We start from the raw sequence: 57,671 nt of genomic DNA on the forward strand, positions 1-57,671 counted from the left end.
AAGCAAAAACGTTTTTACTTTGGTTTAATTATTTATTTTTGTCCTATAATCTGTATCGGTTTTTTAGGACTAGTCAATTATTTCTTTCTGATTATAAAGAAGCAGAGTGTAATAATAAATCTGTTAACTTGTTAGAGTAACCAGTTTCGTTATCATACCAAGAAACTAATTTTACGAAGTTTGGTGATAACATGATACCAGCATCTTTGTCAAAGATAGAAGTTCTCTTATCTCCTACGAAATCTTGAGAAACTACTAAATCTTCAGTGTAACCTAAGATTCCTTTTAATTCGCCTTCAGAAGCAGCTTTCATAGCAGCGCAAATTTCTTCGTAAGAAGTTGCTTTTTCTAATCTTACCGTTAAATCTACTACAGAAACGTCAGCAGTTGGTACTCTGAAAGACATACCTGTTAATTTTCCGTTTAATGAAGGAATTACTTTACCTACCGCTTTAGCAGCACCAGTAGAAGAAGGGATAATGTTTAATAATGCACTTCTACCACCTCTCCAGTCTTTCATAGATGGACCATCTACAGTTCTTTGAGTAGCTGTAGTAGCGTGTACAGTTGTCATAAGACCTTCTACGATTCCGAAGTTTTCGTGAACTACTTTTGCTAAAGGAGCAAGACAGTTGGTAGTACAAGAAGCGTTAGAGAAAATTTGTAAATCAGCAGGTAATTCTTTGTGGTTTACTCCCATTACAAACATTGGAGTGTCATCTTTAGATGGAGCAGAAAGAACTACTTTTTTAGCACCTGCATTAATGTGAGCAGAAGCTGTACCTTTATCTAAGAAAAGTCCTGTAGATTCTACGATGTAATCTGCACCTACTTCGTTCCATTTTAAATTATTAGGGTCTCTTTCAGAAGTGATTCTGATTGTTTTTCCGTTTACTACTAAGTTATTTCCTTCTACTCTTACTTCTCCATTAAATTTGCCGTGAACAGAATCATACTTCATCATGTAAGCCATGTATTCTGCGTTGATAAGGTCATTAATCCCTACGATTTCAATGTTATCTCTTTCTAACATTGCATTGAAAACTAGACTTCCAATTCTACCGAATCCGTTGATTCCTACTTTAATTGTTGACATATTTTTTGTTTTTAGTTGTTTAAATTAATTTACATTGCCAAGATTTCTGCAATCTGGAGTAAATCTTGATTGATTTCATTATGCTTTTTAATCGCATCTTCTATTGGCGTAAAAACTAAATCGTTTGATCTAATTCCTGCCATTACATTCGTTAATCCTTTCATAAGGCCTACCACAGCTCCATATCCCATTCTACTTGCCAAAACTCTGTCTGCACAACTTGGTGCTCCACCTCTTTGGATGTGTCCTAGAATAGAAACTCTAATATCATAATCAGGGAATCTTTGTTTAGTTTGTTCGGCTAATTCATAAGTAGAAGCTAATCTCTCACCTTCAGCTACAATAACAATACTAGACGTTTTTCCTCTTTTTTGTGCTTTTTCGAAAGTTTCGAACAAATCTTCTAAACTGTCTTTTTTCTCAGGAATAAGAATGTCTAATGCTCCAGAAGCAATACCACTATTCAAAGCGATAAAACCAGCATCTCTTCCCATTACTTCGATGAAAAACACTCTATTATGAGAGGTAGCAGTATCTCTAATTTTGTCAATGGCTTCCATTGCAGTATTCAGTGCAGTATCATAACCGATGGTAAAGTCTGTACCGAAGATATCATTATCAATCGTTCCTGGAACACCAATTACTTTTACGCCAAATTCTTCTGCGAAAATTTTAGCTCCTGTAAATGTTCCGTCTCCACCAATACATACTAAAGCGTCAATACCATTTTTTTGGCATTGCTCGAAAGCTTTTTGTCTACCTTCCTCGGTTCTGAATTCTTTAGAACGAGCCGAACGAAGGATAGTTCCTCCTAAATTAATGATATTGCTTACAGAACGAGGTCCCATTTTGGTAAAATTACCTTCTATAAGACCACTATAGCCTCCTCTTACTCCTACACATTCTATTTTATGGTAGTTAGCAGTTCTTACCACTGCTCTAATTGCTGCATTCATTCCCGGTGCGTCTCCACCCGAAGTAAGCACCGCGATTTTTTTCAAACTTGCGTTACCCATAGTGTTTTAATTTGACATGCAAATTTACAAAATAATACAAAACGGGATACCATGTTTTTGGTCATATTTGATTTTTTGGCTATTAATAAAATATTGCTATTTTTGCAGGAATGAACAAAAAATTACATTCAAACAGAAGGTTTCTGGCATCACTTTTTGCAAGTGTATATCTGTTTGCTGTAGTGTTTTCGGGGTTTTTCCATACTCACACCAATAATTTCAAAGAAGATTTACTGTCTTTTAGCAAGATACCAGTTTCTGAAAAAATTGTAAATTTTGGTGGAGTAGATGATTGTTTCTCTTCACACTTTTTTAATGCTGGGGTAGGAATTTTAGATGCCGATGCAAATTTTCTGTTCATTATTTCTAAAAAATTTACGCTTAAAAATTTCCAATATCACTTTACTGTACCTACAGAAAAAGTAGTATTCTTCTCATTACGGGCGCCACCAGTTTTCATTTAGATTTTTTACGACTTGCGATGCTATTTTTAGAAGTTCGCAAATTTCTTTATTATTTCAATTTTAACAAAAATTAATCTAAATGTTAATCAAAAAAATATATTTTTTTGTTGCAATGTTTCTTGCAACACAGTTGGTAATGGCGCAATATAAATTAAGTGGAAAAATCACTGATTTTGATACTAAAGAGCCTGTAAAAAATGCTTCTGTTTATCTGGTAGACCTTAAAAAAAGTACCGTTTCAGACCAAAATGGTAATTACACTTTCCAAAACTTAAAATCTGGAAAATATTTCGTAGAAATTACAGGTGACAACTATACTTCGTTATTGGTTTCCATAGAAGTCAATCAAGATGCGGTTTCTGATTTTACTCTTCAAAAATCTGCAAAAGAAATAGATGAGGTGGTGGTAACTGCAGTTACCAGAGCTTCGGAACTGAAAAAGATTCCAGTAGTCATTAAATCTGTAGATAAAAATATCATCAACCAAAACGCTTCCACTAATTTAATTGATGGATTGAAAAATATTCCGGGAGTTAATCAAATTACTTCTGGGGCGGCGATTTCTAAACCTGTAATTAGAGGTTTAGGTTACAATAGAGTGATTACATTGGTAGATGGAATTAAGCAAGAAGGTCAACAATGGGGTGGAGAACACGGAATAGAAATCGATGAATTTTCGGTGGGGAAAGTAGAAATTGTAAAAGGGCCAGGAAGTTTAATGTACGGTTCAGACGGAATTGCGGGCGTACTGAATTTTATTTCTCCAAAAGTAGCTGCAAATGGTAAAATCGAAAATCAATTGATTACCAATTATCAAACGAATAACAACTTAATTGCGACTTCTTTTTCGAATAAAGGAAACAAAAACGGTTTCGTTTGGGAAGGTAGATTGACCAATAAATTGGCTGGAAATTATGAAAATAAATATGATGGAAAAGTCTTGAACTCTGGTTTTAAAGAATTTGATGGCAACTTAATGTTAGGAATCAATAAAAACTGGGGACATTCTTATTTCAACGTAAGTTCTTATAACACTACTTTGAATATTGTAGAAGGAGAAAGAGATGCTGATGGGAAATTCACGTTCATCAATGGCGATGGTGACGATGTTACCGCAACTGACGAAGATTACAAAGGCTATAAAGTAGGATTTCCGCATCAAGAAATCAATCACTTGAGATTAACTTCAAATAATTATTTCTTATTGAATAACGGAACCATCAATGCTGATTTTGCTTTTCAAAATAATAAAAGAAAAGAATTTGCAGACGCAACTAACCCTGATGAAAAAGAATTGTTCTTTGATTTGAATACTTTCAATTATAACGTAAGATATAACGTGAAAGAAACCAATAATTGGGAAACTTCTTTCGGAATTGGTGGGATGCAACAATCGAACACCAATAAAGGAGAAGAAGCGCTTATTCCTGATTATCAATTTTTCGATGCAGGAGCGTTTGTTTTCACACAAAAAACTTTTAACAAAAATCTGACTTTAGCGGGAGGATTGAGATTTGACAATAGAAATGTAGATGCTCAAGAAATGCTGGAAGATGCCGATGTGAAATTTGCTCAATTCAATAAAAATTACAGCGGAATTTCTGGAAGTTTAGGTTTGTCTTATCAATTAGACAAGCAATCTACCATTAAATTAAATCTTTCTAGAGGTTTCAGAGCGCCGAATATTGCAGAACTTTCTTCTAACGGAATTCACGAAGGAACTTTCAGATACGAAATTGGTGACATCAACCTGAAATCGGAAATCAGTCACCAAATTGATGCGGCATATTTCTTAAATTCAGACCACATTAGTTTTGAATTTACACCGTTTGTCAACTTCATTTCTAATTATATCTATACCGAAAAAATGCAAGATGCAAACGGAAATGATGTAATTATTGACCCAAATGATCCAGTTCCTGCATTTAGATTTACTCAAGGAAACGCTCAGCTTTTCGGTGGAGAGATTTTCTTAGATTTTCACCCGCATCCATTTGATTGGTTGCATGTAGAAAATTCATTTTCTTATGTAAGAGCTACGCAGAATAATCGTCCAGAAAATGAAAAATTCTTGCCATTTATTCCAGCGCCAAAATATCGTGGAGAAATTAAAACCAATTTCGAGAAGGTGAATAATACTTTTTCTGATTTTTATGCTAAATTTTCAGTAGACCATTATTTCAAACAAAATAATATTTACAGCGCTTTTGATACCGAGACAACTACTCCTGCTTACACACTTTTGAGTGTAGGAATTGGTGCAGACATTAAAGCATTTGGTAAAAAAGATTTTTTCAATGTTTTCATTAGTGGAGAAAACTTAACAGATGTAGCGTATCAGAACCATTTGAGCAGATTAAAATATGCTCCAGAAAACCCTGCAACAGGCAGAATAGGTGTTTACAATATGGGCAGAAATTTCAGTCTGAAATTGATGATGAATTTCTAAAAATCTAAGAAAATTACTTACTTGAGATGATAAAATTCTCGGTAAAGCGAATGGACTTTTTATAAGGAAAATTTACCTATAAAAAATGCTTTCTGTTTTCATAAAAAAACACTATTTTTGCAACTCAAAATTTTTAACAAGATGAATGTTACAAGAACCAATCATGACGAAGTAAGTGCTTTGCTTACAGTAACTTTAAATAAATCTGATTACAAAGATAAAGTTGAAAAACAACTGATCAATTATGCTAAAAATGCTACTGTTCCTGGTTTTAGAAAAGGAAAAGTTCCATTGAGCATGGTGAGAAAACAATTTGAAGCAGGTATTGCTTTTGAAGAAATTAACAAACAAATTTCTGAAGCGTTAAACAACTATGTAAACGAAAACAATTTAAGATTAGTTGGTCAGCCAGTTCCAGTTCCTATGAACGAACTAGATTACAATGCAGAAGAAGTTTCTGTAGGTTTCGAAGTTGGTTTTGAGCCAGATTTTACTATTGATTTATCTTCTTACGAAGCTCCTCACTACAAAGTAGAAGCTACTGATAAAGAAATCAACCAAAGCATCGAAAACATGCAAAAAAGATTTGCAGACAAAGATGCTCAAGATAAAGCGACTAAAGATTCTTATGTAGCACTTTCTATCGCACAAGTAGTAGAAGCTGATGCAGAAGGAGAGCACAATCATCCACCGAAAAATGTAGTTGTTTCTGCTGAGCAAAAAGAAGCTTTCGGTTTGGTAAAATCTCACAAAGTAGGTGATGTAGTGAAGTTAACTAAAACTCAGTTAACGGAAAACGAAACTTTGGCTAAAGATTTAAATTACAACGAGCATGAACTAGGTCACATTCATCACGAAGATTTAGAAGCTACTGTTACAGAAATCTATAAATTAAACTTAGCACCACTAGATCAAGAATTATTTGATAAAGTGTATGGTGAAGGAAACATTAATTCTGAAGAAGAATTAAAAGCAAGAGTAAAAACTGAATTAGACGAATATTTCCAACAAAATGCAGATATTCACTTTGTGAATAAAGTATTAGAAAACGTTTCTGAAAAAACTGAAGTTCAGCTACCAGAAGCATTCTTAGTGAAATGGTTACTATTCTCTAACCCAAACATCACTTCTGAAGAACAAGCTAAAGAAATTCTAGAAGCAGAAAAATCTATCATCAAAAATCAAATCATCGAAGGAAAATTATTCCAAGATTATGACGTAAAAGTAGATTATACAGATGTTTTAGCTCAAGCTGAAGTTTTAGTAAATAACCAATTAGCAATGTACGGAATCCACAATCTTCCACAAGAAGAAGTACAGAAATATGCGGTAGAAATGCTAAAACAAGAAGAGCAAGTAAGACAAATTTCTCAAGAAGTTGCTATGGGTAAACTAAAAGATGTAATCCTAGAAAAAGCAAGCAAAAAAGAAACTAAAATTACACACGAAGAATTTTTAGCAGAATTACAAAAATAATTTTCTAGAAATTTCTTAGAAATATAAATCCGTCTCGAATTTCGAGACGGATTTTTTATTTTATCATTTTATTTAGATGGAGTTTCTATAATGGTACTAGTTCTACGGGCTAATACATCTGAAAAATATTTCCTACTATTATTAATCACAGTTAATACTTCTTTATAAAAAGGGTCAGTTTTTACATTTGCTAATGCCACAATATAGTTTGCTAGAGTATTGTAATCAGCAGTCATTATTTTTCTTAGTGTTTTTACATCATAAGTTTCTTTTTGCGAAGTTTGATAAGAGCGATGCGCAAATAAATCATTAAAAGCGGTATTAGAAGTAGATAATTGTGTTATAAATTTACTAATTCCTAAAGCAGTGATATGAGCAGTATAGTCTGTAGATTGTAATTTAGTAACTAGAGTGTTTATTTTAATGGTTTCTTCTTCATACGCATTGTTTTCTACCCCTTTGTATTGGTCTAGAACTATTTTAATAGCAGTGTAAGCATTTTTCTCGGTTTCATTTTTTGCATTTCTATAAGGTTTTATGCTGTCTTTCAGGGCTTGTATGTCAGCATCTCTATTACGGTCTGCTTCAGCTATTTTTTTAGATTCTTCACTGGCACGTATTTGTTCTAATGCCTTATTATAAGTAGTGATTTTAGATTGTAGTGCATCAAACATTGTTTTGAAATCTGCATCAAAAGCGATGTCTAAACTGGTTTTATCAAAATCTTCATAAAGACGAATGATAAATTGCCCAAACTCTGCATGGTGCAATCCTTGAGTGTAAAGTGAGGTTAATTTTAGTTTTTCCATAATAATGGTTTTTAGATTTTAATATTTAAGATGGGTTATTTTTAATGGATTTTCGTTTTCCCAAGTTGGGATACTAAGATTCACTTTGGGTTTTACTCATCCCAATTTGGGACGGAGCAAAATAAAACAGATTGTAGAAATCCCAAATCAGGAAGTATGGTTATGATTTTGGTTGAAGATTTCCTAAGTTGGGAAGGTGTAAACCTCTTTTAGGCGGAGATTTTGTAAGGTGTTTTTCATAAAATGGTTTTAGTTTTATTTGTTTTTGTGTGTACGATAGCAGCGTATAGATGTTTATTGCCAATTAGTGTTCTATTTCTACAGCGTCTGTATTCTCAAAAAAATCATCAAGGTTTATGTCTATATTTTTACAGAATTTTAGAACCAATTTCATTTCTATTTTTTTGAGTCTCCCGTTTTCTATTTTAGAGAGTTTACTTTGGGAAATGTCTAAGAGATTGGCTAACTGCTCTTGCGATAGATTTTTTTCTTCTCTTAATTTTTTAATTTTGAATCCTATGTCTAAGTTTTCCACGGTATATATTAGTTTTGATGAAAACAAATTTAATAAATAGGGACTGAAAAATAGTATAATATACTTAGGAAAATACGATTATTCCAAATTAGAATAATTGGATATGATGAAAAATAAAAAATAAAACTGCATTATTTTTTTAGCATATTAAGGCGTAATTAATCATTAGGTGAATTGTTCATAAAAAATGGGGGGGGGGAGGTTGATAATTCATTAATCAAAAATGGATTGTATTATTTTTTATTTTATTCCAAAAGGAATAGGTGGTATAGATTTTTCTACACAAATTTGTCTCACGTTTTTGCAAAAACAAAAAGAAAATCAAAAAAATTATTAACTTTAAATTTCAAAAAAAATGAAAAAATTAGAAATTTCGCAAATGGAAAATTTGCAGGGAGAAGGAGAAGGTAAATCCTGGCTAGATGGTGCGCTTTGTGCAGGGGCTATATTTGCAGGAGCTGCTGCATTATATGGAACTGGTGGTTTAGGAGCAGCTATTACTTGTAATATATTAGCAGCTGGTTGCGGAGCATTAATGTAAGTTTAACAATTATCAATTTAAAAGTTATGAAAAAAATTAATTTTAATGAAATGAGTAAGGTGAATGGTGGTGCAAACATTGTTGCATGGATTGGTGGTGCTTGTACAGTAGTTGCGGCTAATGCTTATTGGTCTTGGGCAGCAGGGCCAGCAGTGTGGGTTGCTGATGGTTTTTGTCTTGGTGCGGCCGCTGGAGCTGGATTAAGCTCAATAGTTAATAACTGGTAAATCTATTTCAATTAGTAACTTGTTTTTGTGTGTATCATTGCTATTACAAAAACAAGTTTTCTTTTAATAAATATTAAATTATGTTAAAAAAAGTTCTAAAAAATATAGGATTAGTGTTTTTGGTTTCATATGTTTTTTGTTTTTTAATGGAATATCAACCAAAATATAATATATTTTTATTGGCCTTTAGTTTTGTTTTTATAATAACTTCTGAACTTATAGATTCTAATAAAAAAAATATTAATAATGAAATCTTGAGCGAAAATATAGGTAGTAAAGAAAAAGAAAATGAGAAGAAAAAGAAAATTAAGATACTTGTAGTTTCAGCTTTCTTTACTTTTATATTATCTTATTTGATATTTCATCATTACAATATTTTGAAATGAGAAATTTTCTAATATTTCTCTTGATTATCCTAATATATAGCTTACTTATTTTTTTAGATACCCATTTTATCCATACTGAAACTAAAATCTTTGATTTCCTAGCAAAAGACTACCCAAGTTCAGTAGTACAAAACTATATGGAGAGCCAGAAAAAATGGTGGTGGGTTTCTTATGCAGTAACGCCGGTGCTAATTGGCATAAAGGTGTTGCTGGTAGCGTTCTGTCTAAATTTTGTAAAGATTATTAGTGAGAAGCTAGAAAATGTAAAGTTTAGAGATATACTTACGGTAGTTTTAATTGCAGAGTTTGTATTTATTATAGCAGGGTTTTATAAGTTTTTTAATTTCTACCTTATAGATACAGATTACACCCTAGAGACCCTACAAACGTATTATCCACTTTCGCTTATTAACTATAAAGAAGCCATATCTACGGAAAAATGGTTGGCTTATCCATTGCAATTGGTAAATGTTTTTGAGCTGATGTATTGGGGTGTTTTAGCTTGGGGTATTTGGCAATTGGCAGATAACAAGATTTCTTATCTTAGATCTTTTGGCTATGTTGCACTTACTTATGGTATAGGATTACTGTTTTGGGTAGGTGTGGTGTGTTTTTTAATCCTAAGTGTGTCTTATTAAATTCTAAAAAATTATCACATAGTTTGTCATTCTGAAAGAACCTAAACAATATAATAGAGATGCTTTCAGCATGACAAATTGTATGTATAACCGTATAGATTATGAAAAACAAAACTTTAAAAATATTAGCTATTACCATTCCTATAGTATTAATAGGAGTAATGATTTACCTTTTTACCAATTATCAAAGCAAAAAGGCAAAAGTAGAAGCACTGCAAAGTATTCCTACTTTTTCTGTAAAAGATATTAATGGGGTTAAAATTACCAATGAAGATTTACAAGAAGGCGATAAGCTTTTGGTATATTTCAATTCAGAATGCCATTTTTGTCAGGCAGAGATGCAAGAACTTTCTACTATTAATAATCAACATCTAGATATGCAATGGATTATGTTTAGTAGTCAAAGTATTAAAGAAATTAAAATCTTTGCAACAAAATACAATCTACAAAATGCGGAGAATATCAAATGGTGTACAGACCCTAAAGCAGAAGTTTACACAAAATTTGCAATGACGGGGATTCCTTATTTTCTTGGATATAATAAAGACAATAAATTGGTACACCGCAGTACAGGTGCTATAAAAATAGAGAAAGTTTTAAAAGATTTTAATGAAGGTAAATAAATTAATCAAAAAAACTTTTTCTCTTCAAAAAGATTTAACAGATTGTGGAGTTGGTTGTCTGCAATCTTTAGTTAGATATTATGGCGGATATATTTCATTAGAAGCGTTAAGAGAAAAAAGCGGAACCAGCAAAACAGGAACTACCCTTTTAGGTTTATACCAATGTGCTAAAGCTATTGGTTTTGATGCTGACGGCTGCGAGGCAGATGTAAACGCCCTAATAGAGCACAGAGAACCTGTAATTTTACATGTTATAATAGGTCAAAAATACGAACATTATGTCATCTGCTATTCTTATAATCATCATGGAGATTCTAAATTTCTTATTGGAGATCCTGCCAAAGGTTTAGAATATTGGAGCAAAGAAGAATTAGAAAAAGTTTGGGTTTCTAAAACCTGTCTTACTTTAAAACCAAACGAACATTTCGAGAAAAAAGAAAAAACCAATTCAGAGAAAAAACAATGGTTGATTAATTTAGTAAAAGAAGACCAAGAGTCTATTTATACCATTATAGTTTTAGGCGTAGTATTTACTTTATTGGGGATGTCTATGTCTATTTTCTCGCAAAAATTAATAGATGATATTTTACCCAAAAAGAAACTGAATGTGCTATTATTAAGTATTGGCTTTTTAAGTTTTCTTTTATTTGCTAGAGTAATTATACAGGCTTTAAGAGAGTTTTACATTATAAAACAAAGCAAGGAATTTAACCAAAGGATTAACAAAAATTTCTTTTATTCTTTATTGCATCTACCCAAAATGTTTTTTGACACCAGAAAAATTGGTGACTTTGTGGCAAGACTTAATGATACCCAAAGAATACAAGCTGTAATAAAGCATTTAATTACCAATACTGCGGTAGATATTTTAGGGGTATTCATTTCTATTGGTTTTTTATTTTATTATTCCTGGAAATTAGCAATAGTATGTTTGGTAGTTTCACCTGTTGTTTTTTACATTATTTTTAGATTTAATAAACAAATTATTGAATCTCAAAAAAATGTAATGCAATCTTATAGTATTAATGAAGCAAACTATATTGACAGCATAAGGGGAATAGATGTAATAAAAGGTTTTGGCAAACAAGATTTATTCTTAAAAAGAAATATTTTAATCTTTGGAAATTTTCAAACCAAAATATTTGAATTAGGGAGGCTGAATCTTAAAATTGCACTTTACTCTGGTTTGGCTTTAGTTGTTTTTCTCATTGCCATTCTTGGCTTTTCTTCATATAATGTGCTAAATAATGAAATAAAAGTAGGAGAATTAATGGCAATTATTGGTATTGCAAGTTCTTTACTTTCTTCCATTACTAATCTGGCATTAGTAAGTATTCCTATTCAGGAAGCTAAAGTAGCTTTTGATAGAATGTTTGAATACTCTTCAATCCCGAAAGAAAAAACAGAAGGTTTAGAGGTTTCAGATATTGCAAGAATAGAAGTTAAGAATCTAGATTTTAGATTTAACGGAAGAAGTAAACTACTAAATGATGTTTCATTGAAACTAGAAAAAGGTAAAATTACTTGCCTCCTCGGTGAAAGTGGAAGTGGTAAAACTACTTTTGCGGAAATTTTACAGAAGAATTATATTCAAGAAAAAGGAGAGATAACAATCAATACAAGTATTAATTTAAATGAAATATCTATTTCTAATTGGAGAAAACACATTTCAGTTGTACCACAGAATATTCAATTATTTAATGGAACAGTTTTAGAAAATATTATCTTAGATGAGCATTTGGATGAACAAAAACTTCAAAGTGTTATTAACTTAGGTTTTGAGAAATTCATTAACTCTCTTCCTCAAAATATTTTAACTATTGTAGGTGAAGAAGGTGTAAATCTTTCAGGCGGGCAAAAACAATTGCTTGGGTGGATGAGAGCTTTATATCATAGCCCTCAATTTTTAATTTTAGATGAACCTACTTCTTCTCTAGATAAAGAGAACAGAGATTTTATTTACAAACTGATTGATAAATTAAAGGATACAACTATAATTTTTATCATTAGTCATCATTTAGAGGATTTGAAAAATATTTCTACTGATATTTATTTGCTTAAGGATACAAGATTAAAAATTATTTAAATGATATTTATTAATTTTTTTAACACAGATTTAACTGATTTTTCTTTTCTAGATAAGTTTTTTCTTTTTATTTTTATCGTATTAAATTATTATTAATCAAAATTAAAACCATGAGAAAACAATTTCTTTCTTTTGTGTTGTCTTTCTTTTTGATTGCCAATGCATTTGCTCAGAACATTCCTCTTGATCCTAGCGTCAGAACGGGCACACTTTCTAACGGGATGAAGTATTACATCAAGAAAAACGTAAAACCAGAAAAAAAAGTAGAATTCCGTTTAGCGATTAATGCGGGTTCTATCAATGAAGACGATGACCAGAGAGGTCTTGCTCACTTCATGGAGCACATGAATTTCAACGGAACTAAGAATTTTCCAGAGAATAAATTGGTAGATTTTCTACAATCTATCGGGATTAAATTCGGGCAACACCTTAATGCGTATACCAGTTTTGATGAAACGGTTTATATGTTACCTGTTCCTCTTGACAAGCCAGGAAACCTAGATTCAGGGCTTAAAGTAATGGAAGATTGGGCTTTTAACGCATTACTTACCGATAAAGAAATAGAAAAAGAAAGAGGCGTAGTTTTAGAAGAATTGCGTTTAGGATTAGGAGCAGACAAAAGAATGCTAGACCAATATCTTCCTAAATTAGCGTATAATTCTAGATATGCAGACCGATTACCAATTGGTAAAAAAGAAATTCTACAAAATTTCAAACCAGATGCGTTGAGAAGATTTCACAAAGATTGGTACAGACCAGATTTAATGGCTTTGGTGGTAGTAGGAGATATTAATGTAGATGAAATGGAGCAAAAAATTAAAGCCAATTTCAGTAAATATCAAAATCCTGCAAATGCTAGAAAAAGAGTAGATTATGAGATGCCAAATCATAAAGAAACACTTATTTCTATCGCTACAGATGCAGATGCAACTTCGTCTTCGGCACAATTTTATATCAAAGATGATGGTCCTGCAAAAGCAGATGTTACCGTAAATGATTATCAAAAAAGCATTGTAGAGCAATTGGCTGCTACCATTGTGAATAACCGTTTGCAAGAATTAACCAATTCAGAGAAGCCACCATTTATTTTCGGATATGTTTCTCATAGCAATTTCTTGAGAACCAAAGATGCTTTTCAAGCATATGCGATGACCAAAGAAGGCGAACAAAAAAATGCGCTTAAAGTGCTGTTAGAAGAAGTAGAAAGAGCAAAAAGATTTGGTTTTTCTCAAAATGAATTAGACAGAGCAAAATCTGAAACCCTTTCTAACTTAGAAAAATCTTATAACAATAGAGATAAAACAGAAAGTGCAAGATTGGTAATGGAATATGTAAGAAATTTCCTTAACCAAGAGCCAATTCCTGGAATTGAATGGGAATATGAATTGCACAAAAAATATTTGCCAAGTGTGACTTTAGACCAAGTGAATAATATTCTGAAAAATTACATCAAAGATGATAACAGAGTGATTGTGGTAACTGGTCCTAATAAAGAAAATGCAGTACTTCCTACAGATGCTCAGTTATTGGCAACTGTAGATGATGTGAAAAATGCACAATTAAAACCTTACGAAGACAAAGCTGCCATTAAAACTTTGGTAGAGCCTTTTAAATCCAATGGTAAAATTGTAAAAACCGAAGCAGATGCTAAGTTGGGAACCACTACTTTTACATTAAGCAATGGTGCAAAAGTAACTTACAAAAAAACAGATTTCAAAGAAGACGAAATTGTTTTCTCAGCGATTAGTTTAGGTGGAAGTTCTTTAATTTCTAATGAAGACATCGAAAAAACACAATGGGCTTTTCCAGCGCTTTCAGAATCTGGATTCAATAAATATTCTAAAAATGATATTACCAAATTCCTTTCTGGGAAACAAGTTTCTGTAATGCCTTATGTAGGAGGAATTTCTACAGGATTCAACGGAAATTCTACCAAAAAAGATTTCGAAACGCTTTTCCAAATGATTTATGGTTATTTTACCAACCTAAATTATGACGAAGCAAGCTACAATTCTTATAAAGCGAAACAACAAGGATTTTTAGACAACCTTTTGGCAAATCCTCAAACATATTTCCAAAGCGAAGTTCAGAAATATTTGAACCAAAAAAATCCTAGATTCTTCGGAATTTTACCAGATGCTAAAGCTTGGGAAAAAACCAGCTATAAATTAGCGTACGATATTTACAAAAAATCAGTTGCTAATGCAGGAAACTTCCATTTCTATTTTGTAGGAAATGTAGACGAAAACCAAATCAAACAACTTTCTGAACAATATTTAGCAAGTTTACCTTCTACCCAAAAATCAGAAACGTATAAAGATTTAGGATACAGACCTCTTTTCAGCGCTACAGAAAAAGTGATTAAAAAAGGAAAAGATCCTAAAAGTATGGTGATGATTAGATTCAGTGGCGAAACCAAATATAATGAGCAAGAAGATCTTGCCATGAGAGCTTTAGGTGAAGTTGCAACGATTAAAATCATCGAAAAACTTCGTGAAGACGAAGGCGGAATTTACGGAGGTGGAGCAAGAGGAAGTTTAAACAAAGTTCCTTATGGAAGCTACAATTTCAGCATTAATTTCCCTTGTGGACCAGAAAATGCAGAAAAATTAACCAAAATCGCTTTGACCGAACTTCAAAAAATGATTGACAACGGGCCAGATCAAAAAGATTTAGATAAATTTAAAGAAGGAGAAGCAAATGATGATGTAACCAATATGAAAGACAATAATTATTGGCTACAAAACATCACGAGCTACCAAACTCAAGGTGGCGATAAATACAGCGTTCTTAATTATTTGACTAAAGTAAAAGCACTTACAGTAAAAGATTTACAGGCAGTTGGTAAAAAGTATTTAACCGAGAAAAACAGAATGGTATTTACTTTAATGCCAGAAGTAGAAACTCCGAAAACGGATGCTCCAAAAGCAGCAGTTTCTGCGAATGTAACGGCTCAACAAGTGATTGATAATTACGCCGCAGCTTTGGGTGGGAAATCTAAATTAGAAGCAGTAAAAACCGTGAAAACACTTTCTACGATTAAAGTAATGGGCATGGAAATGGAAGCGACTACTTTAGAAATGGCACCGAATAAATCTAAAGCGGTTCAAAAAATTATGGGACAAGAGATGGTTCAAGTTTTTGACGGCGAAAAAGGTTACATGATGCAATCTGGTCAGAGAATGGATTTACCAGCTCCTGCAATTGAAGAAGCAAAGAAAAAAAGACTATTCGAAGTGCTTTCTTATAATGCAGCAGACTTCAAAACAGTAGAAAAAGTAACGGAAGAAGGTAAAGAATTATACCTTTTAGCTGGTGCTGGTAAAAAATTATATTTTGATACCAAAACTAATTTATTGGTGAAAAGCACTTCTGACAAAGGAGATATGGTTATTCTAGATTACATGGAAGTAGACGGAATTAAGTTTCCTAAAAACTTGAAATTAGCCATGATGGGACAAAACATGGAAATGACCAATAATCAAGTTATCGTCAATAAAGAAGTGTCAGCAGAAGACTTCAAATAAAAATTAATTTCTTAGAACTAAAAATCCGTCTCGATTTTCGAGACGGATTTTATTTTAAAAATACTTTAAAATAAAAATTTATTTTCCTACGAATTAAATTCGCGTTCCCATTCTTCTGCTGCTTCGCAAAGAGTTTTGTAAAAATCTTCGCCGTACTTTCTAATCAGTGGCGTTTTCAGAAATTTATAAACAGGAACTTGCAATTCTTTACCTAAGGTACAAGCATCGCTACAAACGTCCCATTCATGATAATTGATTGCAGAGAAATTTCTGTATTCTGTTACTCTAATCGGATATAGATGACAAGAAATGGGTTTTTGCCAATCTACTACACCATCTTCGTAAGCTTTTTCGATTCCACATTTGGTGATGCCTTTTTCATCAAAAATTACATAAGCGCATTCTCCACCATTTACGAGTGGCGTTACCAAATCTCCATCAATATCCGTAACATGTGTTCCTTGCTCTTCGATGGCAACAATTCCTTCTGGTCTAAGATAACTTTTAATTTTTGGATAAATTCTTTCCAAAATTTCAGTCTCATTTTTGTCAAGCGGAGCTCCCGCATCTCCTTCTACACAGCAGATTCCCTTGCATTTGCTGAGGTTACATACAAATTCTTCAGAAAAAATATCTTCAGAAATTAATTTATCATCTATTTGAATCATATCTATATCAATTCACCTATGTTTACATAAGTGCTAAGTTTAAAAAGTAATAAAGTGAGAATAATTATCCATAACCCGAATTCTTTCATCCAATATTTTTTCAAAAATCTCAAGGCTCTAGAAAGAATAATCACATTCGGTAAAACCAATAAAAGTAAATATTCATAGTTTTTACCCATGTAAAGAAATACAGTCACCAATTGTGCTAAGAAAAACAAGAGCATAAACGTATACTTAAATTTACTCGAAGGACTTTTTTTATTAAAATTGGCAAAATGGTCCATTACAGCATACAACACATATAAAGCAACGGGTAAAAGAAAGTATAATGGATAGTAATCTTGCATAAGTGAGTTTTCTACATAGGGAATGTAACTTTCGTCAAAATCATGATAACCAATAAGATACATCACGCCAAAATAAGTTCCAAAAACCAATGCATTTCCAAAAAATAATCTGAAAATATTCAGCGAAATATGATCTGAAGTAGAAATAAGGTGAATCAAAACGAAAATAAACATAGGCCAAGTTGTAGGCAAAAACAAGAAATTCACCGCCAAAATTGCTCCAATGATCAGGTATGAATTTTTCCTTACTTCATCTTGATTGCTGGTCAATAAAACCATTACAAAAGAATTGGTAAAGAGTGACATCGCAATTCCTATGTCTAAACTTCCCGGATATAATGCAAATACAAAAAAAGTATACAGAAAAAGAGGAAGATGAGTATTGTAATTCAGACCGATAGCATTAAAAAGAAAATATCCTAACGCAAATCCACAAAACGTAATGATGCTAGAAAAAACACCTAATGTTTTGAAATCCAATATATTAAATGATATTATCAAAAGAAATAAAAAAAATATATAGACAGGAATCGAAAAAATATTGCTTTCTTTTGATAGTAATCTGAACATTTTTATTAATTTTGTGCAAAGTTAATTTAAAATAAGAAAAAAATGACGTCTTTTTGGTTATTCTTAAGTGATTTGTTCATATGGTCTTTCGGATTCTATGATTTCGCAGGAAACGTATTGAACTGGATTCTATTTATTGTAGCTAGTACTTTATTTTGCTATTGGTGTTATGTTTTAGTAACCACATTAGGGAATAATAAAGATAAAGAATATTATTCACCTACAGAAGGTAAATTCCCATACTACAATCCAGAATTACACACTAAAGAAGATTAATCAGATTTCTTAACAATATAAAATCCCGAAATTGTAAAATTTCGGGATTTTTTTTATTCTATTTGTTAAAATTAATTGTGACAAGGAACTACTAAAACAGGAATAGGAGATTTTTTCGTGATATCTTTGGTAAGACTTCCTACGAAAACATCGTAAATTCCGCTTCTTCCATGGCTTCCCATGACGATGTAGTTGGCTTTTTTATCTTTAGCGTATTCTAAGATAATTTCAGCAGCGATGCCTTGTTTAAGCAAATGTTCACAAGCTACACCTTTTGCTTTTATTCTTTTTTCAATTTCATTCAACTCGGCGAGTTCTTCAGAAATTTCAGATTTTTCTATCTCTGGGAAATATTGAAATCCCATATCTCCTATAGCAAAACCTATATCTGCAGGAGCTACGTGTATTAAATAAATTTTTCCGGCTATTTCTTTTGCAAAATCTACAGCGCCTTCTACAAGAGTATCTGTAGTGTCAGAAAAATCGATAGGTAAAATAATATTTTTCATTGCGTGTGTTTTAATAACAGTACTAATTTACAATTTTTAAACGGGAAATAAAAGTTTTTAGAAATGATTTATTGTATGCGCAGGCTATAAACTTTTTCGCCTTCTAGAAACATTTCTAGCTCATCGTTCTCTGATACCTTTCCCACACCTTTTGGCGTTCCTGTAAAAATTAAATCTCCCACTCTTAAAGTGAAATATTGAGAAACAAAAGCAATAATATCATCTGGCGAAAACATCATGAGATTGGTATTGCCATCTTGTACAGTCTCTTTATTTTTTTGAAGTTGAAAATTCAAATTTTTTAAATCAAAATTCTCTTTTGGGAAAAAATCAGAAACTACAGCGCTTCCGTCAAAACCTTTTGCCAGTTCCCAAGGAAGACCTTTTCCTTTGAGTTGAGACTGTAAATCTCTAGCGGTAAAATCTATTCCGAGCGCAATTTCGTCATAATGTTTAGGTGCATTTTCTTTTTGGATATATTTTCCGCCTTTAGAAATTTTGAGTACCACTTCTAATTCGTAGTGCACATCATTAGAAAATTCTGGAATGTAAAAATCACTGCCTTTTTTCAATACAGCAGTGTCAGGTTTCATGAAAATAACTGGATTTTCTGGAATTTCGTTTCCTAATTCTTTCGCGTGTTCTGCGTAATTTCTTCCTATGCAAATGATTTTCATTTTGTTAGATGTTAGATGTTGGGTGATGGATGTTTTTGCGTCGTTAAAATTTTTAAAAACGTTTAGCTATTTCTCTAAAATTACAAAACTCTGCGTTCTCTGCGTAAATCTTTGCGCCATCGCGTGAAAAATTTTGTGAAAAATCTTAAAACTTACTTCTCAACTGAATTTTTGTCAAAACCTTCTTGGTATAAAGTGGGAAATCAGCATTCTGAATCCAACCGAAATATCCTACATCTTTTGTGAAGACATCTTTCACTTTTTGACCTTTGTATTTTCCAAAAGTGAAAATTTCTTCATCTTTATCATCAAAAGCGATAAATCCTGCCAAATCTGCAAATTTATTATGGAATGAAAATTCGCTCAGAGCAGCAATATCATTTGGTAAATCTGCATATTTTTCGATTTGAGCATCCAACACTTCGAAAGTTGCCAAAGTATCTGCTTCCGCAGAATGGGCATTTTCTAGAGATTTTCCGCAGTAAAATTGGTATGCTGCACTTAGATTTCTAGGTTCCATTTTGTGGAATATAGTTTGAGCATCTACAGGTTTGTGTTTAGACAAATCAAAATCATAACCAGCTCTCAATAATTCCTCTGCCAAAAGTGGAATATCAAATCTATTAGAATTAAAACCTCCTAAATCAGAATCCTTAATCATATCGATAATTTTCGGAGCTAATTCTTTAAATGTAGGAGAATCTTTTACATCTTCATCAGAAATTCCGTGAACTGCAGTAGCTTCTGCAGGAATAGGCATTTCTGGATTTACATACCAAGTTTTGCTTTCTCTAGAAGCATCAGGGAAAACTTTTAAAATGCAGATTTCTACAATTCTGTCTTTAGAAATGTTGATTCCGGTAGTTTCTAAATCAAATATACAGAGCGGTTTATGGAGTTTTAGATTCATAAAATTTATTTAAGTAGGGACTAGTCGCGACTTGTCCCTACATTTGTTTTTGAAAAATTAGAGAAACGATTATATAAAAAACGATAACCATCGGGATTCCAGCCAATCCTAAAATAGAAATCAGTAGAATTCCGCCCAAAAGTAAGATGAGTTTTGGGTAATTATCTTTCAGTTTCATCGATTTAAATTTAAGCGCAATCATTTTAATGGGACTGACAAGTAACCAACAGCTTGCTGCGATGAGTCCTACTAAAAATACAGGATTTTCAAACGTTCGCCAGAACATTCCCGTTTCTTGAAAAGCGTAATACATTCCGAAAAGTAAAACCGTATTACTCGGTGTGTTGAGTCCTTTGAAATAATAGCTTTGCTCTTCATCTAAATTAAAAATAGCCAATCTGAGACATGAAAATAAAGCCACGAAAAGCCCTAAATATTTTAACTGAAATGGCAGTTCGAAATCCATAAATTGATTACCGAAACCTTCTAGTGCTTTAAACATCGTTACACCAGGCAAAAGTCCGAAACTTACCATGTCTGCTAGAGAATCTAACTGTGCGCCGAGATTAGAATTGGCTTTGAGCGCTCTCGCAACAAATCCGTCTAAAAAGTCTAAAACCAAAGAAATAATGATGCAAATTGCGGCAACTTTGTAATTTCCGTCTACTAAATTGATAACACCGATGCTTCCCGAAAATAAATTCCCGAGAGTGAAAGCGTTGGCAAGATTATTTTTTATAAAATTCATGGCGTTTCAGTAAGTTTCAAATTTAACTTTCTTATTTGAAATATCACTCCAAAAAGTGAAAAAAATGCTGTAATCATTGTAAAAAGTAAAGACGCAGAAACTGAAATTTCTGGATGGAAACTGAACCATTTAGACGCTTGTAAAAAGAGCATTTCTCTCACCCCAATTCCTGCAAAAGAAATTAAACTGAGCACTGAACTTGCCAAAAATACTACTGCGTAAATGGTGAAATTGTCAGTTACATCTAAACTTTTTAATAAAAATATAAAACTGATGACTTGTAAAATTTGGACTAAAAATGAATAGGAAAAAGCTTTAAAAAAAACTTTGTTATAAGTAGAAAAAAGCTTTTTAGTCAAAAAATAAGTAAAGAAAAATCCTACCACTAAAAGAACAAATAAGATGGGGAAGAATTTGGCTTCCAGTAAATTGAAGGAAAATCCCAAAATCAATACGCAAATCGCCAAAAGTCCGCTTAATCGGTCATTAAAAAGTGATGAGGTAATTTTTTTTGCACTCCAACCAAAATTTTTATTCAAAAGATAGACTTTGTAAGCGTCTCCACCAATTCCACCTGGAATGAAAAAATTATAGAACATTCCCAAAAAATAGAGTTCCAAGTTGCTTCTGAAGCTCAAATGGAAATCATTGGCTTCAAAATAGAGTTCAAGTCTTTTGGTAGAAATAATTTGGGAAGCCAAGAAAAGAATAGCAGCCATCACGAGATAAAAAACATTCGTTTTTGCCCATAAAACGGTTACTTCCCGAAAAGGAATTTTCTGAAAAACGAAATACAACAAAGCAATGCTAATGAAAATTTTAGCAAAGTTGATGAGTAGTTTTTTAAGATTGACTTTCTCCAAATGTTGTGATATTTCTGATGTTAAAAGGTCTTTTTTCTTGAGATTCGTAGTAAGTTTTCATCAACATATCTACAATAATTCCTGTGGTGAAAAACTGAATGCCAATGAAAATAAGTAACACGCCAAGGATTAATAAAGGTCTTCCGCCAATATCATTTCCTAAAATTTTGAGCGCCAATAAATAAATATTAACCAAAACTCCTAGTGTAAAGGTAATTAAACCAATGTTCCCGAAAAGATAAATGGGTTTAGAAAGGTATTTTTTATTGAACAAGACCAAAAGCAAGTCATTAATGACCTTGAAAGTTCTGTTCATTCCGTATTTAGAAACACCGTGTTGTCTTGGGTGGTGTTTTACGGGAATTTCTGTGATTTTAGCACCATTTAAATGTGCCATTAAACTAATAAATCTGTGATTTTCTCCGTAGAGATTGAGTTCTTTTGCTGTTTCATTGGTGAAAACTTTCAGCGCACAACCTTGGTCAGAAATATTGAGTTTTGTAGATTTTTTGATGATGAAATTCGCAATTTTTGAAGGAATGGTTCTGATGGAAGAATCTTTTCTTTTTTGACGTTTTCCTACCACCAAATCGAAATTTCCATTTTCTAAAAGCTCTACCATTGCAGGAATATCTGTAGGATCGTTTTGCAAATCACCATCAAGTGTAATTACATAATCACCAGTTGCATAATCGAAACCAGCCATCATTGCAGAACTTTGTCCGTAATTTTTTTTAAGTTCAATCAAAACTACATTTGGATGTTTTTTTTCTTTGATTTCTTGTATGGTTTTATCCGAAGAATTGTCGTCTATTAAGATGAGTTCATAGTGATATCCATTCATAGCATCAGAAATTCTGTCGATTAAAATTCCTGCATTTCCTTCTTCGTTATACATAGGAATAACGAGAGAGTATAATTTATTTTTATCCATTGTAGCGCTTGATTTGTTACCTTTGCAAAGCAAATTTTTGCAAAAATACTAAAAAACTGATTTTTATAATGAATCCAAATCAATTACTTTCTAGAAATCAAATCTTTTTTCTTTTTGTAGGCTTTATTTTGGTGTACTTAGTTGGGCTATTTATTCCATTGATGGAAAATGATTCTGCTCAACATGCTACAATGGCGATGAGAATGGCCAATACTGGCAATTTTCTAGAAATTTATAAAGGTGATAATCCTTATTTAGACAAACCGCACTTGCATTTTTGGCTCGCAGCTTTATCGATGAAAATTTTTGGCATTAGTCACATTGCTTATAGAATTCCAGCTATTTTATGCTTGTTTTTAGCTGCTTTTTCTGTAAAAAAGATTGCTGATTTATTGTATAAAAACGAAAATCTAAGTTATACTGCTTCATTGATATTTTTAGCGTCACAAACCATTATTCTTTCTGCACATGATGTAAGAACAGATGCTGTTTTAACGGGTTTTATTGCACTTTCTATTTGGCAATTTTTAGCTTTTATCAAAACACAAAAAATTCTTAATGTAGTTTTAGCAGGATTGTTTACAGCATTGGCTTTTTCTTCAAAAGGTTTGATGGCAATAGTGATTATAGGATTTTCGGTATTCTCTTATTTGCTGTATTCTAGAGAATGGTTGAGGTTTTTTAATGTGAAAATCATTTTTGCCGCGCTCAGTTTCGGAGTAGGAATTTTGCCGATTTTGTACGCATATTATCATCAATTTGGAAACGAAGGTGTAGAATTTATTCTCTTTAATCAAAGTGTAAATCGTTTACAAGCTAAAGGTTTTGAGCAGAATAGTCCTGATTATTCTTTCTTTTTTCACACATTACTTTGGGCATTTTTACCTTTTTCAATCGCATTTTACACGGGTGTTTTCGAAAGAACTAAAAATTTGATTAAACTAAGATTTCAAAAAGTAGAAGGTGTAGAGTTTTTAACTTTAGGCGGATTCTGGTTGGTGATGTTGGTATTTAGTTTTTCTAAATTTAAGTTGCCTCATTATTTAAACGGATTAATTCCCATTCTTTCTGTTTTTACCGCTTCTTATATTTTTGAAATTTTCGAAAAAAATCAATGGAAAAAAGCCCGAGTTTTTTGGGTGATACAGTTGGTGGTGATTTCGGTAAGTTTAGTTGGCGTTTTACTGCTCACGTATTATTTTACAGGAATTCATGAAGTGGTTTTATTTGTGTTAGGCTTGTTTTTTGTGGGAACTTTACTGCTTTACATTTTCAAAAAAGAAAATATGGTGAGAAGATGGGTTTTGGTCTCATTGCTTTTTGCTATAACCATTAATATTTTTCTCAATTCGCAGTTTTATCCTGTTTTGACGCAATATCAAGGTGGTTTAAAAATGGCTCAATATTTTGAAAAAAATCAACTTTCAACCCAAAATCTATTCATGCCGAAAGATTATGAAATTTGGTCTTTTGATTTTTATACCCAACAAAACACACCTAGAAAAGAGGTTTCTCTGTTGAAAAAAGGGGATAGAGTTCTGGTATACGAAAATGATTTACAAAATATTACACAACCGTATAAGATTCTCCATCAGGAAACGCATTTTAAAATCACTAAACTTTCCCTGAAATTTCTGAATCCTAAAACCAGAAATAAAAAGTTGAAAAAACTTTATTTAATCGAGATATTAAACTAGTGTTTAATTTTCTGAATTTTGGCACCTGCTTTGTTATTAGTATGATAAGAATAACAATAAATTTGTTGTTTAATAAAAAATATTTACTTTTAGCAAAAATTTAAAATTAGAAACATGAAAAAATTAGCATTCGCATTTTTCGCTTTATTCTTCAGTGTTCTTTCATATGCTCAAATAGAAGGGAAATGGAAAACAATTGATGATGAAACAGGGAAGCCTAAATCTATCGTAGAGATTTTCAAAAAATCAGACGGTAAATATTATGGCAAAATTGTACAATTATTACAAAAACCAGAAAATAACAACTGTGTAAAATGTACAGATGACAGAAAAAATAAGCCATTAGTTGGTTTAGAAATCATCAGAGGTTTATCTAAAGATGGTTCAGAATTTACTGATGGAACCATTACAGATCCTAAAAAAGGAAAAACGTACAACTGTACATTGACCAGAAACGGTGATAAACTAAATGTAAGAGGTTATGTAGGAATCTCATTAATCGGTAGAAACCAAACTTGGCATAGAGTAGATTAATCTATTTTAGAAATAAAAACAAACGAGACACGTCCTAAAAGATGTGTCTTTTTTATTTGTTGACTAAAGTAATAATTGATACATAATAGTTTGATAAAAATTCCTTAAATTTGCAACTCAACAAATTAATCAAAATGAAAGAAGTACAATTTCGTGAGGCTATCTGTGAAGCAATGAGCGAAGAAATGCGTAAAGACGAATCGATATATCTCATTGGCGAAGAAGTAGCAGAATATAACGGAGCTTACAAAGCTTCAAAAGGAATGTTAGCAGAATTTGGTGCGAAAAGAGTAATAGATGCACCAATTGCAGAATTAGGTTTTGCTGGGATTTCTGTAGGAGCTGCAATGAACGGAAATAGACCAATTGTAGAGTTTATGACTTTTAATTTCTCTATGGTAGCTATTGACCAAATTATTTCTAATGCAGCGAAAATGTATCAAATGAGTGGTGGACAGTGGAATGTGCCAATCGTTTTCCGTGGACCTACTGCTTCTGCAGGTCAGTTAGGAGCTACTCACTCTCAAGCTTTTGAAAGCTGGTATGCAAACTGCCCAGGTCTTAAAGTAATTGTTCCTTCTAATCCATATGATGCAAAAGGATTATTAAAATCTGCAATTAGAGATAATGACCCTGTAATTTTCATGGAATCTGAACAGATGTACGGAGACAAAATGGAAATTCCAGAAGAAGAATACTACATCCCAATTGGTAAAGCTGATATCAAAAAAGAAGGTAAAGATGTGACTTTGGTTTCTTTTGGTAAAATTTTAAAATTAGCAATGCAAGCAGCAGCTGATTTAGAACAAGAAGGAATTTCTGTAGAAGTAATAGACTTAAGAACAATTCGTCCGCTAGATTATGAGACAGTTCTTAATTCTGTGAAGAAAACCAATAGATTAGTAGTTTTAGAAGAAGCATGGCCATTTGGTTCTGTAGCTTCAGAAATTACTTACATGGTTCAGCAAAAAGCATTTGATTATTTAGATGCGCCAATTAAGAGAATTACAACTCCAGATGCGCCTGCTCCATATTCAGCAGCGTTATTTGCAGAGTGGTTCCCGAAATTAGAAAAAGTAAAACAAGAGATTAAAAACGTTTTATACGTAAAATCTTAAAACTTTAATCATATTTTAAAAAAGCGCAATCATTTTTGGTTGCGCTTTTTTAATTTCATGTAAAATTTTTTTAGGAAAAAGTATTTCCTCTGGAAATTAGATTAAATTTGCATTTATTTTTAAACTTGAAAAATGTCAGACGTTTTAGCTGGAGGTCATCATTTTGACACCAAAAAATTAACTTTCATAGGAGTTTTAGTTTCATTAGGAATTGTTTTCGGAGATATTGGTACCTCACCACTTTATGTAATGAGTGCCATCATTAAATCTGGAAAAGAAGCTAAAATGATTTCTGAAGAATATATAGAAGGAGCACTTTCTTGTATTATTTGGACGCTCACGCTGCAAACCACTATCAAATATGTTCTTATTTCCCTTAGAGCGGATAATAAAGGGGAAGGTGGGATTCTAGCCCTATTTTCTTTGGTAAAAAGAATGAAAACGAAATGGCTTTATTTAGTTGCAATTATAGGAGCGTCTGCGTTAATTGCAGATGGAGTAATCACACCTTCTCTTACGGTAATGGCTTCTATAGAAGGTCTTAAACAAATCAAAGGATTAGATTTAGGAATCAATTCTATTCTAGCAATGACGTCTGTAATTCTGGTTATTATCTTCGTAGTACAGCAATTCGGAACCAGTTTTATTGGGAAGTTTTTCGGACCAGTAATGGTGATTTGGTTCTTGTTTTTAGGAGGATTTGGTGTAGTAAATTTATTAGAGCATCCAGAAATTCTAAAGTCTTTTAATCCTTATTACGCCTATAAATTAATTGTAACCTCTCCGAGCGCGATTTTAATTTTAGGGGCGGTTTTTCTTTGTACTACAGGAGCAGAAGCTTTGTATTCAGATTTAGGACACTGTGGTTATAAAAATATTAGAGTGAGTTGGGTTTTTGTAAAAATCATGTTGATTCTAAACTATTTAGGTCAAGGTGCGTGGTTACTAAATAACTACGGAATGGTTTTCACGGGGACAAATCCTTTCTTTGGTATGTTACCACATTATTTAATTATTCCAGCCGTAATTTTGGCAACAGCAGCGGCAATTATTGCTTCTCAAGCATTAATTACAGGTTCATTTACTATTTTTTCAGAAGCAATGTCTCTTAACTTTTGGCCATTCCAACAGATTCAATATCCTTCTGGTTTAAAAGGTCAAATGTATATTCCAAGAATCAATTGGGGTTTACTTATTTTCTGTCTAATTGTAGTATTCTATTTCAAAGAATCTGTACATATGGAAGCAGCGTATGGTTTATCTATTACGGTAACCATGATGATGACTACTATTTTATTGATTGCATGGTTGTGGAGAAATAGAGTGAATAAACTTTTTATAGCAATTTTTGCCTTGGTTTATTTGTCTATAGAAATAGGATTTTTCAGTGCCAACATTATTAAGTTCTTCGAAGGTGGTTGGATTACCGTTTTCTTAGCAGGTTTCGTGGCAGTTTGTATGTATGCTTGGTATAATGGTAGAATGATTAAGCAGAATTTCATCAAGTTTGTAAAACTGAAAGATTATGTTTCTACAATTAAAGATATTAAACTAGATGAGTCTATTCCTAAATATGCGACCAATCTTGCTTTCTTAAGCCGTGCGAAAAGAGATGATGAGGTAGAATCTAAAATTATTTACTCCATCATGCGATCTCAGCCAAAAAGAGCAGACCATTATTTTATTTTAAATATCATTAACCAAGAAGATCCTTTTACCTATAAATATTCTATTGATGAGGTAATGCCAGGAACGGTGTATAAAGTGAATTTCCTTTTAGGATTCAAAATTGATAGAAAAATCAATGATTACTTTAATCAGGTGTTGTTTGATATGATGAAAGAAGGTATTATTCCTGATAGAAGTAGCCATCCTTCTCTTAGAAATCATAATATTCCGCCAGATTTAAAATATGTGATTATTGACAATGTTTATATCAATGACTTCTTATTGACGGTAAAAGAAAAAATAACCTTGAATATCTATAATTTCGTGAAATATATCGGTAGTAGTGATTTCAAAGCGTACGGTTTGGCGCCACATAATGTTTTGGTAGAATCTGTACCGCTTATCAATAACCCGATTAGAGAGAAAAAAATTATTTTAGAAGAATTTAAACGTTACGATTCTTAATATAAAATGAAAACCTCAAGCAATTGAGGTTTTTAGATTTTGTCTCTCATTAAAATTTACCTTTTATTAGTTAAAAATTAATAAATTTGCTTTTCAATTAAAACAATGGAAGCTACTCAAAAAGAAAAAAATATAGGCGTAATAAAAGATGTTCTGAAGCAATATTTACAAGATAAAGCCTACAGAAACACTCCAGAAAGATATGCCATTTTAGAAGAGATTTATAATATGGATCATCACTTTAATGTAGATGATTTATATCTCATCATGATTAATAAAAAATATCATGTTTCTAAGGCAACCATCTATAATACTATAGAAATTTTTCTAGATGCAGGCTTGATTCGTAAACACCAGTTCGGCGAAAAAACACTTTCTTCATCTTCTTATGAAAAATCTTATTTTGATAAGCAACATGACCATTTAGTGATTTACAAAGATGGCTCAGATAAAGAGATTGAAGAAATTATAGAATTTTGCGACCCTAGAATTCAGGGCATCAAACAATCTATCGAAGAAGCGTTTGGCGTGAAAATTGACAATCATTCATTATATTTTTACGGCCACAAAAAAAAATAATGAAAAAAATCCTTTTCGTACTCTTCATTTTTATTTATGCTTTAGGTTTTTCGCAGATTGATAAACTCAATTCCAAAGAACCTTTAGTAAAAGATCCTTATTTCAAAAAAGAAACCAATGTAGCGGTTCAGCCCGGTCAAAAAGTACGTTTCATTCACTCAGATTTATTCGAAAGAAAACAAGACATGTACGGAGGAAATCCTTTCTTCACAGGAAATGTACAATTTGAACATCAAGGTGCCATGTTGACGGCAGACCGAGTGATTTTCTACGAAAAAGAAAATTTTGCTAAAGCTATTGGAAACGTTTTGCTTGTTACTTCAGACGGAAACAGAATTACCTCAAACGAAATGGAGTATGATGGAAATACTCAACGAGGAATTGCCCGTGGAAAAGTGGTGCTTACTGATGCGAAACAAACCATTTCTACAGATGTTTTGTATTATGATAGAGTAAAAAATACAGCTTATTTCAATTCTGGTGGAACCATTAATGATGGTAGAAATACTATGTGGACTCAGTCTGCTACTTATTTCATTGATTCTAAAACCAATGAATTTACCAATAATTACACCATAGATAATGCCCAATATAGAGTAGAAGGAAAAAACATCAAACATTATCAAAATACCAATATTGCAGAATTTTTCGGGCCTACAACCATTATCAATAAAGAGAAACCTTCTAATTACGTCTACACAGAAAATGGAAAGTATCTCATGAACGAAAAACAAGTGTATCTCAATAAAAATTCTAGAATTTATTACAATGGTAAAATTCTGAAAGGGGATAAAATGTTTTTTAATCAACTCACAGGTTTTGGAAAGGCAGAAGGAAATGTAAGATTAGACGATCCGAAAGAAAATCGTTACATCATCGGTGGTTACGGAGAAATCTACGAAAAAATAGATTCGGCGATGATTACCCAAAAACCTTATGCAGTAAAAATCATGAATCAAGATACGGCTTACATCGCTGCAGAAAGATTTTTAAGCTACCAAAAATTAGATTCTACCCAGAAGAAAAAAAGTTTCCTTCGTGGATATAAAAAAGTAAGATTGTTCATGACCAAAGCACAAGGTAGAGCAGATTCTTTAAGTTTTAATGAAACCGATGGAATTCTTCACCTCAATGTGAAACCTCTTTTCTGGAGTGGAGAAAAACAAATTTCTGGAGACAAAATTGAAGCATATTTCAACACAACGGAACAAAATATAGACTCTCTAAAAGTCATTGGAAATGCATTTGCAATTTCTAAAGCAGATTCTCTCACGCTGAAAGACGAGTTTAATCAAGTGAAAGGGAATTTAATGACCGTTTTTTATCAAAACAACGAAATTAAAATTGCCAAAGTAACAGGAAACGCTCAAGCCATTACTTATGCAGATTCTGAAGATGCAAAGACAAAGCAGTTAGACAGAATCGGTATTGCGCTTTCTACTTGCGGACAAATTGAAGCACTTTTTGAAGAAAGAAAAATTCAGATTATTTCTTGTAATATTGGAGCCAATTCTGATATTTACCCGATGAGTATGATTGCTCCAGAGAAACGAAAATTCACAGATTTTAATTGGAATACGAAAGATCGACCACGGAAATGGGAAGATATTTTCTTAGATACACCTAATTATGAAGAAGTGAAATACGAAACAGATGATACGCTGTACCAAAAAGCGGAAGAACTTCGTAAAAAAGAAGAAGCCAAGAAAAAACCAAAAACCATCAAAAGAGATAGAAAATTATAAATCAATAGAGTCGGACTTTAGTCCGGCTTTTTATTTTTGAAATCAATTTTTACTTTAACCAAAAACTTTTAATAAAAATAAGAGGTCACAACTTAATTACATATCGGCAAAACTTTAATCTCTCGCTGATTACGCTAATTTTGCAAATAAAAATTCAGCATCTATTCATCTGCTGAATCAGTTCAATCTGCGAGAGTAAAAAAACGGAAAAACCTTTAAATTTAGAATTTGAAAATATGAAATTATCTTGTGATTTCTGTAAAAAATTTTTTAAAAACTTCCATATTTCAACTTTTATCTTCTTTATCTTTGCAAAATGAAACAAGAATTTTTCAAATATCAAGCACAAACTACTCCTTATGCAGCAGGTTTCGAAGTAGAAAAAGCAGAAGGAAGTTATATTTATGGTAAAGATGGTAGAGCTTATTTAGATTTTGTAGCGGGAGTTTCTGCCAATACTTTAGGGCATTCTCATCCTAAAGTGGTTAATGCAATTAAAGAACAGGCAGATAAATATCTTCACGTAATGGTTTATGGAGAATACGCTCAAGAAAAACCAGTAGAACTGTGCAGACTTTTAGCAGAAGCTACTCCAGAACCTTTAGAAGTTACCTACTTGGTAAATTCTGGTGCAGAAGCCATCGATGGAGCATTGAAATTAGCAAAAAGATACACAGGACGAGAAGAAATCATCTCCATGAAAAATTCTTACCATGGCAATACTCATGGTGCTTTGTCGGTTTCTGGGAATGAGTTTCACAAGAGAGAATTTCGTCCTTTGTTGCCGATGATTTCTTTTATTGAATTTAATAATGAAGAAGAATTTTCTAAAATTACCGAAAAAACAGCTTGTGTAATCGCAGAAACGATTCAAGGAGCTGCTGGTTTTTTGACACCTTCTCAAAGTTATTTCAAAAATTTGAAAAAAAGATGTGAGGAAGTTGGCGCATTATTAATCCTTGACGAAATTCAGCCAGGCTTTGGGAGAACAGGAAAATTATTTTCTTTTGAACATTATGATATGGTTCCAGATATTCTCGTGATGGGAAAAGGAATGGGAGGCGGAGTTCCAGTTGGCGCATTTATGAGTTCAGCAGAAATAATGAAATCACTTCAGCATTCTCCTAAATTGGGACACATTACTACTTTTGGAGGAAATCCTCTCATTGCAGCGGCGAGTTATGCAACTTTAAAAGAAGTTTTAGAGAGTGGTTTAATGAATGAAGTAGAAGAAAAAGAAAAACTGTTCAGAGAATTGTTGGTTCACCCAAAAATTAAAAAAGTAAACGGAAGAGGTTTAATGCTCGCAGTAGAATTAGAATCTCCAGAGTATACATTAGAAGTAGCGAAGCGTTGTATGGAAAAAGAACTCATTGTTTTTTGGCAACTCTACCGAAATGAATTTATGAGGATTTCTCCACCGTTAACCATTAGCAAAGAAGAGATTAAAAAGGGCTGCGAAATTATTTTAGAAGCTTTAAATGAGAAATAAACAAAAAAAAGGGGTTTTAAATTTTTAAAACTCTTTTTTTTATGTGAAAACTCATATAAAAATTATTGATTTTATCGAAAAATAGTTGCAGATATATAAAATTAATTTATATATTGCGACACCAAAAATGGTAAAAATATGACGAAACATAAGGTACAGTTTGAATATACAATGCATTGTCTTTCAGAGATTTTGTATGAATATATGGCAACTGCAGAAGGCCTTTCAGAATGGTTTGCAGATGAAGCAGTAGAAAGAGGTGATGACTTTTATTTCAGTTGGAATGGTGGTCCCGCAGAAAAAGCGACATTAATCAGATATAAACCAGAATCTTTTGTGCGTTTCCGTTGGGAAGAAGACGAAGGAACAAAATATTTCTTCGAAATGACTATTATCATTGATGAAATTACCAATGACCTTTCTCTTAATATTACCGATTTCTGCGAAAAAGGAGATGAAGAGGAAACCAGATTATATTGGGATAATCTCATCGAAAATCTACAAATCAAACTAGGCGCAGCTTAATCTTTCAACCCAAGTAAAAAGATTGATAATTGAAATTTCAGTTATCATTTTTTTTGCAATTTTCATAACTAAAAATCATTACAACATGATTTATCTAAACGGACAAAAAACACAAGAAATAGTACTTCAGAATAATGCATTTTTAAATGGCGATGCCGTAAAAGTTCATTTTTTTGTTAAGAATCATCAGTTGATTATGGCAGAAGAATGCTACTTTTTTTTGATGGCTTCTATGCGAAAAATGAGAATGAATATTCCGCTTTCTTTTACGCTTGAATTTTTCACAGAAACCTTTAATAAAGCCATTTCTGAAAATAATTTAGAATTGGGAGTGATTACTTTTATGGCGTTTAGAAACAGAGAAGATGTGCTTACTTCTAGAACGCCAGTGCAATATTATTTTGAGTTGAATGCAGATGTAGATGTACTGTCTATCCATAAAAATATTGAAATAGATTTGCTTAAAGAAATTTCAGTAAATACCAATATTTTGAGCAACATCAGAACGCATTCGCCAGAAAATATTTATGCAGAAATCTACGCTGCAGAAAATGATTTAGACGATGTAATTTTGCTCAATCCAGATAAAAGAGTAGCGAGAACCATCTCTGGAAACCTCTTGTTGCTGGAAGAAAATACGATTAAAATCCCGAAACAATCAGAAGGTGCTTATATTTCTCCGTTAATGGAAAATTTCGTGACTTTCCTTCATAAAAATGCTTTTGTCATCATCGAAGAAGCAGAATTAAGTGCTTTCGAAACACAAAAAGCAGAAGAAATCCTGGTAATTTCTGATGAAAAAGGAGTTTTCTCGGTATCAAAAATTAGAAATAAAGAATTTGGCAACGAAAGATTCTCTGCAATGGTAGAATCTTGGAGCAATAGTTTTGCTTAAAATTGACGAACTCGGCAATCAACCTTTTGTAAGGTCCATTACCGAGTTCTTTTATTGAGAGTTTAGATAAAAACTCAGTTTAAGCGATAATTATTTCTAAAAGAAATCCTAAATTTTTGTTAAACATTCTGCCTCAACTTTTACCTTTACCTTTACCTTTACCTCATCCTAATTCAAGCTCACATCTTCTGGAGAATTGGCCCAAAGCAAATAATCTCCGCCTAGGTTTTGCATAATTTTTTTCCAAAGAGTATGATCATTGGGTGAGGTATAATCCAATTGAAAAAGTTCTACCACAGTCCACATTTTATTTTGAACTTCTTGGTCTAATTGATAAGGACTCCATCCAGAATAACCTGTGAATATTTTGAGTTCTTCTTTGCTGATGTCTTGATTCACCATAGCAGAAACGATTTCTTCTTGCTGTTCGGTGAGATAGAAATTTTCATCTATTGGTAAATATTCAGAAGTGATAGGTTTCCCTTTAACCAAAAAAAATACTCTGTCATTTTCTACTGGCCCGCCTTCATAAACGTCAATTTCTTGTCCTAATAAATGCTTCATGTTATCGCTCAAGAAGTAATTTTTTTTATTTAAAATAAATCCAAAAGCACCATGAGCATCATGCTCTATAATTAAAACTACGGAGCGAGAAAATATGTCTCCCGAAATATCAGGTGTAGAAATTAAAATTTTACCTTTGTAAGAATTATTCATTACTCAAATTTAAAAAAAATTTTGATGGAAAATCTTCATGATAAAAGAAAAGTATACGATAAGTCACAATTATTAGAAAGCGAAATTAAAGAAAATCCTATCGAAATGTTTAGAGATTGGTTTCTAGATGCAGAAGAAAGTCCTTCTGTTTCTGAAGCGAATGCGATGGCGATTTCTACGGTAGAAGAGGATGGTTGCCCTAGAACCAGAATGGTTTTGCTAAAGGCTTATACTTGGGAAGGTTTTATTTTTTACACCAATTATGATAGCAAAAAAGGGAAGGCTCTTCAAAAAAATAATAAGGCTTGTCTTCACTTTTTTTGGCCAGGTTTAGAAAGACAGATCATCATAAAAGCGGATTTAGAAAAAGTGGCCGAGAATTTAAGTGATGGCTATTTCAGTTCAAGACCAAGAGGAAGTCAGTTAGGCGCGGCAGTTTCTCCACAGAGTTCTGTAATTCCTAATCGAGAATATTTAGAAGATAAATTAGCAGGATTAGAAAAAGAATACGAGGGAAAAGAAATTCCTAGACCTAAAAACTGGGGAGGATTTATTGCAAAACCTTATCAGATAGAGTTTTGGCAAGGAAGGCCTAACCGTTTGCATGATAGGATTATCTATGAACTTGATGAAAATTACGATTGGAAAATCTCAAGATTAGCTCCATAAGAAAAGCCTCACCGAAAGGTGAGGCTTAATTCTTTTGAATAATTTGAATTATTTCTTTTTAGCGCCAGAAACAGCAGCAGCTAAATCAGCACCAGCTTTGAATTTTGCAACTTTTTTAGCAGCAATTTTGATTGGTTTTTTAGTTGCAGGGTTAATACCTTGTCTTGCAGCTCTTTCAGCTACTGAGAAAGTACCAAAACCAACTAAAGCAACTTTACCGTCTTTTTTCTTAAGAGTAGCAGTTACGTTAGCAACGAAAGATTCAAGAGCAGCTTTAGCAGCAACTTTAGTAATACCGGCATCTTTTGCCATTGCGTCGATTAATTCAGACTTGTTCATAGTTATAAATATTAATTGTTAATTTGTTACGTAAGACAAATATATAACAATTTTCATATTGTGCAAATTTTTTTCACAATATTAATAATAATTATAGTTTTTTCTATAAATTAACGAGAAAATGATAATTGTTATCTATTACAAGAAATAGGCTTTTCCGAGCATGGAAATTCTTTTTATATGCTTTGAATAGAGTGTTTTTTAAATAAGCGTTTAATGAATTTCTAAATTATGAATTTGTTAATTTGATATTTTTTTTCCTCTTTTTTGTCATTAAATATAATGATTAACTTGTTTATCTGCTAAAATGTCTTTTTTTAAAGGGAATTTGGCGAAATATTATATTTGTTTAAATCTCAGATAATTCTTTACTAATCAATTAATTTATTTTAAATTTGCGCCATGTTAATAGAAGTTTTTAAATCAAAAATTCATCGTGTTACGGTTACTGCTTCTGACCTTAATTACATCGGGAGTATTACAGTAGATGAAGACCTTATTGATGCCGCAGGTTTAGTGGTAGGAGAGAGAGTTTACATCGTAAATGTAAATAATGGCGAACGTTTTGATACTTATGTTATAAAAGGTAAAAGAAAATCTGGTGAAATTTGTCTCAACGGACCAGCCGCTAGAAAAGTGCAAAAAGGAGATGTAATCATCATTATTTCTTACGCACAGATGTCTGTAGAGGAAGCACAAAACTTCCAGCCGAAAATTATTTTCCCAGACGAAAAAACCAATCTTCTTACTTAATTGCTATTCTTTTGGAAAATCAAAAAAAATCATCGTCTTTTAAAACAGTTTCTACGATACTGGTGTCTATTGCTTTTGCAGCCCTTTTTATGTGGTTTGCATTAAAAGGACTGGATTTTACAAATATCAAAGCCTCTTTAGCCAAAGCCAATTATCTTTGGGTTTTTGCTGCTATGATTTTTGGGTTATTAGCCTATTGGTTCAGAGCTGTTCGTTGGAATTTACTTTTAGAACCGATGGGTTACCAAATTTCTAATTCTAATTCATTATGGACGATTTCTTTCGGGTATCTCATGAATCTTACCATTCCTAGAAGTGGTGAATTAGCACGTTCTACTGCTTTATATGGCGTAGAAAAAGTACCGGTAGATAAATCTTTCGGAACCATTATTTTAGAAAGAGTAGTCGATTTATTCTGTATGTTAGGATTTTTGGTTCTTACAGTGGTTTTTAAAGAAGACGCTATTATTACTTTTTACCAAAAATCTGGAATTAAAATAAATCCTACCTATATCATTGGTGGAATCGCAGTTTTGGTTATAGGAACTTTCATTTTTTTTAAATTCAAAGACAAGTTTACCCATCTTCCTCTCATTGGAAAGGTGATAGAATTTGTAGAAGGGATTTTTCATGGGTTAACTACCATTTTCAAACTCAAGCAAAAAGGAAAATTCATTATATTATCTATCGCGATTTGGATTTCTTATTATTTGGCGGCATATTTAGTGTGTTTTGCATTGCCAGAAACTTCAGATTTTACATTTGCAGACGGATTTTTCTTAATTGTAGTAGGAACATTAGGGATGATGGTTCCCGCTTCTGGAGGAATTGGAGCATTTCACCTAGCGATGAAATTAGGTATTTCTGCCCTATTTCTTTCTATGGGAAAAGATGCTAAATTGGGAGGTGAAGTAGGATTAAGCTATGCTTTTATTTCTCATACCATGCAATTGGTGATTATGCTTGTGATGGGACTTATTTCTATTCCTATGCTTGCAAAATCAAGAAATGAAGCGGTAAAATCAAAAGAAATATCACAATAATTGATAGAAAAGAACTTTTTTGGTCGAATTCTAAAGAATTAATTTTTTTGAAAGATTTATTGGTTCAATTTAGATAAGAGTTTAAAAAAAACAGGTCAATTTGGCAGTTAAAAGTTTTATTTTCTCCAAAGGCAAGAAAATTGACACCAATAGAATAAAAAGAGAGCATTCTCTAAAAAATAAAATATTATGACAATAGACAACCAACAAGTAGTTGCACTCAACTATGTTCTTCACACAGATGGAGAGAATAACGAAAAAGTTCTTGTAGAAAAATCAGATGCGGGAAATCCGCTTACTTTTTTATATGGAGTGGGAATGATGATTCCAAAATTTGAAGAAAGCATCAAAGGATTAACTTCTGGCGATAAAGCTTCTTTCACAATTTTACCAGCAGAAGGTTACGGCGAAAGAAATCCTCAAGCAGTAGCACAATTGCCTTTAGAAATGTTCAATGAATCAGGAATGCCACCAGTTGGTGCAATTCTTCCACTTTCAGACAACCAAGGAAATAATTTCCAAGCAGTAGTGGTAGAAGTTACTCCAGAAGTTGTAGTAGCAGACCTTAATCATCCAATGGCTGGAAAAACTTTATATTTCGATGTAGAAATCGTAGATCATAGAGAAGCTACTGAAGAAGAACTAGCACATGGACATGCTCACGGAATTGATGGTAACTCTGGTCACTAATTTCTAATCTTTTTTTGAAATTATACTTTAAAATAAATTTTTAAAATAAAAAATCCCGAAATTTTCGGGATTTTATTTTAATAACATGGAACAGAATTCTAAAGATCCTTTACACGGGAAAAGATTAGACGCCATTCTGGAAGAATTGGTAGAGTATTACAATGGTTTCGAAGAACTGGGAAAGCAAATAAACATTCGATGTTTCAACGAAAATCCAAGCATCAATTCTTCGCTTAAATTCTTACGAAAAACAGATTGGGCAAGGAAAAAAGTAGAAAGTCTTTATCTCTATGTTTTGAGACAAAAGAAGAAAAATAAGTAATGTTTTTATTAAGCTCTCGCTGATTAGGCAAAATTGTGCAGATTAGAAAAAGTAAAATCAGCAGAATCCGCAAAATCTGCGAGAATTTAATTTTAATCCAAAAATTTTCCCGAAACATAATACCATTTTTTATCTACCTTTTTAAAAGTGGATAACTCATGATGAATGTTTTCTTTACCGAATTTATCTGTAAAGTAGGCTTTAAATTCTACTTCTTTTTCGCTGGAATTGATGATTTCCAGTTTTGTCCAAATGTTTTCTTTTCCCCAAGCTTCCAATTCACTTTTGTCATGGAATTTTCTTTTGCTGGGCAATGTGGTTTGCCATAAATATTCACCATTCGGAATGGCAAATGCAGTATAACGAGAACGCATCAGTTCTTCCGCAGTTTTGGGGAACTCTTTTTTAGAATGAAACGGTTCGCAACATTCATCGTATAATTTTCCTGAACAACAAGGACAATTCATAATTTTTTGTTTTTTTAAACACAGAGATACAGAGGTTTCGCTGAGTTCACGAAGGAATTATTTAATTTTTTTCAAATATTTATTAAGAAAAGCAAAGGATTCAAAGAGTTCACAAGGAATTATTCTTGTCAAATATAAAAAGAAAAATTCCACAAAAATTTAAAAACCGTGTTCACCGTGAGTCCTCTGTATCTCTGTGTTTCAAAGATTCTCAATTTTCCATTAACCAAAAGCTCTTTTCAATAAACTTTCTACTTTCGGTTCACTTCCTCTGAAATTTTTGTACAATTCCATTGGGTCTTTTGTTCCGCCACTTTCGAGCAACGTTTTAAATTTTTTAGAAATTAAAGGGTCAAAGACCCCATTTTCTTTGAAATATTGAAAAGCATCTGCATCTAATACTTCTGCCCACTTGTAAGAATAATATCCCGCAGAATATCCTCCTTGGAAAATGTGTGAAAAACTGGTGCTAACAGCTGTTTCTGCTAGAGTAGGATAAACTTGAGTCGCTTTGATGGTTTCAGTTTCAAAGGTTTTTACATCTTCTACTTTTACGTTTTCGGCGTGATAAGACATGTCCAAAATTCCGAAGCTGAGTTGTCTCAAGGTTTGATAGCCTTCCATAAAGTTTTTAGAATCTTCTATTTTCTGAATTTTTTCATCTGGTAAAACTTCGCCCGTTTGATAATGTTTCGCAAATGTTTTTAAGAATTCTGGTTCGTAACAGTAATTTTCTAAAAATTGTGAAGGCAATTCTACAAAATCCCATTTCACAGAAGTTCCAGAAAGATTAGGATACTGAGTGTTCGCCAAAACACCATGTAAAGCATGCCCGAATTCATGGAAAAGCGTGGTTACTTCATTGAAAGTCAGTAAACTTGGTGTTTCAGCAGTGGGTTTGGTGAAATTGCAAACAACAGAAATATGCGGTCTGTGGTTTTCGCCATTTTTGATGTATTGATTTTTAAAACTCGTCATCCATGCTCCTGCTCTTTTTCCCTTTCTTGGATGATAATCAGCGTAAAGCAATGCTTTAAAACTTCCATCTTCCGACTTCTGACTTCCGACTTCTAGAACTTCATACGTTTTCACATCAGCGTGATATTTTTGAATGTCAGTGGTTTCTACAAATTCTAACCCGAAAAGTTTTCCAGCTAACCCGAAAACCGCTTCTTGCACTTTGTCTAACTGGAAATAAGGTTTCAATTCTTCATCATTGAAATCAAATTTTTGTTTTCTGAGTTTTTCGGCATAATAAGCGTGGTCATAACTTTGCATTTCTGTAATTCCATCAGCTTTTGCTAAAACGGAAAGCTCTTCCACATCTTTTTGGGCAAAAGGTTTTGCTTTAGTCAATAATTCGTTCAAAAATTCTAACACTTTCTGTGGAGATTTTGCCATTCTCTCTTCTAAAACATAATCTGCAAATGATTTGTAGCCTAACAATTGCGCTTTTTCTTGACGAAGTTGTACTAATTCTTTGATGAGGTTTTGGTTGTCAAATTCACCACCATCAAAAGATTTTTTTCCGTTTGCAATCGCTAATTCTTTTCTCAACTCACGATTTTCAGCATAGGTAAGTACAGGAAGTAAACTCGGGAACTGAAGCGTAATCACATAACCTTCTAGGTTTCTTTCCTTTGCTTCTTCTTCATATTGCGCAAGAATAGCCTCTGGAATTCCTGCCAAATCTTCTTTGTTGGTCAAGTGTTTATAGTATTGATTGGTCGCTGCCAAAACATTTTGTCCGAATTGCAAAGATTTTTTAGAGAGCTCAATATTAATATTTTTGAGTAGTTCTTTTTTTTCGTCATTCAGCAATGCACCGTTTCTTACAAAACCTTTGTAGGTTTCTTCTAGAAGCATTTTTTGCTCTTCGTTAAGCGTATAATGGTCTTTTTCGTCGTAAACTTTTTTAATTCTTGAGAAAAGTTGTTCGTTTTGCGAAATTTTCGAAGCAAATTCGGTCAATAAAGGCGAAACTTCTTGAGCGATTTGTTGAATTTCATCATTCGTTTCTGCAGAATTAAGGTTAAAGAAAATATTAGAAACCACATCTAATTGTTCGCCAGAATAAGCCAAAGCTTCGATGGTGTTTTCGAAAGTAGGCGTTTCAGGATTTTGAGTAATTTCTTCTATTTCTTGCAAAGATTTGTCTATCAGTTCTTTGAATGCAGGTAAGTAATGTTCTTCTTTTATTTCTGCAAAAGGAGCTGATTGATATTTTGTATTGAAGGATTGTAAAAGTGGGTTTGTCATCGTTTGTTAAAATTTTGGACTGTAAATTTAGTTAAATTAAAAATATTTATCTTTAAGGAATCACAAAATATACATTATAACACTATGAAAAAGTTTTTAAAAATCCTTTTGGCGATTCTAGCCGTTTTGGTGATTGCCATGTTTGTCATTGGTGAAAAATACCATTATGAAAAATCGATTGTCATTAATGCTCCTGCAGAAAAAGTGTATTCACATCTCAATTCTATGAAAGCATTTAATGAATGGAATCCTTGGATGAAATTAGACCCGCAGTTGCAATCTACTTACTCTGGAGTTTCTGGTCAGATTGGCGATCAACATTGCTGGAAAAGTGATAAAAAAGATGTAGGAAATGGTTGCCAAGAAATCACAGAACTTATTCCAAATCAGAAACAAAGCACTAAAATGGCTTTTGAAGGTCAAGGTGAAGCCACTTCTGATATTGTATTAACACAAGAAGGAAATGCTACAAAAGTGGTTTGGACATTAGATGCAGAAATGGAATATCCTTCTAATCTCATGAAGCCAATGATGGATTACTGGATGGGTAAATCGTATGAAGAAGGACTCCAAAATTTGAAAAAACTTTCAGAAAAACCTTAATGTAAAAATTTTAGAAATATTAAAAAAGGGAAATTTCCCGTTTTTTTATTTTTCGGTATTTCAAAAGAGAATTTTATCTTCGCTGAATATTTTAATGAAGATGTTGGTCAAAGATTATGATAAAACTGCACTGAGAAATTTTGTGAAAGACACGATTTCTGGGAAGATAAAAACGCTGGAGTTTTATCTCAACTTTACTTTGGAAGCAACGAGAGAAGTAAAGAAAACTTCTAAGTATGATTCGATAAGGGAAGAAATGCAAGAAGAAATTTATCACTTAGATAAACAAATGTTTGCGCTCAAAACCATGCAAAAGAAAATGAATCAGGTGCTTCATCATTCTTCGGATAGAGTAAAGCTCGGTTCACTGGTCATTACCAATAAAGCCAGATTTTATCTTTCGGTATCTCTCGGCGAGTTTTTCTACGAAGGAGATCGGTTTTATGCGATTTCAGAAGAAAGTCCGATGGCTAAAATCATGTTGGGTAAAACCGAAGGCGAAGAATTTGTCCTCAATAGAATTCACCAAAAAATTGAAAAAATTATTTAATTAGTTTTGTTAAATATCAATAGGGGCGGACTTTAGTCCGCTTAATAATAATCAATCATTCAATTTGGCTTTAGCCAAAACTTAATAGATTTTTTAAAAAATGAACAATCCAGAAATTTTAAAACAAATCATAGAAAGCAGAAAAAGTACGTATCCCAAAGATTATACTGGCGAAGAAATTTCTCAGGAAATATTAGATGAAATTTTAAGTTCTGCACAGTTTGCTCCCAATCACAAGAAAACAAAACCCTGGAGATTTAGAGTTTTTAGAGGAGAAGAAAAGCAGCAACTGGCAAAAGAAATTCAGAAAATTTATAAAGAAACGACGCCAGAACACTTGTTTTTAGAGAAAAAATATCTTGATTTTGCTGAAAAAATTGCCAAAACAGACACCGTTGTTACCATTTCTGTAAATTTCAGTGGTTTGCTTCCAGAATGGGAAGAAATTGCAGCGACTTCGATGGCGGTTCAGAATATGTATTTAACCTGTACGGCAAATCAAATAGGCTGTTATTGGAGTTCTCACACAGTAATAAATCATCTCGGTGAGTTTCTGAATTTAGAAGAAAATCAACGTTGTCTCGGATTGTTTTATTTAGGGAAAATTTAAGTTCCACCTTCCAATAACAAACGCCGGTCAAAATTTTTTTGAAACAAAATATTTTACTATCTTTGCACACTTAAAAATATTAACAGGGACGAGTTCCCATAAATTCACAACAATATGTCAGTAAAAATTAGATTACAAAGACACGGTAAAAAAGGAAAACCTTTTTTTCACATCGTAGTAGCAGATGCTAGAGCAAGAAGAGATGGTAGATTCATCGAGAAATTAGGAATTTACAATCCAATTACTAACCCTGCAACAATTGAACTAGATGTAGATTCAGCTGTTAAATGGTTAAACAATGGTGCTCAACCAACTGATACTGCAAGAGCTATCCTTTCTTACAAAGGTGCTTTATACAAAAAACACTTACAAGGTGGTGTAGCAAAAGGTGCTTTCGACGAAGCTGAAGCTGAAAAAAGATTCAACGCTTGGTTAGAAGCTAAAGAAGCTGCTGTAAACGCTAAAAAAGACGGTTTAACTCAGTCTAAAGAAGCTGCTAAAAAAGCTGCTCTAGAAGCTGAAGCTAAAGTAAACGAAGCTAGAATTGCTGCTGCTGCTCAAGCAGAAGCTGATGCTAAAGCTGCTGAAGAAGCTGCAAACGCAGAACCTGTAGCTGAAGAAACTACTGAAGAAACTCCAGCTGCTGAAGCTGAAGGAACTGAAGCAGAAGCATAACAATTTTAGAAATAAAATGTACTAAAGACGCAATTTATTGCGTCTTTATTCTTTTAAAACAAAGTATATTTGCATCATAAAACCAAATAAAATTTTTTTGGTTTTTAAAAATTTAAAAATATCAACCCATGAAAAAAGAAGATTGCTATTTTTTAGGAAAAATTACCAGAAAACACGGTCTAAAGGGAAATGTAATCATAAAACTAGATACAGATCAACCAGAATTATACCATAAACTGGAAGGGATTTTTGTAGAAGTGAACGGACTTCTCGTGCCTTTTTTTGTGGAAAAGCAACAATGGGGAAATGATAATTCTAAAATCATTACTTTCAAGAATTCTTCTGAACAATTGGTAGAACAATCTATTGGCAAAAATGTTTTTTTACCACTTTCTACCTTGCCTAAACTTTCAGGAAATCAATTTTATTATCACGAAGTCATTGGGTATGAAATCAGAGAAGAAGATGGTAAATCTTGCGGAAACATTGTAGAAATAAACGACCAAACTGCACAACATTATTTTATTCTAAAATTAGCAGACAAAGAAATCATCATTCCGATTATTAAAGGCTGGATTCTAGAAGTAAACCGTGAAGAAAAATTTATCAAAATGCAATTGCCAGAAGGTTTGATGGATGTTTTCTTGACTCCTGCCAAGAATGACGAGCAATAAAATTATTCTTTTCGAAAACTAATTTTTAAAACCGTAAAAATCTCCGCGTTACATCAAAAATTACGCCAAAATTTCTTATTTTTGCTGAATAATTATGAAGTCATGAGTAAGAAGACCATTAAAGAAATTTTAGGAGATTATAAAAAACTTTTACATCACGATATTACCATTCAAGGTTGGGTGAGAGCATTCCGTTCTAACCGTTTCATCGCGTTGAATGACGGTTCTACGATAAATAACATTCAGATTGTAGTAGATTTCGAAAATTTCGACGAAGAAATCATCAAAAATATTAAAACTGCTTCTTCGCTTAAAATTACCGGTGAGGTAGTAGAAAGTGAAGGAAAAGGTCAAGATATTGAAATCATTGCAAAGAAAATTACAATTCTTGGTGATAATTTCTCTGAAGAAATGGAAAAAACTGTTCTTCAACCAAAAAAGCACTCTTTGGAGGTTCTTCGTGAGCAGGCGCATCTTAGATTCAGAACCAATCTTTTTGGAGCGGTTTTCAGAGTGAGAAGTGCGGTAAGTTTTGCGATTCACCAGTTCTTTAACCAAAATCATTTCTTCTATATGAACACGCCAATCATCACAGGCGCTGATGCAGAAGGCGCTGGTGAAATGTTTGGGGTGACGAATTTTGATTTAAACCAAATTCCAAGAGATGAAAACGGCGACATTGATTTTGCACAAGATTTCTTTGGCAAAAAAACTAATCTAACGGTTTCTGGTCAGTTAGAAGCAGAAACAGCAGCGATGGGATTAGGTAGAGTGTATACTTTTGGGCCGACTTTCCGTGCTGAGAATTCTAATACGACAAGACACTTGGCAGAATTCTGGATGGTAGAACCAGAAGTGGCTTTCAATAACTTGGAAGATAATATAGATTTGGCTGAAAATTTCTTGAAATATGTAATCGGTTATGTTCTAGAAAATTGCAAAGATGATTTGAAGTTTTTAGACCAAAGATTTGCTGAAGAACAAAAACAAAAACCAGAAAAAGATAGAGCAAAAGAAGGCTTAATAGAAAAACTAGAAAACGTAATCAAAAAACGTTTCATGAGAGTTTCTTATTCTGAAGCCATCGAAATTTTATTGAATTCTAAAGAAAATAAAAAAGGAAAATTCCAGTTCCCAATTGAAGAATGGGGCGCAGATTTACAATCAGAACACGAGCGTTATTTGGTAGAAAAACACTTCGAGTCTCCAGTAGTTTTATTTGATTATCCTAAAGAAATCAAAGCCTTTTACATGAGATTAAACGAAGATGGAAAAACCGTAGCAGCAATGGATGTTCTTTTCCCAGGAATTGGCGAAATTATTGGTGGTTCACAAAGAGAGGAAAGATTAGATGTTTTGAAAACCAAAATGCAAGAAATGCACGTAGATGAGCATGAACTTTGGTGGTATCTAGATACTAGAAAATTCGGTTCTGTTCCGCATGCAGGTTTCGGTTTAGGTCTAGAAAGATTAATTCTTTTCGTAACAGGAATGACCAATATTAGAGACGTAATACCTTTCCCTAGAACTCCGAAAAACGCTGAGTTTTAAGGTGAATTAAGGTTGTGTCTAGATGTTTTTTTAGTCTACAGCCTTAAAATTTCATAAAACTAATAACCAAATGCTTATAAAATTTAACAACATCGAGGAAAAGATAATTACCTTGAGAAATGAAAAAGTAATTATCGATAGTGATGTAGCAGAATTGTATGGAGTAGAAACTAAAAGAATAAATGAAGCGGTAAAAAACAATCCTGAAAAATTTCCGCATGGATATATTTTAGAGATTGACAAAACAGAGATTGAAGATTTGCGGTCGAAATTTTCGACCACAAAATGGTCGTCAAAATCTAGAGTTTTGCCAAAAGCTTTTACAGAAAAGGGTTTATATATGTTGGCTACGATTTTGAAAAGTCAAAAAGCAACACAAACGACCATCGCTATTATTGAAACTTTTACAAAAATTAGAGAATTATCTCGTACTGTTTCAGAATTGGCAGAAGTGAAAGATGAAAATGAACAAAAATCTTTGATGCAGAAAAGTGGTGAAATTATTTCTGATATATTGGGAGAAGAAATGAAAACTACAGATACAGAAACCACAGTAGAACTCAATTTTGCGGTATTGAAATTTAAACACACTATCAAAAGAAAAACCGATAAATAAATTTTATAAAAATAATTTTTAAAAATATAACACTTCAAAAATTCAAATTGATAATTTTGAATTTCTAAATAATAAACAATGCTCAAACAAAACCTACAAATAAAATTAGGACAAAAATTAGCTCCTCAGCAAATTCAGTTGATGAAGTTGATACAGCTTCATACGCTTGAGTTTCAGGAAGAGCTAGAGCGTGAGTTAGAAGAAAATCCTGCCTTGGAAGTCGTTAAAGAAGACAGTGGTGATGAGGACGATTTTAGCAGTCTAGACTCGGATTACGAAAGTGAAGGAAGCGAAAGCATAGATACTGATTTTGATGTAGATGAATATTTGTATGATGATGAGCCTTCTTATAAAACCGCTTCTAGCAATTTTTCTGCAGATGACGAAGATTTTGATAACGAAAGTTTATTAACAGAAGGACAGTCTTTGTATGATTATTTGATGGAGCAAATCCACTTATCAAGTATAGATGATGATGATTTGAAAATTGCAGAATACATCATCGGAAATCTAGATAATGACGGGTATTTGAGACGTGAGATTAAAGCTATTGTAGATGATTTGGCTTTTTCGCAAGGGATTTATACCACTCAAGAAAAAGTAAAGGAAATTCTAGAAAATTATGTTCAAAAACTTGATCCAGCTGGAGTAGGAGCGAGAGATTTACAGGAATGTCTTTTACTGCAAATTGAGAAAAAAGTAAGCAGAGATCAATCGGTGATTTTAGCAGGTAATATTTTAAGACATCAGTTCGATGCTTTAACCAATAAACATTACGGCAAAATCATCAATAAATATGATATAGAAGAAGAAGATTTAAAAGATGCGCTAGATGTGATTTCTAAATTGTCTCCAAAAGTAGGCGGGAATTTTGATACACAAACCATCACCATCAATCAAGAGATTATTCCAGATTTTGTGATTCAAATAAAAGACGGACAAGTTATTCCGCTTTTGAATAGTAGAAACGCGCCAACTCTTAGAGTTTCAGACGAATATAAAGAAATTTTACATACATATTCTCACGATAAAAATTCGGCAGATCATAAACAAGCTGCACTTTTCATCAAACAAAAATTAGATGCTGCAAAATGGTATATAGATGCCATTAATCAACGCCAAAATACTTTAATGCAAACTATTTTGGCAATTGTAAAACTGCAAAAAGAATATTTCTTAAGCGGTGATGAAAAAAACATTAAACCAATGATTCTGAAGGATGTAGCAGATATTACAGGTTTTGATATTTCTACCATTTCTAGAGTAGTAAAAAGTAAATATGCTGATACACCAAACGGAATTATTTTGCTTAAAAATTTATTCTCAGATTCTTTAACGAATGATGATGGAGAAGAAGTTTCGACCAAGGAAATTAAAAATCATTTGCAGGAAGTGATTGATAATGAGGATAAAAGAAAACCTCTTACAGACGATGCTTTGGTAGATTTGCTGAAAGAGAAAGGCTATAACATTGCCAGAAGAACCATCGCAAAATACAGAGAACAACTTAATATTCCTGTAGCGAGATTGAGAAAAGAATTATAAACGAAACCTTCAGAATTGTCTGAAGGTTTTTTTATCATTTATTGCTCTTGTTCTATTTTTTGGAGTTGTTGCAATTTGTTTCCTAATCTTCTCATGATAATTCCGTAAACAACACGATAATAGATAAGGATAAGCAGTAAACCAATGGTAACACTCACAATCGCCCCAACAACAATACCAATAAGAGTAGCGTTTTGCAGTTGTATTTCTTGAAGTTTCAGAATATTCATCGAAAAAATGGTTAATACCATTGCGAAAAAGATGAGCACAATAATATTGGTAAGGATAAATAAATTTACAGTTCTTTTAAATTTTATAATCTGAAGGATAAAATTTTTCAGGTTGTTTTCTATATTTATTTTTTTGTAATTTCTATAAAATAACACCACAAAAACAGCAGTAATGCTAAGGCTTAAAACCTTAAAAAAGAAGAATAAGTGGGAGAAATCTTTTTCAATTTCATACGTAATTTTGGCACCTAATTTTTTAATGATATGTAGAAAACTGCTTGTTTGGTCTGTGTAGAAAACAGAATAAATACTTACTGCAGCAAAAAATAAAAACTCTGCAATGCTAATCCATAGAATATATTTCACATAATTTCTAGAAGATTTATTAAGCATCGCCTCAATTTCAGAAGATTGATACACTTCTGGAACAGGTTGTTCTTGCCACGATTTTTTAAGATCGTCTATATTAAAATCTTGATTAGGCATGTTGTATCATTAATTCTTTTAATGTTTTTTTCAATCTATTCATTTTTACTCTGGCGTTTACTTCTGTAATCCCTAAATTTTCAGCAATATCGCGATAAGGCAAATCGTCTAGATACATCATCACAATCGCACGTTCTACTTTTGGGAGCATTTTAATCACCTTGTAGAGCAGGGTAATCTGTTGTTGCTTTTCGTCATCATCTTCCACATAATCTCTGTGGTGAAAATCCATCAACTCATCAGTTTGAGGAGATTTCGTTTTCTTTCGGAAAAGCGTAATTGCCGTATTGAGCGCTACTCTGTACATCCAGGTAGAAATTTTGGACTGTCCTTTGAATGAGTCGTAACTGCGCCAAAGTTGTAACACAATTTCTTGAAAAAGATCCTGTTCATCTTCCAGAGAATTGGTGTATAATCTAGAGACTTTTATAATAAGCCCCTGATTTTCCTTTATCAACTTAGAAAATTCTTTTTGTTTAGAATCCAATTTTTTAGAAATTAAAGAACGAAGATAAGAAAATGCGCTCATTAATGGATATCAAAACATATTTTTTTTCTTGGGCGCCAAATTCCTCGTTCCGCTCTCGCTTTTTTGTTTTTTGTCATTCTGAGCGGAATCGAAGAATCTAAAAAAACAAAAAGAGCTCCGCTCAACTCGGGGCGCAAGTTTAGGGATTTTTAGAAACCATTTTTTTTTAAAATAACTTTCAGTGAAAAATATAACCAACCCTTTCTGCGTTTTTTGAGGAATCTGTAAAACGCAGAAAGGGTTCAGAATAATAAGAATACATTCCACAATATTCTAACATCCATCATCCATCATCCATCATCTAACATCTAACATCTAACATCTAACATTCAAAATTTCCGTATCTTTGCACTCCACGAGAAAAACAGCTTGTTGATTCCAAGAAATTGGGGTAGGAAAGTCCGGACATCACAGAGCAGCATAAAGGTTAACAACCTTCCGTCGTGAGACGAGGACAAGTGCAACAGAAAGCAAGTACAGTTCGGCTGTAGTGAAATCAGGTAAACTCTATGCGATGCAATGGTAAGTATATCGATGCTTTTTAGAGCAATCTAAAAATAGGAGTAGCTCGCTCCGAAAATCGAGGGGTAACCAGCTCAAGGTTTGCAGTAATGTAAACAGTAGATAAATAACAAGCGTCCCGTTTCATCGGGAAACAGAATCCGGCTTATCGTTTTTCTCGTGGTTTCTTTTTTAGTTTCAAGCCCTTAATTTCGAATTTTTATGTTTTGAGTTTATAGTGTATAAACCTGTTATTAGTAAAATACCCCCAAAAAAAATAAACATCCAATAATATATATTTAAATTTAATTTGTCAATATTATCCAAAAGAGTTTTTCCATAGAGCTTTAATAACCCAACAATTAAATTACACAAAAAATGAAAAATCATTGGAATTATTATTTTTTTTGATTTTATATATAAGTATCCTGCTACTAAACCTAAAAGAAAAGTTGGTATTAAATTAGAGAAATTTGGAAGATGATATAATGAAAAACAAATTGATGAAAAAATAATAGCATTTTTCACTGAATATAATTTTGAGAGATTATCAATAAAAATTTTTCTAAAAATTAATTCTTCAAAAAATGGTGCAATAATTAATGCAGGAACTGCTCTAATTAAGAATTCAAAATTTAATTCTGAATTCATATTTACAATATTTAGAGGGAAATCATTTGGAGTTGTAACTCTTTTATATATTTCGAAGAATGGTTCTTGCAAAATTTTCAAACCAATAGCTGATAAAATTATTGGTAAAATTAAGCTCTCACTAAATGGAATAAAAACATTTTTAAATCTAATAATGGTTTTGTTCTTCAAAAATTTTGTTAAGAAAAAATAATAACAAAAAACAGTTAGTATGCTTTGTGTTATAAATGAAATAATATAAGGAATTTTTAGAAAATAACTAATGCTACTTATCATAAAACCTATAAGATTCATTAAAATTATTAGAATGAAAGTGTAAAGTAATGCCTTCCAAAAATTCATAAAAATCTACTTTCTTAACCTTTTCCTTAACCTCTACCTATTATTCACTTTCCAATTGTCTTTTTGCTTCCGCAAGTCCAGCTTTATCTTCGGCAGAAAGTTCAGGAAATTTCAAATTCATTTCTTCCAAAGCATTGATAATAATTTGTATAGCGGCCACTCTTGCAAACCATTTTTGGTCAGCAGGAATTACAAACCAAGGAGCGTGGTTTTTACTTGTTTCAGAGATTGCTTCTTCATACGCTTTCATATATTGATCGAAAACAGCACGTTCTTTTAAGTCACCAATAGAAAATTTCCAGTTTTTTTCTTGTTCAGCAATTCGGTCTAGGAAACGTTTTTTCTGCTCTTCTTTGGATACATGGAGGAAAATTTTCACAATTTTTGTTCCATTTCTTGAGATATGTTTTTCAAAATCTTTGATGCTTTCGTATCTGTTTTCCCAGAATTTTTCATCAATTTCGTCAGTAGATTTCCAAACTTTTTCGCTTAGATTAAATTCAGGATGCACTTTACACACCAAAACACTTTCGTAATGACTGCGGTTGAAAATACCTATTTTCCCTTTTTCTGGTAAAGCCAAATAATGCCTCCAGATGAAATCATGACTGTATTCTTTAGAAGTTGGCGTTTTAAAACTGGTCACTTCACAACCTTGCGGATTTACTCCACCGAAAACATGCCCTATCAAACTGTCTTTTCCGGCAGCATCCATCGCTTGTATCACTACCAAAAGTGATTGACTGCCATCTGCGTAAAGCTTTTCTTGAAGTTCGTAGAGTTTTTTCTTCTCTGCCTCGAGCATTTTTTGACCTTCTTCTTTGGTCAGTTTGCCTTTATAACCGGTGTTGAAATCTTTGAGATTGAATTTTTGATTTTCTTTTACAAGAAAGTTATCGGTGAAATTGGTGTCCATTTTTTGAAAAATTTTGTTCAACTAAAGATAATAAAAAAAACCGACTGGTTACAGTCGATTTTTGTATAATAATTTTAAAAAGAATTATTTTTTAGGAGCTAAAGTTTTTTCTTCAGCTTTAGCATTAGCATCTACCGTTCCTTGGATGTATAGAACCACTCTTCCGTTTACGGGGTCGTTAGAAAATACATCGATAGATTTTTTGAAAGGTGCAGCATTTGCAGTGTTATAATGAACTTTAATCTGTGCAGATTTACCTGGCATCACTGGCTCTTTTGGCCATTCAGAAGCGGTGCAACCACAGCCTGGCTGTACGTTAGAAAGGATTAAAGGCTTGTTACCAGTATTTTTAAAAGTAAAAACTCTGTTTCCATCTGCATTTACAGGAACAGTACCATAATCAATAGTTGTTTTTTCAAAAGAAATAGTTTGTGCAGAAGAGAAAACAAAACCTCCGATAAGCAACAAACCGCCCATAAATTTTTTCATATTTAGAAAGTTTTTTGTTGTAAATTAAAGTTCAAAATTATAAATAAATTCTGTAATTAAATCCAAATTCTTCTTTTTATTTTACTTTGTCTGATTCATATTCCAAAATTCTCAAAAAGAAGAGCTTTAACCATTTAAAAATTCACATTTTATCGTATTTTTGCAAATTACAAGCCAAACTCATTTTTATTTAAAATTTTATGCAAATTTCAGAAAAATATAATCCTCAGGAATCAGAACAGAAGTGGTACAATTACTGGTTAGAAAACAATTATTTTCATTCTACTCCAGATAACAGACCTCCTTACACGATTGTAATTCCGCCACCAAACGTGACGGGAATTCTTCACATGGGACACATGTTAAATAATACCATTCAAGATGTTTTGGTCAGAAGAGCCAGAATGCAAGGGTTTAATGCACTTTGGGTTCCGGGAACAGACCACGCTTCTATCGCTACTGAAGCTAAAGTGGTGGCAAAACTGAAATCTGAAGGAATTAATAAGTCTGATATTACCCGAGATGAATTTTTAGTTCACGCTTGGGATTGGACGCATAAATATGGAGGAACAATACTTGAACAGTTAAAGAAATTAGGTTGTTCTTGTGATTGGGACAGAACGCGTTTCACAATGGAACCGAAACTATCTGCTCAAGTCATCAAATCTTTCGTTGATTTATACAATAAAGGTTTGATTTACAGAGGTTATAGAATGGTGAACTGGGATCCAGAAGCCAAAACCAATATTTCTGATGAAGAGGTAATTTATAAAGAACTCAATGGGAAACTTTGGTACCTTAAATATAAAATTGAAGGTTCTGAAGAGTTTATTTCTGTAGCTACAACTCGTCCAGAAACTATTTTCGGTGACGTAGCGGTTTGTGTAAATCCTAACGATGAAAAATATGCGCATCTGAAAGGCAAAAATGTAATCGTTCCGATTGTAAATAGAGTCATTCCAATTATTGAAGATGAATATGTAGACATGGAATTCGGAACTGGAGCATTGAAAATCACTCCTGCACATGATATCAATGACTACGAAATAGGGCAAAAGCATAATTTGCCAATGATTGATTCTTTAGATGACGATGGTAAACTGAATGAACACGGTTTGCATTACAACGGAAAAGATAGATTCGAGGTTAGAAAACTGATTGCAAAAGAATTAGAAGAAAATAATCTTTTGATAAAAGCCGAAGATTATGTAAATAAAGTAGGAACTTCTGAGAGAACTGGAGCTGTGATTGAACCAAAAATCTCTCAACAATGGTTCCTGAAAATGTCTGAAATTGCGAAGCCAGCTTTGGATGTAGTAATGAATGATGAGGTGAAGTTCCACCCAGAAAAATTTAAAAATACGTACAGACATTGGATGGAAAACATCCGCGATTGGAATATTTCTCGTCAATTGTGGTGGGGCCAACAAATCCCAGCGTATTATTATGGAGAAGGAAGTGAGGATTATGTAGTTGCCGAAAACATAGAAGAAGCTTTGGTTTTAGCCAAAGAAAAAACCAACAACCAACAACTAACAACTGACAACTTAAAACAAGACGAAGACGCACTCGATACATGGTTCTCTTCTTGGTTATGGCCTATGTCCGTTTTTGATGGAATGTTAGACGAAAACAATGAAGACATCAAGTATTATTATCCGACTTCTGACTTGGTAACTGGTCCAGATATTATTTTCTTCTGGGTAGCCAGAATGATTATGGCGGGATTAGAATTCCGTGGTGAAGTTCCTTTCAAAAATGTATATTTTACAGGAATTGTAAGGGACAAGCAACGCAGAAAAATGTCTAAATCACTCGGAAATTCTCCAGACCCAATAGAATTGATTGAAAAATATGGTGCAGATGGAGTAAGAGTAGGGATTTTATTGAGTTCAGCAGCTGGAAATGACCTTCTTTTTGATGAAGATTTAATGTTGCAAGGAAGAAACTTCGCGACTAAAATCTGGAACGCTTTCCGTTTAATCCAAGGTTGGAAAAAAGAAGACAAACCAGCAAATGAAGCAGATTTGCAAACAATAGAATGGTTCGGAAATCAAATGAATAAAACCATTGCCGAAATCAATGACCAATTCTCAAAATTCAGAATTTCTGATGCGTTGCATTTGATTTATAAACTGATTTGGGACGATTTCTGTGCGTGGTACTTAGAAGCCATTAAACCCAATTATGGAGAAGGAATTTCTCAAGAAGTTTATGATAAAACCATTGCTTACTTCGAAGAATTAATGAGATTATTGCATCCTTTCATGCCATTTTTAACGGAAGAATTGTATCAGGCAATTGCAGAAAGAAGCACAGAAGAAGCTTTGGTAATTGCTCAACAGAAAAAAGCAGAACCTTTCAGCGAAGAAAATATAAGAGCCTTCGAAACGGCTAAAGAATTGATTTCTGGCGTTAGAAACTACCGTCAAAGCAAAGGGATTTCGCCTAGAGAAGCTGTAGAATTATTTACCAATGCTGTTGCTTTTGAAAATGAAGCGGTGGTGAAAAAATTAGCCAACATCTCTGAAATTAATTTCGGAAATAAAACCGATAAACCAAGTTTCACTTTCTTAGTAGGAGCTACAGAAGTTTCTATTCCATTGAGTGAAAACCTTGATTTAGGCGAAGAAAAAGCAAAAACAGAAGAAGAACTAAAATACTTAAAAGGATTCTTAATTTCGGTAGAAAAGAAATTATCTAACGAAAAATTTGTTGCAGGTGCTCCTGCTCAAGTAGTAGAAAATGAGCGCAAAAAACAAAAAGATGCGCAAGATAAAATTGCAATTTTAGAAGAAAAATTAAAAACATTGTAATTAAAAATGTAAATTTTCAAGATTTATTTTTGTCAGGCTGAGCGGAGTCGAAGCCTTGTTGGTATGAAGCAATATTTTGTTTACATATTAAAATGTTCTGATAATTCATATTATACAGGGATTACCAGTGATTTAGAAGGAAGACTTGTAAAGCACCAATCAGGTTATTATCCTGAAAGCTATACCCATACCAGAAGACCAATAGAATTAGTTTTTTATACTGAATTTAATGACGTAGAACAAGCCATTTCATTTGAAAAACGAGTCAAAGGTTGGAGTAGAAAAAAGAAAGAAGCCATTATTAAAGATAATTGGAGTTTATTACCAAAATTATCTATATGTAAAAATGAAACTCATTCAAATAATTTTGAAAAAGATAAAATAAAAAAAGGCTTCGACTCCGCTCAGCCTGACAATCCTTAAACTTTCACCTAATTTATAAGTCAAAAAATCATGTCACACTTAGAAAACATATCAAAACTTTTTTCTAAAAATTTTGTAGAAAATCCAATGCTAGAAACTTTCGAGGCAGGAAAAATTCATCTTCCTAGTGGAAAGTTAGTCGCTTGTGACCCATTGATTACCCATGACATGAAGGAATTTGTGATTCATTTTCCTGTAGGTGATTTTCCTGTTTTTGTACACAAAGAAAGAGACAGCAATTGTATTGCTTATGTAGAGGTAGTGTTTCAAAATGAGGAGGCAACAACCTTTAAAATGGCAACTACAGAAGGTCAGCATATAGAAGATTTACAAGGAGAAGAAATTTTTGGGTATCCTGTAGAATCGGGTATGGGTTGTTTTATGGATGCAGAAACTCAGGATAGTCTTAATCATCTAGAAAATAGACTGTTCCATAGAAAAGGAGCAGATTTTATGGGAATTTACGAAGAGTTTTTCCACGGTCATTTCTTTGATGAAAATGGAGCGATTGACCAATTTGCTTTCCTAAAACCAGACGAAGAAAAACCAGGAAATATTTTTGCTTTCGAAACAGGATATGGAGAAGGTTTCTATGCAAGCTATATTGGTTTTGGTGCAGAAAATCAACCGGTTAAAATTATAACGGAGTTTATTGAAATAAAATCTGAATAATTACTCTTATCGAAACAAAAAAAGACTAATTTTGTTGTAGACCAAACGCTGAAATTTTAAACCTATTTCAAAATTTCTAAAAATTTAACTTCAATGAAAGTAAGCGCAGAACAGCCCAAAATTATAGTTGTAGGAAGTTCTTCTATCGATTTAGTCCTCAATACGCAATATCACCCAGAACCCAATGAAACGGTAATCGCCCAAAAATCTGAAACTTTTTTTGGAGGAAAAGGAGCCAATCAAGCAGTAGGAACAGCGAGATTAGGTGCAAGTACATTTTTTATTGGTTGCGTAGGAATGGATCCTTATGGTCAACAAATTCTTAGAAATTTAGTAGATGAAAATGTAAACGTAGGTTTTGTACACGAAGATTTAGACCACGCTACAGGAACAGCTTATGTAACTGCAGCGCACGGTAAAAACGCCATCGTAGTAGTTCCTTCAGCCAATTATTGCCTAGAACCAAAGCATTTAGAGAGCGCAGAAAGATTTTTTTCTACAGCAGATTTAGTACTAACTCAGTTAGAAATTCCGATGAATGTGGTAGAAAAAACGTATGAATTTGCCAAAAAATACAACAAAAAACTGGGAATTTATGCTTCTCCAGCTACCAGAATTTCAGAAGAGATTTTAGATTATGCCTCTTTTATCGTGGCCAAAAGCAATGAACTTTCCATCATTTTTGGGGAAGAATCTAGAGAAAAAATTCTGAGAAAATACCCCAACAAACTTTTTGTAAGAGACGATGCCAATTCTACCATTTATCACAATGGTTCGGAGATGAAATATCACAGGAACGACCCAGAAGACATGCCCAATAAAATGGGAATGGGAGATGCTTTTACTTCGGGATTTTCCATCGCGTTATGTCATGGAAATGAGATAGATGATTGTGTGAAATTCGGGAATGATGTTTCGCTAAAAGTAGCACAAAAAAGAGGTTCTCAAACAGGATTGCCCAAATTAAAAGATTTCGGTTTGTAATTTTAACCAAAGAATAATATGCAGAGAATTTCAAATTTTTGGAATTCTCTTCTTTTTTTAGATATTTTTGGAAACAGATTTTCAACAGATTTTCTCTTATGAAGAATACCATTACCATCCATACTAAAGACCAATATCCCATCACCGCAACTCTCTTTGAGCCAGAAAATGCGAATGGGAAACTACTGTTGGTGAATTCTGCAACTGGCGTGAAACAACAAACGTATTACTCTTTTGCACAGCATTTTGCAAATTTGGGTTTTGTGGTTATTACCTATGATTACAGAGGAGTGGCGCTTTCTAAACCAGACCAGCTCAAAGGTTTTAAAGCGAGCATGAGAACTTGGGGAAATACAGATTATAAAGCCGTTACAGATTTTATAAAAGAGCATTATCCAAATCACCGAAAATTTCTAATTGGTCATTCTGTAGGTGCTTTAATCCTCGGAATGAACAAAGGTTCAGAAATTTTTGAAAAATTTTGTTTCGTGGCCACTCAAAATACCTATTTTGGACATCTTTCTCCAAGAATTAAAATGTTAGGATTATTGGGTTTTGGTCTGTATCAACCAGTGCTTACTCGAGTAAAAGGGTATTTCAAGACGTATTTTGTGAATTTAGGCGAATCTTTACCCAAAGGTGTTTCAGATGATTGGCGAACCCTCATCATGAACCGAAAATCAGTGAATCGACTGCTCGAAAAAACGGAAAATTTCTCTAAAAATCTACATCAAGAAGTCTTATATCTCAATATGCAAGATGATGATTGGATTACAGAAACGGGAATGAAACTGCTCATGAACGAAACGTATGTCAATATGAAACCTATTTACAGAACCGTGCATCCTAACGAAAGCAATGGAGAAGAAATAGGGCACATTAATTTTTTTAGAGCAAAACACAGTAAACTTTGGAGCATTGTTTTCGATTGGTTTTCGTAGTTTTGGAACATGAAAAATCACCTTACCCTTACCATAAATTTTGTTAAAGAAAAACTAGAAGGCGCAGAAGCGGGACACGATTGGTTTCACATAGAACGCGTCTGGAAACTCTCTAAAAAAATTGCCGAACAAGAAGGCGGAAATCTAGAAGTAATAGAACTTTCGGCTTTGTTGCACGATATTGCAGACCCTAAGTTTCACAACGGTGATGAAACTTTGGCGCTCAAAATTTCTAAAGATTTTCTTGAAGAAATTCAAGTTGACGCTGAATTAATAGAGCAAGTGTTGTTTGTCATTAAAAATATTTCCTTCAAAAATAGAGCAGAAGCTCCAGAAAATCCTCCTTTAGAATTACAAATTGTGCAAGATGCAGACCGTCTTGATGCGATTGGTGCAATTGGGATTGCAAGAACTTTCAATTTTGGTGGATTTAAAAATAATTTGATGTATCATCCAGAAATCAAGCCGAATCTTGGCATGAACAAAGAAGAGTACAAAAAATCAAACGGAACCAC

General features: G+C 32.8%; 60 protein-coding genes and 1 other RNA gene (1 of these 61 running past the window's edge). 40 read left to right on the forward strand and 21 right to left on the reverse strand.

What is annotated here, in order from left to right:
* Positions 1-91: 91 nt before the first annotated feature.
* A complete protein-coding gene (gene gap, locus QO190_RS10605; RefSeq protein WP_104794269.1) occupies positions 92-1,096 on the reverse strand; it encodes a type I glyceraldehyde-3-phosphate dehydrogenase in 1,005 nt (334 codons plus the stop codon).
* A gap of 29 nt (positions 1,097-1,125) precedes the next feature.
* Entirely contained in the window at positions 1,126-2,112 is a 987-nt protein-coding gene (gene pfkA, locus QO190_RS10610) for a 6-phosphofructokinase (RefSeq protein ID WP_371463176.1), read from the reverse strand.
* Positions 2,113-2,222: 110 nt separating this feature from the next.
* Between pfkA and QO190_RS10615 the strand changes: the two genes are divergently transcribed.
* From QO190_RS10615 to QO190_RS10625, 3 genes are all read left to right on the forward strand, one after another.
* Entirely contained in the window at positions 2,223-2,576 is a 354-nt protein-coding gene (locus QO190_RS10615) for a hypothetical protein (RefSeq protein ID WP_371463174.1), read from the forward strand.
* A 79-nt stretch (positions 2,577-2,655) separates the two neighbouring features.
* On the forward strand, positions 2,656-5,025 hold the full coding sequence (locus tag QO190_RS10620) for a TonB-dependent receptor (RefSeq protein ID WP_371463172.1): 2,370 nt from the start codon (positions 2,656-2,658) through the stop codon (positions 5,023-5,025).
* A 141-nt stretch (positions 5,026-5,166) separates the two neighbouring features.
* Complete coding sequence (locus QO190_RS10625; RefSeq protein WP_371463170.1) at positions 5,167-6,501, forward strand: trigger factor; 1,335 nt, start codon at positions 5,167-5,169, stop codon at positions 6,499-6,501.
* Between the two features lie 68 nt (positions 6,502-6,569).
* On the opposite strand, the gene QO190_RS10630 is transcribed toward QO190_RS10625, so the two are convergent.
* The gene (locus QO190_RS10630; protein ID WP_371463168.1) at positions 6,570-7,310 is read right to left on the reverse strand and encodes a DUF6261 family protein; all 741 of its coding nucleotides are present in this window, start codon (positions 7,308-7,310) and stop codon (positions 6,570-6,572) included.
* Positions 7,311-7,614: 304 nt separating this feature from the next.
* Entirely contained in the window at positions 7,615-7,845 is a 231-nt protein-coding gene (locus tag QO190_RS10635) for a helix-turn-helix domain-containing protein (RefSeq protein ID WP_371463166.1), read from the reverse strand.
* A gap of 379 nt (positions 7,846-8,224) precedes the next feature.
* Here QO190_RS10635 and QO190_RS10640 point away from each other — a divergent pair, with 379 nt between their 5' ends.
* From QO190_RS10640 to QO190_RS10670, 7 genes are all read left to right on the forward strand, one after another.
* Positions 8,225-8,386, forward strand: a complete 162-nt coding sequence (locus QO190_RS10640; RefSeq protein WP_371463164.1) for a hypothetical protein — start codon at positions 8,225-8,227, stop codon at positions 8,384-8,386.
* Between the two features lie 26 nt (positions 8,387-8,412).
* Positions 8,413-8,613 carry a hypothetical protein gene (locus QO190_RS10645; RefSeq protein WP_371463162.1) on the forward strand — a complete coding sequence of 67 codons (201 nt, stop codon included), beginning with the start codon at positions 8,413-8,415 and terminating at the stop codon, positions 8,611-8,613.
* Between the two features lie 80 nt (positions 8,614-8,693).
* Complete coding sequence (locus QO190_RS10650) at positions 8,694-8,999, forward strand: hypothetical protein (protein ID WP_371463161.1); 306 nt, start codon at positions 8,694-8,696, stop codon at positions 8,997-8,999.
* 137 nt (positions 9,000-9,136) lie between these two features.
* A complete protein-coding gene (locus QO190_RS10655) occupies positions 9,137-9,637 on the forward strand; it encodes a hypothetical protein (protein WP_371463160.1) in 501 nt (166 codons plus the stop codon).
* Positions 9,638-9,738: 101 nt separating this feature from the next.
* The gene (locus QO190_RS10660; protein ID WP_371463159.1) at positions 9,739-10,260 is read left to right on the forward strand and encodes a peroxiredoxin family protein; all 522 of its coding nucleotides are present in this window, start codon (positions 9,739-9,741) and stop codon (positions 10,258-10,260) included.
* Positions 10,247-12,346 carry a peptidase domain-containing ABC transporter gene (locus QO190_RS10665; RefSeq protein ID WP_371463157.1) on the forward strand — a complete coding sequence of 700 codons (2,100 nt, stop codon included), beginning with the start codon at positions 10,247-10,249 and terminating at the stop codon, positions 12,344-12,346. Before QO190_RS10660 ends, QO190_RS10665 begins: the two co-directional genes overlap by 14 nt.
* Before the next feature lie 110 nt (positions 12,347-12,456).
* Positions 12,457-15,873, forward strand: a complete 3,417-nt coding sequence (locus tag QO190_RS10670; protein WP_371463155.1) for a M16 family metallopeptidase — start codon at positions 12,457-12,459, stop codon at positions 15,871-15,873.
* Positions 15,874-15,959: 86 nt separating this feature from the next.
* Here QO190_RS10670 and QO190_RS10675 read toward each other — a convergent pair whose 3' ends face one another.
* Both QO190_RS10675 and QO190_RS10680 read right to left on the reverse strand, forming a co-directional pair.
* The gene (locus QO190_RS10675) at positions 15,960-16,541 is read right to left on the reverse strand and encodes a DUF3109 family protein (RefSeq protein WP_371463153.1); all 582 of its coding nucleotides are present in this window, start codon (positions 16,539-16,541) and stop codon (positions 15,960-15,962) included.
* A 2-nt stretch (positions 16,542-16,543) separates the two neighbouring features.
* Complete coding sequence (locus QO190_RS10680; RefSeq protein WP_371463151.1) at positions 16,544-17,458, reverse strand: DUF6427 family protein; 915 nt, start codon at positions 17,456-17,458, stop codon at positions 16,544-16,546.
* A gap of 42 nt (positions 17,459-17,500) precedes the next feature.
* Between QO190_RS10680 and QO190_RS10685 the strand changes: the two genes are divergently transcribed.
* Complete coding sequence (locus tag QO190_RS10685) at positions 17,501-17,734, forward strand: hypothetical protein (RefSeq protein WP_069798596.1); 234 nt, start codon at positions 17,501-17,503, stop codon at positions 17,732-17,734.
* 71 nt (positions 17,735-17,805) lie between these two features.
* Here QO190_RS10685 and QO190_RS10690 read toward each other — a convergent pair whose 3' ends face one another.
* From QO190_RS10690 to QO190_RS10715, 6 genes are all read right to left on the reverse strand, one after another.
* Positions 17,806-18,243 (reverse strand): universal stress protein, encoded by a 438-nt coding sequence (locus QO190_RS10690; protein WP_371463149.1) that lies wholly within the window; start codon positions 18,241-18,243, stop codon positions 17,806-17,808.
* Positions 18,244-18,311: 68 nt separating this feature from the next.
* A complete protein-coding gene (locus tag QO190_RS10695) occupies positions 18,312-18,920 on the reverse strand; it encodes a fumarylacetoacetate hydrolase family protein (protein WP_371463147.1) in 609 nt (202 codons plus the stop codon).
* A 145-nt stretch (positions 18,921-19,065) separates the two neighbouring features.
* Complete coding sequence (locus tag QO190_RS10700) at positions 19,066-19,830, reverse strand: exonuclease domain-containing protein (RefSeq protein ID WP_371463145.1); 765 nt, start codon at positions 19,828-19,830, stop codon at positions 19,066-19,068.
* A gap of 37 nt (positions 19,831-19,867) precedes the next feature.
* On the reverse strand, positions 19,868-20,578 hold the full coding sequence (locus tag QO190_RS10705; RefSeq protein ID WP_371463143.1) for a phosphatidylcholine/phosphatidylserine synthase: 711 nt from the start codon (positions 20,576-20,578) through the stop codon (positions 19,868-19,870).
* Positions 20,575-21,441: a lysylphosphatidylglycerol synthase transmembrane domain-containing protein gene (locus QO190_RS10710; RefSeq protein ID WP_371463141.1), complete on the reverse strand. Its 867-nt coding sequence runs from the start codon at positions 21,439-21,441 to the stop codon at positions 20,575-20,577. The genes QO190_RS10705 and QO190_RS10710 overlap by 4 nt, the downstream gene beginning before the upstream one ends.
* Positions 21,422-22,375, reverse strand: a complete 954-nt coding sequence (locus QO190_RS10715; RefSeq protein ID WP_371463139.1) for a glycosyltransferase family 2 protein — start codon at positions 22,373-22,375, stop codon at positions 21,422-21,424. The genes QO190_RS10710 and QO190_RS10715 overlap by 20 nt, the downstream gene beginning before the upstream one ends.
* 68 nt (positions 22,376-22,443) lie before the next feature.
* On the opposite strand from QO190_RS10715, the gene QO190_RS10720 reads away from it, so the two are divergent.
* From QO190_RS10720 to QO190_RS10760, 9 genes are all read left to right on the forward strand, one after another.
* On the forward strand, positions 22,444-24,072 hold the full coding sequence (locus tag QO190_RS10720; protein ID WP_371463137.1) for an ArnT family glycosyltransferase: 1,629 nt from the start codon (positions 22,444-22,446) through the stop codon (positions 24,070-24,072).
* A 114-nt stretch (positions 24,073-24,186) separates the two neighbouring features.
* Positions 24,187-24,606: a DUF2147 domain-containing protein gene (locus QO190_RS10725; RefSeq protein ID WP_371463136.1), complete on the forward strand. Its 420-nt coding sequence runs from the start codon at positions 24,187-24,189 to the stop codon at positions 24,604-24,606.
* 110 nt (positions 24,607-24,716) lie between these two features.
* Positions 24,717-25,724, forward strand: a complete 1,008-nt coding sequence (locus tag QO190_RS10730; protein WP_371463134.1) for a pyruvate dehydrogenase complex E1 component subunit beta — start codon at positions 24,717-24,719, stop codon at positions 25,722-25,724.
* Between the two features lie 132 nt (positions 25,725-25,856).
* On the forward strand, positions 25,857-27,857 hold the full coding sequence (locus QO190_RS10735; protein ID WP_371463132.1) for a KUP/HAK/KT family potassium transporter: 2,001 nt from the start codon (positions 25,857-25,859) through the stop codon (positions 27,855-27,857).
* Positions 27,858-27,962: 105 nt separating this feature from the next.
* Positions 27,963-28,436: a Fur family transcriptional regulator gene (locus QO190_RS10740; protein WP_069798615.1), complete on the forward strand. Its 474-nt coding sequence runs from the start codon at positions 27,963-27,965 to the stop codon at positions 28,434-28,436.
* Entirely contained in the window at positions 28,436-30,181 is a 1,746-nt protein-coding gene (locus QO190_RS10745) for an OstA-like protein (protein WP_371463130.1), read from the forward strand. Before QO190_RS10740 ends, QO190_RS10745 begins: the two co-directional genes overlap by 1 nt.
* A gap of 316 nt (positions 30,182-30,497) precedes the next feature.
* On the forward strand, positions 30,498-31,673 hold the full coding sequence (locus QO190_RS10750) for an aspartate aminotransferase family protein (protein ID WP_371463128.1): 1,176 nt from the start codon (positions 30,498-30,500) through the stop codon (positions 31,671-31,673).
* Positions 31,674-31,811: 138 nt separating this feature from the next.
* Positions 31,812-32,198, forward strand: coding sequence for an START-like domain-containing protein (locus QO190_RS10755; RefSeq protein ID WP_104794296.1), 387 nt, complete (start codon positions 31,812-31,814; stop codon positions 32,196-32,198).
* A gap of 88 nt (positions 32,199-32,286) precedes the next feature.
* Positions 32,287-33,093, forward strand: a complete 807-nt coding sequence (locus QO190_RS10760; protein ID WP_371463179.1) for an aminotransferase class IV — start codon at positions 32,287-32,289, stop codon at positions 33,091-33,093.
* Positions 33,094-33,261: 168 nt separating this feature from the next.
* Here the strand turns inward: QO190_RS10760 and QO190_RS10765 are convergent, their stop codons facing one another.
* A complete protein-coding gene (locus tag QO190_RS10765) occupies positions 33,262-33,810 on the reverse strand; it encodes a YqgE/AlgH family protein (RefSeq protein WP_371463125.1) in 549 nt (182 codons plus the stop codon).
* A 24-nt stretch (positions 33,811-33,834) separates the two neighbouring features.
* On the opposite strand from QO190_RS10765, the gene pdxH reads away from it, so the two are divergent.
* Positions 33,835-34,479, forward strand: a complete 645-nt coding sequence (pdxH, locus tag QO190_RS10770) for a pyridoxamine 5'-phosphate oxidase (RefSeq protein WP_371463123.1) — start codon at positions 33,835-33,837, stop codon at positions 34,477-34,479.
* Positions 34,480-34,527: 48 nt separating this feature from the next.
* On the opposite strand, the gene QO190_RS10775 is transcribed toward pdxH, so the two are convergent.
* The gene (locus QO190_RS10775; protein ID WP_069798629.1) at positions 34,528-34,818 is read right to left on the reverse strand and encodes an HU family DNA-binding protein; all 291 of its coding nucleotides are present in this window, start codon (positions 34,816-34,818) and stop codon (positions 34,528-34,530) included.
* 402 nt (positions 34,819-35,220) lie between these two features.
* Between QO190_RS10775 and panD the strand changes: the two genes are divergently transcribed.
* The 4 genes from panD to QO190_RS10795 all read left to right on the forward strand — a co-directional run bounded on the left by panD (position 35,221) and on the right by QO190_RS10795 (position 37,626).
* Entirely contained in the window at positions 35,221-35,571 is a 351-nt protein-coding gene (panD, locus tag QO190_RS10780) for an aspartate 1-decarboxylase (protein ID WP_069798631.1), read from the forward strand.
* An 11-nt stretch (positions 35,572-35,582) separates the two neighbouring features.
* Complete coding sequence (locus QO190_RS10785; RefSeq protein WP_371463120.1) at positions 35,583-36,614, forward strand: lysylphosphatidylglycerol synthase transmembrane domain-containing protein; 1,032 nt, start codon at positions 35,583-35,585, stop codon at positions 36,612-36,614.
* Between the two features lie 189 nt (positions 36,615-36,803).
* Complete coding sequence (locus tag QO190_RS10790) at positions 36,804-37,304, forward strand: peptidylprolyl isomerase (RefSeq protein WP_069798636.1); 501 nt, start codon at positions 36,804-36,806, stop codon at positions 37,302-37,304.
* An 85-nt stretch (positions 37,305-37,389) separates the two neighbouring features.
* Positions 37,390-37,626 carry a VF530 family DNA-binding protein gene (locus tag QO190_RS10795; protein ID WP_371463117.1) on the forward strand — a complete coding sequence of 79 codons (237 nt, stop codon included), beginning with the start codon at positions 37,390-37,392 and terminating at the stop codon, positions 37,624-37,626.
* Between the two features lie 92 nt (positions 37,627-37,718).
* On the opposite strand, the gene QO190_RS10800 is transcribed toward QO190_RS10795, so the two are convergent.
* Both QO190_RS10800 and QO190_RS10805 read right to left on the reverse strand, forming a co-directional pair.
* Positions 37,719-38,093 carry a YchJ family protein gene (locus tag QO190_RS10800; RefSeq protein WP_371463115.1) on the reverse strand — a complete coding sequence of 125 codons (375 nt, stop codon included), beginning with the start codon at positions 38,091-38,093 and terminating at the stop codon, positions 37,719-37,721.
* 222 nt (positions 38,094-38,315) lie between these two features.
* Entirely contained in the window at positions 38,316-40,352 is a 2,037-nt protein-coding gene (locus tag QO190_RS10805) for a M3 family metallopeptidase (protein WP_371463113.1), read from the reverse strand.
* Positions 40,353-40,436: 84 nt separating this feature from the next.
* Here QO190_RS10805 and QO190_RS10810 point away from each other — a divergent pair, with 84 nt between their 5' ends.
* From QO190_RS10810 to rpoN, 8 genes are all read left to right on the forward strand, one after another.
* The gene (locus tag QO190_RS10810; RefSeq protein WP_371463111.1) at positions 40,437-40,955 is read left to right on the forward strand and encodes an SRPBCC family protein; all 519 of its coding nucleotides are present in this window, start codon (positions 40,437-40,439) and stop codon (positions 40,953-40,955) included.
* Between the two features lie 100 nt (positions 40,956-41,055).
* Positions 41,056-41,505 carry a hypothetical protein gene (locus tag QO190_RS10815; RefSeq protein ID WP_371463109.1) on the forward strand — a complete coding sequence of 150 codons (450 nt, stop codon included), beginning with the start codon at positions 41,056-41,058 and terminating at the stop codon, positions 41,503-41,505.
* A 100-nt stretch (positions 41,506-41,605) separates the two neighbouring features.
* On the forward strand, positions 41,606-42,115 hold the full coding sequence (locus tag QO190_RS10820) for a nitroreductase (protein WP_371463108.1): 510 nt from the start codon (positions 41,606-41,608) through the stop codon (positions 42,113-42,115).
* A gap of 114 nt (positions 42,116-42,229) precedes the next feature.
* A complete protein-coding gene (locus QO190_RS10825) occupies positions 42,230-42,790 on the forward strand; it encodes a 30S ribosomal protein S16 (protein ID WP_069798862.1) in 561 nt (186 codons plus the stop codon).
* A gap of 128 nt (positions 42,791-42,918) precedes the next feature.
* On the forward strand, positions 42,919-43,464 hold the full coding sequence (gene rimM, locus QO190_RS10830; protein ID WP_213195374.1) for a ribosome maturation factor RimM: 546 nt from the start codon (positions 42,919-42,921) through the stop codon (positions 43,462-43,464).
* A 102-nt stretch (positions 43,465-43,566) separates the two neighbouring features.
* Positions 43,567-45,015 (forward strand): asparagine--tRNA ligase, encoded by a 1,449-nt coding sequence (gene asnS, locus QO190_RS10835; RefSeq protein WP_069798866.1) that lies wholly within the window; start codon positions 43,567-43,569, stop codon positions 45,013-45,015.
* Positions 45,016-45,085: 70 nt separating this feature from the next.
* Positions 45,086-45,631, forward strand: a complete 546-nt coding sequence (locus QO190_RS10840) for an ORF6N domain-containing protein (protein ID WP_371463105.1) — start codon at positions 45,086-45,088, stop codon at positions 45,629-45,631.
* 78 nt (positions 45,632-45,709) lie between these two features.
* The gene (gene rpoN / locus QO190_RS10845; protein ID WP_371463103.1) at positions 45,710-47,176 is read left to right on the forward strand and encodes an RNA polymerase factor sigma-54; all 1,467 of its coding nucleotides are present in this window, start codon (positions 45,710-45,712) and stop codon (positions 47,174-47,176) included.
* 38 nt (positions 47,177-47,214) lie between these two features.
* On the opposite strand, the gene QO190_RS10850 is transcribed toward rpoN, so the two are convergent.
* The gene (locus QO190_RS10850) at positions 47,215-47,892 is read right to left on the reverse strand and encodes a beta-carotene 15,15'-monooxygenase (RefSeq protein WP_371463101.1); all 678 of its coding nucleotides are present in this window, start codon (positions 47,890-47,892) and stop codon (positions 47,215-47,217) included.
* Positions 47,885-48,379: an RNA polymerase sigma factor gene (locus QO190_RS10855; RefSeq protein ID WP_371481327.1), complete on the reverse strand. Its 495-nt coding sequence runs from the start codon at positions 48,377-48,379 to the stop codon at positions 47,885-47,887. The genes QO190_RS10850 and QO190_RS10855 overlap by 8 nt, the downstream gene beginning before the upstream one ends.
* Positions 48,380-48,777: 398 nt before the next feature.
* Here QO190_RS10855 and rnpB point away from each other — a divergent pair.
* Positions 48,778-49,107: RNase P RNA component class A (rnpB, locus tag QO190_RS10860), an RNA gene on the forward strand.
* Between the two features lie 13 nt (positions 49,108-49,120).
* Here rnpB and QO190_RS10865 read toward each other — a convergent pair.
* The 3 genes from QO190_RS10865 to QO190_RS10875 form a co-directional block, all read right to left on the reverse strand.
* The gene (locus tag QO190_RS10865) at positions 49,121-49,744 is read right to left on the reverse strand and encodes a lysostaphin resistance A-like protein (RefSeq protein WP_371463097.1); all 624 of its coding nucleotides are present in this window, start codon (positions 49,742-49,744) and stop codon (positions 49,121-49,123) included.
* Between the two features lie 211 nt (positions 49,745-49,955).
* Positions 49,956-50,831, reverse strand: coding sequence for a polyphosphate kinase 2 family protein (locus tag QO190_RS10870; RefSeq protein ID WP_371463095.1), 876 nt, complete (start codon positions 50,829-50,831; stop codon positions 49,956-49,958).
* A gap of 84 nt (positions 50,832-50,915) precedes the next feature.
* Entirely contained in the window at positions 50,916-51,320 is a 405-nt protein-coding gene (locus tag QO190_RS10875; protein ID WP_371463093.1) for a DUF1573 domain-containing protein, read from the reverse strand.
* Between the two features lie 200 nt (positions 51,321-51,520).
* Here QO190_RS10875 and QO190_RS10880 point away from each other — a divergent pair, with 200 nt between their 5' ends.
* From QO190_RS10880 to QO190_RS10905, 6 genes are all read left to right on the forward strand, one after another.
* Complete coding sequence (locus QO190_RS10880) at positions 51,521-54,136, forward strand: valine--tRNA ligase (RefSeq protein ID WP_371463091.1); 2,616 nt, start codon at positions 51,521-51,523, stop codon at positions 54,134-54,136.
* A gap of 63 nt (positions 54,137-54,199) precedes the next feature.
* Positions 54,200-54,559 carry a GIY-YIG nuclease family protein gene (locus tag QO190_RS10885; RefSeq protein ID WP_371463089.1) on the forward strand — a complete coding sequence of 120 codons (360 nt, stop codon included), beginning with the start codon at positions 54,200-54,202 and terminating at the stop codon, positions 54,557-54,559.
* 30 nt (positions 54,560-54,589) lie between these two features.
* On the forward strand, positions 54,590-55,231 hold the full coding sequence (locus QO190_RS10890) for a DUF4241 domain-containing protein (protein ID WP_371463087.1): 642 nt from the start codon (positions 54,590-54,592) through the stop codon (positions 55,229-55,231).
* A gap of 93 nt (positions 55,232-55,324) precedes the next feature.
* Positions 55,325-56,215: a ribokinase gene (locus QO190_RS10895; RefSeq protein WP_371463085.1), complete on the forward strand. Its 891-nt coding sequence runs from the start codon at positions 55,325-55,327 to the stop codon at positions 56,213-56,215.
* Between the two features lie 98 nt (positions 56,216-56,313).
* Positions 56,314-57,156, forward strand: a complete 843-nt coding sequence (locus QO190_RS10900; protein WP_371463083.1) for an alpha/beta fold hydrolase — start codon at positions 56,314-56,316, stop codon at positions 57,154-57,156.
* Positions 57,157-57,165: 9 nt separating this feature from the next.
* Positions 57,166-57,671, forward strand: partial view of an HD domain-containing protein gene (locus QO190_RS10905; protein WP_371463082.1) — the 5' portion only. 142 nt of this gene lie beyond the right edge of the window; 506 of the gene's 648 nt are visible here — the first part of the coding sequence; the start codon lies at positions 57,166-57,168; its stop codon lies off the right edge, out of view.

Source organism: Cloacibacterium sp. Arc13, from assembly GCF_041431305.1.
GTDB classification, from domain to species: Bacteria; Bacteroidota; Bacteroidia; order Flavobacteriales; family Weeksellaceae; genus Cloacibacterium; species Cloacibacterium caeni_B.

Bases quoted from the DNA above. Each gene is read 5' to 3' on its own strand.
- QO190_RS10885 (WP_371463089.1), top strand. From the start codon at position 54,200: ATGAAGCAATATTTTGTTTACATATTAAAATGTTCTGATAATTCATAT.
- QO190_RS10630 (WP_371463168.1), bottom strand. From the start codon at position 7,310: ATGGAAAAACTAAAATTAACCTCACTTTACACTCAAGGATTGCACCAT.
- QO190_RS10615 (WP_371463174.1), top strand. From the start codon at position 2,223: ATGAACAAAAAATTACATTCAAACAGAAGGTTTCTGGCATCACTTTTT.
- QO190_RS10680 (WP_371463151.1), bottom strand. From the start codon at position 17,458: ATGTTCAGATTACTATCAAAAGAAAGCAATATTTTTTCGATTCCTGTC.
- QO190_RS10850 (WP_371463101.1), bottom strand. From the start codon at position 47,892: ATGCCTAATCAAGATTTTAATATAGACGATCTTAAAAAATCGTGGCAA.
- QO190_RS10625 (WP_371463170.1), top strand. From the start codon at position 5,167: ATGAATGTTACAAGAACCAATCATGACGAAGTAAGTGCTTTGCTTACA.
- QO190_RS10705 (WP_371463143.1), bottom strand. From the start codon at position 20,578: ATGAATTTTATAAAAAATAATCTTGCCAACGCTTTCACTCTCGGGAAT.
- pfkA (WP_371463176.1), bottom strand. From the start codon at position 2,112: ATGGGTAACGCAAGTTTGAAAAAAATCGCGGTGCTTACTTCGGGTGGA.
- panD (WP_069798631.1), top strand. From the start codon at position 35,221: ATGTTAATAGAAGTTTTTAAATCAAAAATTCATCGTGTTACGGTTACT.
- pdxH (WP_371463123.1), top strand. From the start codon at position 33,835: ATGGAAAATCTTCATGATAAAAGAAAAGTATACGATAAGTCACAATTA.
- QO190_RS10640 (WP_371463164.1), top strand. From the start codon at position 8,225: ATGGAAAATTTGCAGGGAGAAGGAGAAGGTAAATCCTGGCTAGATGGT.
- QO190_RS10700 (WP_371463145.1), bottom strand. From the start codon at position 19,830: ATGAATCTAAAACTCCATAAACCGCTCTGTATATTTGATTTAGAAACT.
- QO190_RS10890 (WP_371463087.1), top strand. From the start codon at position 54,590: ATGTCACACTTAGAAAACATATCAAAACTTTTTTCTAAAAATTTTGTA.
- QO190_RS10820 (WP_371463108.1), top strand. From the start codon at position 41,606: ATGAACAATCCAGAAATTTTAAAACAAATCATAGAAAGCAGAAAAAGT.
- QO190_RS10660 (WP_371463159.1), top strand. From the start codon at position 9,739: ATGAAAAACAAAACTTTAAAAATATTAGCTATTACCATTCCTATAGTA.
- QO190_RS10715 (WP_371463139.1), bottom strand. From the start codon at position 22,375: ATGGATAAAAATAAATTATACTCTCTCGTTATTCCTATGTATAACGAA.
- QO190_RS10675 (WP_371463153.1), bottom strand. From the start codon at position 16,541: ATGATTCAAATAGATGATAAATTAATTTCTGAAGATATTTTTTCTGAA.
- QO190_RS10620 (WP_371463172.1), top strand. From the start codon at position 2,656: ATGTTAATCAAAAAAATATATTTTTTTGTTGCAATGTTTCTTGCAACA.
- QO190_RS10895 (WP_371463085.1), top strand. From the start codon at position 55,325: ATGAAAGTAAGCGCAGAACAGCCCAAAATTATAGTTGTAGGAAGTTCT.
- QO190_RS10810 (WP_371463111.1), top strand. From the start codon at position 40,437: ATGAAAAAGTTTTTAAAAATCCTTTTGGCGATTCTAGCCGTTTTGGTG.
- QO190_RS10880 (WP_371463091.1), top strand. From the start codon at position 51,521: ATGCAAATTTCAGAAAAATATAATCCTCAGGAATCAGAACAGAAGTGG.
- QO190_RS10870 (WP_371463095.1), bottom strand. From the start codon at position 50,831: ATGGACACCAATTTCACCGATAACTTTCTTGTAAAAGAAAATCAAAAA.
- rpoN (WP_371463103.1), top strand. From the start codon at position 45,710: ATGCTCAAACAAAACCTACAAATAAAATTAGGACAAAAATTAGCTCCT.
- QO190_RS10815 (WP_371463109.1), top strand. From the start codon at position 41,056: ATGTTGGTCAAAGATTATGATAAAACTGCACTGAGAAATTTTGTGAAA.
- QO190_RS10670 (WP_371463155.1), top strand. From the start codon at position 12,457: ATGAGAAAACAATTTCTTTCTTTTGTGTTGTCTTTCTTTTTGATTGCC.
- asnS (WP_069798866.1), top strand. From the start codon at position 43,567: ATGAGTAAGAAGACCATTAAAGAAATTTTAGGAGATTATAAAAAACTT.
- QO190_RS10875 (WP_371463093.1), bottom strand. From the start codon at position 51,320: ATGAAAAAATTTATGGGCGGTTTGTTGCTTATCGGAGGTTTTGTTTTC.
- gap (WP_104794269.1), bottom strand. From the start codon at position 1,096: ATGTCAACAATTAAAGTAGGAATCAACGGATTCGGTAGAATTGGAAGT.
- QO190_RS10790 (WP_069798636.1), top strand. From the start codon at position 36,804: ATGACAATAGACAACCAACAAGTAGTTGCACTCAACTATGTTCTTCAC.
- QO190_RS10750 (WP_371463128.1), top strand. From the start codon at position 30,498: ATGAAACAAGAATTTTTCAAATATCAAGCACAAACTACTCCTTATGCA.
- QO190_RS10775 (WP_069798629.1), bottom strand. From the start codon at position 34,818: ATGAACAAGTCTGAATTAATCGACGCAATGGCAAAAGATGCCGGTATT.
- QO190_RS10805 (WP_371463113.1), bottom strand. From the start codon at position 40,352: ATGACAAACCCACTTTTACAATCCTTCAATACAAAATATCAATCAGCT.
- QO190_RS10745 (WP_371463130.1), top strand. From the start codon at position 28,436: ATGAAAAAAATCCTTTTCGTACTCTTCATTTTTATTTATGCTTTAGGT.
- QO190_RS10655 (WP_371463160.1), top strand. From the start codon at position 9,137: ATGGAGAGCCAGAAAAAATGGTGGTGGGTTTCTTATGCAGTAACGCCG.
- QO190_RS10900 (WP_371463083.1), top strand. From the start codon at position 56,314: ATGAAGAATACCATTACCATCCATACTAAAGACCAATATCCCATCACC.
- QO190_RS10800 (WP_371463115.1), bottom strand. From the start codon at position 38,093: ATGAATTGTCCTTGTTGTTCAGGAAAATTATACGATGAATGTTGCGAA.
- QO190_RS10795 (WP_371463117.1), top strand. From the start codon at position 37,390: ATGGAACAGAATTCTAAAGATCCTTTACACGGGAAAAGATTAGACGCC.
- QO190_RS10735 (WP_371463132.1), top strand. From the start codon at position 25,857: ATGTCAGACGTTTTAGCTGGAGGTCATCATTTTGACACCAAAAAATTA.
- QO190_RS10650 (WP_371463161.1), top strand. From the start codon at position 8,694: ATGTTAAAAAAAGTTCTAAAAAATATAGGATTAGTGTTTTTGGTTTCA.
- QO190_RS10840 (WP_371463105.1), top strand. From the start codon at position 45,086: ATGCTTATAAAATTTAACAACATCGAGGAAAAGATAATTACCTTGAGA.
- QO190_RS10765 (WP_371463125.1), bottom strand. From the start codon at position 33,810: ATGAATAATTCTTACAAAGGTAAAATTTTAATTTCTACACCTGATATT.
- QO190_RS10825 (WP_069798862.1), top strand. From the start codon at position 42,230: ATGTCAGTAAAAATTAGATTACAAAGACACGGTAAAAAAGGAAAACCT.
- QO190_RS10725 (WP_371463136.1), top strand. From the start codon at position 24,187: ATGAAAAAATTAGCATTCGCATTTTTCGCTTTATTCTTCAGTGTTCTT.
- QO190_RS10690 (WP_371463149.1), bottom strand. From the start codon at position 18,243: ATGAAAAATATTATTTTACCTATCGATTTTTCTGACACTACAGATACT.
- QO190_RS10740 (WP_069798615.1), top strand. From the start codon at position 27,963: ATGGAAGCTACTCAAAAAGAAAAAAATATAGGCGTAATAAAAGATGTT.
- rimM (WP_213195374.1), top strand. From the start codon at position 42,919: ATGAAAAAAGAAGATTGCTATTTTTTAGGAAAAATTACCAGAAAACAC.
- QO190_RS10645 (WP_371463162.1), top strand. From the start codon at position 8,413: ATGAAAAAAATTAATTTTAATGAAATGAGTAAGGTGAATGGTGGTGCA.
- QO190_RS10695 (WP_371463147.1), bottom strand. From the start codon at position 18,920: ATGAAAATCATTTGCATAGGAAGAAATTACGCAGAACACGCGAAAGAA.
- QO190_RS10685 (WP_069798596.1), top strand. From the start codon at position 17,501: ATGACGTCTTTTTGGTTATTCTTAAGTGATTTGTTCATATGGTCTTTC.
- QO190_RS10665 (WP_371463157.1), top strand. From the start codon at position 10,247: ATGAAGGTAAATAAATTAATCAAAAAAACTTTTTCTCTTCAAAAAGAT.
- QO190_RS10755 (WP_104794296.1), top strand. From the start codon at position 31,812: ATGACGAAACATAAGGTACAGTTTGAATATACAATGCATTGTCTTTCA.
- QO190_RS10720 (WP_371463137.1), top strand. From the start codon at position 22,444: ATGAATCCAAATCAATTACTTTCTAGAAATCAAATCTTTTTTCTTTTT.